This window comes from Nocardioides sp. NPDC006273 (assembly GCF_040613495.1).
In the GTDB taxonomy this organism is placed as follows: Bacteria; Actinomycetota; Actinomycetes; order Propionibacteriales; family Nocardioidaceae; genus Nocardioides.
The window spans coordinates 1-57,485 of record NZ_JBEXSD010000007.1; the positions used below are offsets into that span (position 1 = coordinate 1).

Annotated in this window: 50 protein-coding genes (1 of these 50 running past the window's edge); 27 read left to right on the plus strand and 23 right to left on the minus strand. The window is 69.2% G+C overall.

The annotated features are described in order from the left end of the window. Positions 1 to 312, minus strand: a 312-nt coding sequence (locus ABZZ22_RS04795) for an aldehyde dehydrogenase family protein (RefSeq protein WP_354927350.1), incomplete at its 3' end; no start/stop codon positions are given. Between the two features lie 99 nt (positions 313 to 411). Between ABZZ22_RS04795 and ABZZ22_RS04800 the strand changes: the two genes are divergently transcribed. Further along, positions 412 to 1,065: a TetR/AcrR family transcriptional regulator gene (locus tag ABZZ22_RS04800; protein ID WP_354927352.1), complete on the plus strand. Its 654-nt coding sequence runs from the start codon at positions 412 to 414 to the stop codon at positions 1,063 to 1,065. A gap of 3 nt (positions 1,066 to 1,068) precedes the next feature. Here the strand turns inward: ABZZ22_RS04800 and ABZZ22_RS04805 are convergent, their stop codons facing one another. Together ABZZ22_RS04805 and ABZZ22_RS04810 are read right to left on the minus strand one after the other, a co-directional pair. Continuing rightward, positions 1,069 to 1,674 (minus strand): hypothetical protein, encoded by a 606-nt coding sequence (locus tag ABZZ22_RS04805; RefSeq protein WP_354927354.1) that lies wholly within the window; start codon positions 1,672 to 1,674, stop codon positions 1,069 to 1,071. Positions 1,675 to 1,747: 73 nt separating this feature from the next. Continuing rightward, positions 1,748 to 2,950 (minus strand): MFS transporter, encoded by a 1,203-nt coding sequence (locus tag ABZZ22_RS04810; protein ID WP_354927356.1) that lies wholly within the window; start codon positions 2,948 to 2,950, stop codon positions 1,748 to 1,750. 48 nt (positions 2,951 to 2,998) lie between these two features. Here ABZZ22_RS04810 and ABZZ22_RS04815 point away from each other — a divergent pair, with 48 nt between their 5' ends. Beyond that, positions 2,999 to 3,655 carry an FCD domain-containing protein gene (locus tag ABZZ22_RS04815; RefSeq protein WP_354927358.1) on the plus strand — a complete coding sequence of 219 codons (657 nt, stop codon included), beginning with the start codon at positions 2,999 to 3,001 and terminating at the stop codon, positions 3,653 to 3,655. Between the two features lie 344 nt (positions 3,656 to 3,999). On the opposite strand, the gene ABZZ22_RS04820 is transcribed toward ABZZ22_RS04815, so the two are convergent. Together ABZZ22_RS04820 and ABZZ22_RS04825 are read right to left on the minus strand one after the other, a co-directional pair. Next, positions 4,000 to 6,141 carry a hypothetical protein gene (locus ABZZ22_RS04820; protein ID WP_354927360.1) on the minus strand — a complete coding sequence of 714 codons (2,142 nt, stop codon included), beginning with the start codon at positions 6,139 to 6,141 and terminating at the stop codon, positions 4,000 to 4,002. Between the two features lie 86 nt (positions 6,142 to 6,227). Continuing rightward, positions 6,228 to 7,079: an SGNH/GDSL hydrolase family protein gene (locus ABZZ22_RS04825; RefSeq protein ID WP_354927362.1), complete on the minus strand. Its 852-nt coding sequence runs from the start codon at positions 7,077 to 7,079 to the stop codon at positions 6,228 to 6,230. A gap of 145 nt (positions 7,080 to 7,224) precedes the next feature. Between ABZZ22_RS04825 and ABZZ22_RS04830 the strand changes: the two genes are divergently transcribed. Continuing rightward, positions 7,225 to 8,406, plus strand: coding sequence for a helix-turn-helix domain-containing protein (locus ABZZ22_RS04830; protein WP_354927364.1), 1,182 nt, complete (start codon positions 7,225 to 7,227; stop codon positions 8,404 to 8,406). Between the two features lie 25 nt (positions 8,407 to 8,431). On the opposite strand, the gene ABZZ22_RS04835 is transcribed toward ABZZ22_RS04830, so the two are convergent. The 6 genes from ABZZ22_RS04835 to ABZZ22_RS04860 all read right to left on the minus strand — a co-directional run bounded on the left by ABZZ22_RS04835 (position 8,432) and on the right by ABZZ22_RS04860 (position 16,612). Next, positions 8,432 to 12,046, minus strand: coding sequence for a TIM-barrel domain-containing protein (locus ABZZ22_RS04835; protein WP_354927366.1), 3,615 nt, complete (start codon positions 12,044 to 12,046; stop codon positions 8,432 to 8,434). Between the two features lie 60 nt (positions 12,047 to 12,106). Next, positions 12,107 to 12,958, minus strand: a complete 852-nt coding sequence (locus ABZZ22_RS04840; protein WP_354927368.1) for a class II fructose-bisphosphate aldolase — start codon at positions 12,956 to 12,958, stop codon at positions 12,107 to 12,109. 1 nt (position 12,959) lies between these two features. Then, the gene (locus ABZZ22_RS04845; RefSeq protein WP_354927370.1) at positions 12,960 to 13,868 is read right to left on the minus strand and encodes a PfkB family carbohydrate kinase; all 909 of its coding nucleotides are present in this window, start codon (positions 13,866 to 13,868) and stop codon (positions 12,960 to 12,962) included. Beyond that, complete coding sequence (locus tag ABZZ22_RS04850) at positions 13,865 to 14,812, minus strand: ROK family protein (protein WP_354927372.1); 948 nt, start codon at positions 14,810 to 14,812, stop codon at positions 13,865 to 13,867. The genes ABZZ22_RS04845 and ABZZ22_RS04850 overlap by 4 nt, the downstream gene beginning before the upstream one ends. 5 nt (positions 14,813 to 14,817) lie before the next feature. Continuing rightward, positions 14,818 to 15,738: a sugar isomerase gene (locus ABZZ22_RS04855; RefSeq protein WP_354927374.1), complete on the minus strand. Its 921-nt coding sequence runs from the start codon at positions 15,736 to 15,738 to the stop codon at positions 14,818 to 14,820. 88 nt (positions 15,739 to 15,826) lie between these two features. Further along, entirely contained in the window at positions 15,827 to 16,612 is a 786-nt protein-coding gene (locus ABZZ22_RS04860) for a DeoR/GlpR family DNA-binding transcription regulator (protein ID WP_354927375.1), read from the minus strand. Positions 16,613 to 16,765: 153 nt separating this feature from the next. Between ABZZ22_RS04860 and ABZZ22_RS04865 the strand changes: the two genes are divergently transcribed. The 9 genes from ABZZ22_RS04865 (at position 16,766) to ABZZ22_RS04905 (ending at position 27,177) form a co-directional block, all read left to right on the plus strand. Then, on the plus strand, positions 16,766 to 17,398 hold the full coding sequence (locus tag ABZZ22_RS04865; RefSeq protein ID WP_354927377.1) for a TetR/AcrR family transcriptional regulator: 633 nt from the start codon (positions 16,766 to 16,768) through the stop codon (positions 17,396 to 17,398). Beyond that, on the plus strand, positions 17,395 to 18,588 hold the full coding sequence (locus ABZZ22_RS04870) for an FAD-dependent oxidoreductase (RefSeq protein WP_354927379.1): 1,194 nt from the start codon (positions 17,395 to 17,397) through the stop codon (positions 18,586 to 18,588). Before ABZZ22_RS04865 ends, ABZZ22_RS04870 begins: the two co-directional genes overlap by 4 nt. 87 nt (positions 18,589 to 18,675) lie before the next feature. Beyond that, on the plus strand, positions 18,676 to 20,487 hold the full coding sequence (locus ABZZ22_RS04875) for a beta-galactosidase family protein (RefSeq protein ID WP_354927381.1): 1,812 nt from the start codon (positions 18,676 to 18,678) through the stop codon (positions 20,485 to 20,487). Positions 20,488 to 20,650: 163 nt separating this feature from the next. Then, on the plus strand, positions 20,651 to 21,649 hold the full coding sequence (locus ABZZ22_RS04880; RefSeq protein ID WP_354927383.1) for a glucose 1-dehydrogenase: 999 nt from the start codon (positions 20,651 to 20,653) through the stop codon (positions 21,647 to 21,649). Beyond that, entirely contained in the window at positions 21,646 to 23,556 is a 1,911-nt protein-coding gene (locus tag ABZZ22_RS04885) for a glycoside hydrolase family 15 protein (protein ID WP_354927385.1), read from the plus strand. The genes ABZZ22_RS04880 and ABZZ22_RS04885 overlap by 4 nt, the downstream gene beginning before the upstream one ends. A 10-nt stretch (positions 23,557 to 23,566) precedes the next feature. Beyond that, entirely contained in the window at positions 23,567 to 25,261 is a 1,695-nt protein-coding gene (gene ilvD / locus ABZZ22_RS04890; RefSeq protein ID WP_354927387.1) for a dihydroxy-acid dehydratase, read from the plus strand. A 224-nt stretch (positions 25,262 to 25,485) separates the two neighbouring features. Next, a complete protein-coding gene (locus ABZZ22_RS04895) occupies positions 25,486 to 25,968 on the plus strand; it encodes an NUDIX domain-containing protein (RefSeq protein ID WP_354927389.1) in 483 nt (160 codons plus the stop codon). A gap of 165 nt (positions 25,969 to 26,133) precedes the next feature. Beyond that, positions 26,134 to 26,625 carry a sigma factor-like helix-turn-helix DNA-binding protein gene (locus ABZZ22_RS04900; protein WP_354927391.1) on the plus strand — a complete coding sequence of 164 codons (492 nt, stop codon included), beginning with the start codon at positions 26,134 to 26,136 and terminating at the stop codon, positions 26,623 to 26,625. A 9-nt stretch (positions 26,626 to 26,634) separates the two neighbouring features. Beyond that, positions 26,635 to 27,177, plus strand: a complete 543-nt coding sequence (locus ABZZ22_RS04905; RefSeq protein WP_354927393.1) for a hypothetical protein — start codon at positions 26,635 to 26,637, stop codon at positions 27,175 to 27,177. A 32-nt stretch (positions 27,178 to 27,209) separates the two neighbouring features. On the opposite strand, the gene ABZZ22_RS04910 is transcribed toward ABZZ22_RS04905, so the two are convergent. Further along, positions 27,210 to 27,914: a TetR/AcrR family transcriptional regulator gene (locus tag ABZZ22_RS04910; protein ID WP_354927395.1), complete on the minus strand. Its 705-nt coding sequence runs from the start codon at positions 27,912 to 27,914 to the stop codon at positions 27,210 to 27,212. A 163-nt stretch (positions 27,915 to 28,077) separates the two neighbouring features. On the opposite strand from ABZZ22_RS04910, the gene ABZZ22_RS04915 reads away from it, so the two are divergent. Continuing rightward, positions 28,078 to 28,821 (plus strand): helix-turn-helix transcriptional regulator, encoded by a 744-nt coding sequence (locus ABZZ22_RS04915; protein ID WP_354927397.1) that lies wholly within the window; start codon positions 28,078 to 28,080, stop codon positions 28,819 to 28,821. Positions 28,822 to 28,827: 6 nt separating this feature from the next. After that, positions 28,828 to 29,310 (plus strand): NUDIX domain-containing protein, encoded by a 483-nt coding sequence (locus ABZZ22_RS04920; protein WP_354927399.1) that lies wholly within the window; start codon positions 28,828 to 28,830, stop codon positions 29,308 to 29,310. Here ABZZ22_RS04920 and ABZZ22_RS04925 read toward each other — a convergent pair whose 3' ends face one another. Continuing rightward, positions 29,311 to 29,847, minus strand: a complete 537-nt coding sequence (locus tag ABZZ22_RS04925; protein ID WP_354927539.1) for an HD domain-containing protein — start codon at positions 29,845 to 29,847, stop codon at positions 29,311 to 29,313. A 182-nt stretch (positions 29,848 to 30,029) separates the two neighbouring features. On the opposite strand from ABZZ22_RS04925, the gene ABZZ22_RS04930 reads away from it, so the two are divergent. Next, positions 30,030 to 31,268: a hypothetical protein gene (locus ABZZ22_RS04930; RefSeq protein ID WP_354927401.1), complete on the plus strand. Its 1,239-nt coding sequence runs from the start codon at positions 30,030 to 30,032 to the stop codon at positions 31,266 to 31,268. On the opposite strand, the gene ABZZ22_RS04935 is transcribed toward ABZZ22_RS04930, so the two are convergent. Then, a complete protein-coding gene (locus ABZZ22_RS04935) occupies positions 31,269 to 31,646 on the minus strand; it encodes a nitroreductase family deazaflavin-dependent oxidoreductase (RefSeq protein ID WP_354927403.1) in 378 nt (125 codons plus the stop codon). Position 31,647: 1 nt separating this feature from the next. Then, entirely contained in the window at positions 31,648 to 32,103 is a 456-nt protein-coding gene (locus ABZZ22_RS04940) for a nitroreductase family deazaflavin-dependent oxidoreductase (protein WP_354927405.1), read from the minus strand. A 79-nt stretch (positions 32,104 to 32,182) separates the two neighbouring features. On the opposite strand from ABZZ22_RS04940, the gene ABZZ22_RS04945 reads away from it, so the two are divergent. From ABZZ22_RS04945 to ABZZ22_RS04955, 3 genes are all read left to right on the plus strand, one after another. Continuing rightward, entirely contained in the window at positions 32,183 to 32,566 is a 384-nt protein-coding gene (locus tag ABZZ22_RS04945; protein ID WP_354927407.1) for an MmcQ/YjbR family DNA-binding protein, read from the plus strand. Positions 32,567 to 32,660: 94 nt separating this feature from the next. Further along, the gene (locus ABZZ22_RS04950; RefSeq protein WP_354927409.1) at positions 32,661 to 33,554 is read left to right on the plus strand and encodes a phosphotransferase; all 894 of its coding nucleotides are present in this window, start codon (positions 32,661 to 32,663) and stop codon (positions 33,552 to 33,554) included. Between the two features lie 316 nt (positions 33,555 to 33,870). Further along, the gene (locus tag ABZZ22_RS04955) at positions 33,871 to 34,506 is read left to right on the plus strand and encodes a hypothetical protein (protein ID WP_354927411.1); all 636 of its coding nucleotides are present in this window, start codon (positions 33,871 to 33,873) and stop codon (positions 34,504 to 34,506) included. A gap of 245 nt (positions 34,507 to 34,751) precedes the next feature. Here ABZZ22_RS04955 and ABZZ22_RS04960 read toward each other — a convergent pair whose 3' ends face one another. Together ABZZ22_RS04960 and ABZZ22_RS04965 are read right to left on the minus strand one after the other, a co-directional pair. After that, on the minus strand, positions 34,752 to 35,465 hold the full coding sequence (locus tag ABZZ22_RS04960) for a hypothetical protein (protein ID WP_354927413.1): 714 nt from the start codon (positions 35,463 to 35,465) through the stop codon (positions 34,752 to 34,754). 59 nt (positions 35,466 to 35,524) lie between these two features. Further along, the gene (locus ABZZ22_RS04965) at positions 35,525 to 36,556 is read right to left on the minus strand and encodes an MBL fold metallo-hydrolase (protein ID WP_354927415.1); all 1,032 of its coding nucleotides are present in this window, start codon (positions 36,554 to 36,556) and stop codon (positions 35,525 to 35,527) included. 850 nt (positions 36,557 to 37,406) lie between these two features. On the opposite strand from ABZZ22_RS04965, the gene hrpB reads away from it, so the two are divergent. The 6 genes from hrpB (at position 37,407) to ABZZ22_RS04995 (ending at position 45,470) form a co-directional block, all read left to right on the plus strand. Continuing rightward, positions 37,407 to 39,944 (plus strand): ATP-dependent helicase HrpB, encoded by a 2,538-nt coding sequence (gene hrpB / locus ABZZ22_RS04970; RefSeq protein ID WP_354927417.1) that lies wholly within the window; start codon positions 37,407 to 37,409, stop codon positions 39,942 to 39,944. 118 nt (positions 39,945 to 40,062) lie between these two features. Further along, a complete protein-coding gene (locus tag ABZZ22_RS04975) occupies positions 40,063 to 41,715 on the plus strand; it encodes a helicase (protein WP_354927419.1) in 1,653 nt (550 codons plus the stop codon). Between the two features lie 404 nt (positions 41,716 to 42,119). Continuing rightward, entirely contained in the window at positions 42,120 to 42,701 is a 582-nt protein-coding gene (locus tag ABZZ22_RS04980; RefSeq protein ID WP_354927421.1) for an SGNH/GDSL hydrolase family protein, read from the plus strand. 566 nt (positions 42,702 to 43,267) lie between these two features. Beyond that, positions 43,268 to 43,723, plus strand: a complete 456-nt coding sequence (locus ABZZ22_RS04985; protein WP_354927423.1) for a hypothetical protein — start codon at positions 43,268 to 43,270, stop codon at positions 43,721 to 43,723. Positions 43,724 to 43,896: 173 nt separating this feature from the next. Next, positions 43,897 to 44,499, plus strand: a complete 603-nt coding sequence (locus ABZZ22_RS04990) for a hypothetical protein (RefSeq protein WP_354927425.1) — start codon at positions 43,897 to 43,899, stop codon at positions 44,497 to 44,499. 65 nt (positions 44,500 to 44,564) lie between these two features. Continuing rightward, a complete protein-coding gene (locus ABZZ22_RS04995) occupies positions 44,565 to 45,470 on the plus strand; it encodes a haloalkane dehalogenase (RefSeq protein ID WP_354927427.1) in 906 nt (301 codons plus the stop codon). 45 nt (positions 45,471 to 45,515) lie between these two features. On the opposite strand, the gene ABZZ22_RS05000 is transcribed toward ABZZ22_RS04995, so the two are convergent. The 3 genes from ABZZ22_RS05000 to ABZZ22_RS05010 all read right to left on the minus strand — a co-directional run bounded on the left by ABZZ22_RS05000 (position 45,516) and on the right by ABZZ22_RS05010 (position 50,344). Then, complete coding sequence (locus ABZZ22_RS05000; protein WP_354927429.1) at positions 45,516 to 48,413, minus strand: metallophosphoesterase; 2,898 nt, start codon at positions 48,411 to 48,413, stop codon at positions 45,516 to 45,518. A gap of 135 nt (positions 48,414 to 48,548) precedes the next feature. Continuing rightward, positions 48,549 to 49,217: a response regulator transcription factor gene (locus ABZZ22_RS05005; RefSeq protein ID WP_354927431.1), complete on the minus strand. Its 669-nt coding sequence runs from the start codon at positions 49,215 to 49,217 to the stop codon at positions 48,549 to 48,551. Next, positions 49,214 to 50,344: a histidine kinase gene (locus ABZZ22_RS05010; protein WP_354927433.1), complete on the minus strand. Its 1,131-nt coding sequence runs from the start codon at positions 50,342 to 50,344 to the stop codon at positions 49,214 to 49,216. The genes ABZZ22_RS05005 and ABZZ22_RS05010 overlap by 4 nt, the downstream gene beginning before the upstream one ends. A 132-nt stretch (positions 50,345 to 50,476) precedes the next feature. On the opposite strand from ABZZ22_RS05010, the gene ABZZ22_RS05015 reads away from it, so the two are divergent. Continuing rightward, entirely contained in the window at positions 50,477 to 52,606 is a 2,130-nt protein-coding gene (locus tag ABZZ22_RS05015; protein ID WP_354927435.1) for an MMPL family transporter, read from the plus strand. Between the two features lie 357 nt (positions 52,607 to 52,963). On the opposite strand, the gene ABZZ22_RS05020 is transcribed toward ABZZ22_RS05015, so the two are convergent. Together ABZZ22_RS05020 and ABZZ22_RS05025 are read right to left on the minus strand one after the other, a co-directional pair. Beyond that, positions 52,964 to 54,505, minus strand: a complete 1,542-nt coding sequence (locus tag ABZZ22_RS05020; protein WP_354927437.1) for an FAD-dependent monooxygenase — start codon at positions 54,503 to 54,505, stop codon at positions 52,964 to 52,966. Beyond that, positions 54,484 to 55,080, minus strand: a complete 597-nt coding sequence (locus ABZZ22_RS05025) for a hypothetical protein (RefSeq protein ID WP_354927439.1) — start codon at positions 55,078 to 55,080, stop codon at positions 54,484 to 54,486. Before ABZZ22_RS05025 ends, ABZZ22_RS05020 begins: the two co-directional genes overlap by 22 nt. 157 nt (positions 55,081 to 55,237) lie before the next feature. Between ABZZ22_RS05025 and ABZZ22_RS05030 the strand changes: the two genes are divergently transcribed. Both ABZZ22_RS05030 and ABZZ22_RS05035 read left to right on the plus strand, forming a co-directional pair. Then, a complete protein-coding gene (locus ABZZ22_RS05030) occupies positions 55,238 to 55,684 on the plus strand; it encodes a hypothetical protein (RefSeq protein WP_354927441.1) in 447 nt (148 codons plus the stop codon). Continuing rightward, positions 55,684 to 56,706 carry a hypothetical protein gene (locus ABZZ22_RS05035; RefSeq protein WP_354927443.1) on the plus strand — a complete coding sequence of 341 codons (1,023 nt, stop codon included), beginning with the start codon at positions 55,684 to 55,686 and terminating at the stop codon, positions 56,704 to 56,706. The genes ABZZ22_RS05030 and ABZZ22_RS05035 overlap by 1 nt, the downstream gene beginning before the upstream one ends. A 27-nt stretch (positions 56,707 to 56,733) precedes the next feature. Here ABZZ22_RS05035 and ABZZ22_RS05040 read toward each other — a convergent pair whose 3' ends face one another. Continuing rightward, on the minus strand, positions 56,734 to 57,485 hold the 3' portion of the coding sequence (locus ABZZ22_RS05040) for an SDR family oxidoreductase (RefSeq protein ID WP_354927445.1). It continues 1 nt past the right edge of the window; the window shows 752 of its 753 coding nt (coding positions 2–753); its start codon straddles the right edge of the window (only 2 of its three bases are visible, at positions 57,484 to 57,485); the stop codon is at positions 56,734 to 56,736.

Consider the following 57,485-nt stretch of genomic DNA (forward strand, 5'->3'; position numbering starts at 1 on the left):
GAGCGAGTCCAGCACCGCCAGCTCGGCGGCGTGGTCGGCGAGGAGATCGGCGAAGCGGAGCATCCGCTCCCGGCGGAATGCGACCCCGGCCCGCGACCAGCCGCCGTCGTCGTACGCGGCCCTCGCCGCACGCACGGCGGCGTCGACGCCAGCCTCGCCCGCGTCGGCGACCTCGGCGAGCAGCGCGCCGGAGGCGGGGTTGCGGTTCTCGAAGGAACCCTCCGCGGTGTCGATGGAGCAGCCGCCAACGAACGGCCGGGTCGGGAGTCGGACCTCTGCGGCGAGCTCTCGCCAGTCCTGGTGGGTACGCACAAGCAAGTCCTTTCTTTGCGCTTCACCGCAAATATGAGCCTCGCCACACCAGGTGTCAATCGTTCGCCCGCAGATTTCACATACGCGTTACGGTTGAGCATGGCTCGACGCAAGGACCAGGCCGCTCGGCGCGAACATCTGACCGCGGCAACGCTGACCGTGATCGCCACCCACGGCTTGGCCGGCGCCACGATGAAGAACATCGCCGCGGAGGCCGGCATCTCACCGCGCCTGATCGCCTACTACTACCCCGAGCTCGACGGCCTCATCGAGGCCGCCCACCAGGCCGCGACCGACCGCTACTACTGGTCCCGGCAGCGGGCGATCGAAGGCGACCTGTCCCCCACCGAGAAGCTCGGACGCCTGATGTACTCCGGTCTTCCCCGAGGTGAGGACCTCCTGCTGAGCCAGGTCCTCGACGAGATCTCGGTCAACGCGAGCCGCAGCCCGATGCACGCGACCCTGATGACGCTGCTCTTCGACCGCGAGGTCTCGCTCTACACCGCCGTGCTCGAGGTCGGCCGCGCGACCGACGTCTTCGCGCTCACCGACTCGGCCGAGGCGATCGCCCGCAACTTCGTGGCCCTCGAGGACGCCTTCGGCCTGCACCTGCTCGCCCACAACTCGTCGCTGACCTTGGAGCGGGCCGAGCAGCAGCTGGCCAGCTACGCCCACGCCGCACTCGGCGTCCGGGTATCCCCGATCGACCCTGAGTTGCCCAAGAACGCAAAGAACTCCCGCGTGCGGCCCTGATCCTCAGGCGCGCCTGCGTGTCAACGCCTCGACACCCCAGCAGGCGAGGCAGCCGAGCAGCGTGATGACCACGGTCGGGACGACCGCGACCAGGTCATAGATGAAGATCTCGCCAGATAGCGCCCGGTAGAGGCGCCACGACCACTCCAGCCAAGCGAACATCAGCACGGCCGGCACGATCAGACCGATCAGCCACAGGAAGCCCGTGCGCCGGGCAACGCCCCACGCGGCCACCAGGCACACCGTGATGAAGACCGCCAGGAAGCGGACCAGCCACAGCCACCATTCCTCGTGGGGCGGCTCGAACGAGCCCCGTGCCCGGAGGAAGTCAGCGACCAGCCAGTAGCAGTCGAAGAGCCATCCCGGGACCAGCAGGAGCGGCGCGGTGAGCCGGCGCAGGAGTGTCCGCCCGCGCCAGACCAGCATCGCCGCGTACGTCAGGTAGGTCAGCGTGAACAGCACGCCCTCGACCGCGAACTCCTCGGGGTAGCCGATCTTCCAGCGGATCTGGCTCAGGACCACCAGGCGCACGATCTCGGCCGCGATGACGATGACCGCCGCCAGGGCGGAGAGCCCGACCCGGTCCGGCTTCTCAGCGGTGGCGGTCATGCCCTGCAGTATCGCCGATCGTCGCGGTGCGCGCCTGAGGAACCGCCGTGTCGGCGACCGCGAAGCCGACGGCTCAGTCCTCTGTCCGGGCTCCGATGACGACGGGACGGCCCGCGACGTACCCGGCGCAGACCTGGACGGCCGCGAGGCCCAGCAGGAGCGCGATCGGCACCGACCACGAGCCGGTCGACTCGCGCAGCAGCCCGACGACGAACGGGCCGCCGGCCGCGAACAGGTAGCCGATGCTCTGCGCCATCGAGGACAGCGCGGTGGTGCCGGCGGTCGTCGCGGTGCGGATGCTGAACAGGGTCAGGGTGACCGGGAAGACCGCACCACCGACGCCGAGCAGCACCGCCCAGAGCCAGGCACCCGTGACGGGAGCAAGGAGGAGACCGGCGAACCCGACCGCCAGCAGCGCGGTCAGCACGGCGACCAGGTGACCCTGCGACGAGGCGCGGATCGCGAGCGTGGGCGCCAGGAAGTAGACCGGCACGCCGACCAGGATGCTCACCGCGAGCAGCAGCCCTGCCGTCGCGTGCCCGAAGCCGGCGTCGGCATAGATGCTCGGCAGCCAGCTCATCACGACATACGCGAACAGCGACTGGGTGCCGAAGAGGAGCGTGACGGCCCACGCCACCGGCTCCCGCCACAACGAGACCCGCGCGCGGCCTCCGCTGCGCAGCTCGCGTTCGCGCAGATACGGCAGCCACGCGACCAGAGCCACGACGGCGAGCACCGCCCAGACGCCGAGGCCGACCCGCCAGCTTCCGGCCGCGTGGGCGATCGGCACGGTGACCCCGGCGGCGATCGCCGCACCCAGCGACATCACCGCGCTGTAGGCGCCGGTGACCGCGCCGACCCGGTTCGGGAAGCCCTCCTTGACCACGGCCGGCAGCAGCACGTTGGCGAGCGCGATGCCCGCACACGCGACGAACGTGCCGACGAGCAGGAGCCAGGGGTCGCCGATCACCCGGACCAGCAGCCCGGCCGCCAGCAAGCCGAGCGCGACCCCGATGCCGCGATGCACGCCTAGCCGGCGGGCGAGCGTCATGCCGGTCGCACCGACGACCGCGAAGCACAGCACCGGCAGCGAGGTCAGGAAGGACTTGGTGCCGCCCGAGAGCCCGTCGAGCCCGTCGAGGAGGGCACCGAGGGAGGTGATGCCCCCACGCAGGTTCGCGGCCACCAGCAGGACCGCGACGAGCAGCCACACCGTCGACCGCGCGGCTGTGTTCGACGACGAGGACTCGGGGCGGGACTGGAGTCGGGAGGTCACACCCCCTAGGATGCCAGACGTCGGATGATTGGATGAAAGGACGGCATCGTGCCGCTCTCCACCACCACTTCTCGCTCCCTGGTCGACCAGGCGATCGACGGGATGCGTGAACTGCTCGCCGACGGCGAGTGGACCGTCGGCACCCGCATCCCGCCCGAGCCCGAGCTGGCCGCGGCGCTCGGCGTCAGCCGCAACACCGTGCGTGAGGCGGTGCGGGCACTGGCCCACACCGGCGTGCTGGAGGTGCGACGCGGAGACGGGACGTACGTCTCCGCCTCCAACGAGGTGGCGGCGATGATGCGGCGCAGGCTCGGCCGGGTCGACCTGCGGCACGTCCTCGAGGTCCGCCACGCGATCGAGACCCAGGCAGCGGCGCTGGCCGCCGTGCGGCGCACCGAGGACGACCTGCGAGCGCTGACCGCCCTCATGGAGCGGCGCGCGGCGGCCGTCGCGGCCAAGGACGCCGACGCCTTCGCCGACGCCGACACGGAGTTCCACCTCGGCGTGGTCACCGCGACCCACAACCCGCTCCTCATCGAGCTCTACGCGGGCTTCGAGGGCACCTTGCGCACGATGATCCACCTCGACGACGAGACAGTCGATCTCGCCGACGAGCACGTCGCCGTCTTCGACGCCATCCGCGCCCAGGACCCCGGCGCCGCCGCGGCCGCCGTCACCGGCCTCCTCCACACGCTCGCCCGCTGACGCCCGATAGCGACCCAGGACGATCCAGAGGTGCTCAGGGTCAACCCTGGGGAGGGCTATCCGAGCCTGGTTCGGACTACCCTCCCCAGGTTCAACGCCCTAGGTTCTCCCGCCCGGCATTCTGCGCTCGGAGCACGTCAATCCGATGCAGCGTTGTCGCGAAGGTTCGCAGCAGCTCTTTGGCGATCCTGAGGACGTCGGAACGCTCGTCCCTCGGGAACGCGTGCAACAGCGTCGTAGGCATCCACTCATCGCCGACCGGAAGTAGCCGCGCCGCGACATAGTCACCGCGACGGAGCCCGGACGAGGCGAACTTGTTCGTGCGGCCCCCGGCGCCGGCTCCGTCAGCTGGCCGGTAGGTCGACTCGGATGAACGTCGGCCGATACAGGAGCGGGTTGCGCAGGACGGCACCGAAGTCGGTGCTGTTGCGGCTGTAGGACACGATCACCGAACCGGGCTCCTCGAGGATGTCGGGGTGGGCCAGCGGCATGTAGCGGAGCTCGCCACGTGCCACTCCGGAGGGAAGGGTGCCGACCGGTGGTCGCGCCCGGAACGGGCCGGTCGGCGACGACGAGGTCCAGAAGACCAGGTTCTCTCCCAGGAACTCACCGCTCTTGCTGAACGCATACCAGCGCCCGTCGCGCTCGAAGACGCTCAGCGTCTGAGAGACGCCATCGGTCACGGGGATCAGCTCGCTCGAGGCGCTGGCGCGTTTGGTCCAGCCGGTGCCGTCCCAGTAGGTCCAGCGGTCGGGGTCGGCGACATGGTCCGGCGCGACGCGGGCGACGTGCAGGGCGAAGCCGGTGCCGAACGGCGGGTCGGGCTCGCGGGCGGTGCCGTAGAGGTAGAGCCACTCCCCCGACACCGCCGCCGCGGCGCCCCACATCGGCCGGCGCGTGTCGGCGTCGTCGGCACCGATGTCGGTCACCGCGATCAGCTGCGGGATTCCCCCGTCCGGGACCACGAACTGGGCGATGGCCGGCCCCAGCGCCTCGAAGCCGAACACGTCGTCGGAGTCGGTCGTACGGACCCGTTGCGCGGCCACGACGACGAGCGTGTGTCCCGGCTTGTCGAGCGAGGTCACCGACATCGGCCAGTAGCCCACACCATCGTCCCGGTCGGGGATGATCGCACCGCCGGACTCCGGGAGGACGACGCGCAGACAGTCGGGCTCGACGAGCAGCATCGAGTTGCGTACGAAACCGGCGCCGGAGAAGTCCTTGCCCCGCAGAGTGTCACCGAACATCCAGATGCTCCGCTCATCGCCCAGCTCGGCGCTCACCCCGACGTCGCCGCCCTGGAGCGCCGGCTCGGCGCGCAGCCGGGTGATCCGGTTGAGGTCGTCGACGTCCTCGACGGGACCCGATGGGACACACTGGGTGGTCGAGGCGAGGCTGGCCAGCGGGCGCGGCACGGCGTCGCTGTGCAGCGCGGAGGTCACCGCGGTCGCGAGCACGGTCAGGCAGGTGGCCGAGGCCAGGACCAGGCCGAGGTTCCGCCGCCACGAGCGCACCGACACGAGCGCGACCTCGCGCTCGACGTCGACTCGGACCAGCCACCGGATCGCCACGAGGACGATCAGACCGAGCAGCGCCGACCCCACGATGGTCACCACCGGTTGGGTGATGTGGGTGCGACCGGCCCCGGTCGCTGCCCACGTCAGGGACTCGCCCGCCCCGGCGATCGTCCATCGGGAGCCGATCGCCCACGGATCCGCGAGAAGCAGGCGGTCGCGGGCGAGGAGGAGGGGTACGGGCCCGGCGACGATCACCGTCGCCGCGAGCAGCAACCCCGGCAGTCCGCCGACGATCTCGCAGGCGAAGGTCAGGGCACCCGCGGCGAGGACCATGGCGGCGAGGACCGTCGCCATGAGCATCCGCTCCCCCGCCGGCGCTGGCGCGGCGAGCGACCAGCCCCAGATGCCCGCTCCCACCGTCAGCGCGGCGAGGGCGGTCAGCCGCGCCAGGAGTCGAGGCAGCGTACGCGCGAACGGGCCCCACACGAGCGAGACGACGCACACCAGCAGGAAGCCCGCCAGCGCGGTCGCGAAGGTGACCCACGACGACGGCCGGCCCTCGAGCCGATCGGGCGGCTCGGCGAGCACGACCGTACGTCCCCGGGTCTTCTCGATCCGCTCGACGTCGGCCTGGATCGCGTGAGCGAGCGCGGGCCGGTGTGCCGTGGCCAGACACAGCTCGTCCTGGGTGCCGGTCAGGTCGATGTCGAGCACCGCAACGACGTCCCCGCTCTCCAGCAGCTCCGCCGCCTCGGCTCGGTCGTCGACCGCGCCCGCCGAGAACGGGCTCCCCGGCACGGCGTTCACCTGCTTGACGAGGGGCGCGGTGACGACATCGGGGCCCACCAGGACCACCGGAGCCTCGTGGAGCTCTCCGGAGTCGGCGCGGAGGCCGGTGACGATCCAGCCCAGGGCGATCAGCACGAGGACAGCGCAGAGCACGACCTCACGCCGACTTCCTGGTCGCACCGCTCACCGCCCTTCCCGGCTACACAGCTCATCTCCTGGGCTGATGTAGCAGCGCGACGGGCATCATAGGCGGTGGGACGACGGCCTCAATCTCTGATCGCTCCTGCCACGATCGCGCCGCCTTCCCTGTTCCCGAGGGCATTGGGATGGTAGGGCGCGGCCTGGCTCGTCGGGATCAGGCCCTCGACCCACTTGGCTTCAACAGGAGCACAGACGCCGTGGTCCCGGCTCGGGGTCGCCAGATCGATGTAGCCGGCTCCGTTGTCAGCGGCTACCGCGGAGAGCTTGGCGTTGAGGCGGTCGAAGATGCTCTGGAGCCACGCTGCGTCGATCGCCCAGATCGGGTCGACGGGATAGCAGCCGGAGGTCCCCCAGTAGGTGAGATAGCTGACGAGATGAACGTCCGCGCCCGGCGCCCTGGTGTGGACCGACTGCACCGCGTCGGCGATCCGCTTACCGACGGTGTCGATCTGGCTCGTGTAGCTGTCGGGTTGATAGCTGGAGCAGGCGATGCCGTGCGGTGCCGGCAGGGGTTGCATGCAGCTCGGGACGAGCACGCCGAGGTTCAGGTCGTTCGCGCCGATGGTGATCGTGACGATGTCGGTGCCGGGTCCGACCGCGTCCAGCTGCGGCGCCATGTAGCCGAAGCGCCGTCCGGTGAGGTCGGCCGTCGTCGCACCCGAACAGGTGACGTCGGTGAGCGAGGCGCCGATCGTCCGCGCCGCGACCGAGGGCCAGTTGTCGTCGGATCTCAGACAGTCCCAGCTGTTCTGGGTCGTGACCAGGGGGCCCGCCGCCTGGGAGTCGCCGAGCGCGACCATGGTCGGCGGATCAGCCGCGGCACCGTCGTACGCCATCGCCGGAGCCGTTTGCGCTCCGATCACGACCGCGGCCGTTGCCAGCACCCCGCCAGCGCGGAGTCGAAGTCTCTTTTCCATCACCATGCACTTCCTCTCGACAGACGCCATTGCCCACCAGGAATGATGGAGCACAAACGACCCACCGTCCGGTGGGCGATTCAACCAAGTGGATCGGGACGATGTTGTGATGCGTCACAATGAGCCACAGTTGGGCGGACTGCGTGTGTCCGCACTTCTCGAGCGCGACCACGCTTTCCTGGTGGGCGCGGTCCTCGATGATCTGGTCCAGCACGTCCCCGGCTACGACCGCCTGCCACAGGAACTCATCGACGGGGACGTACGCGCCGTGGTGGACCACGCTCTCCGGCTCTTCCCCGCGACTCTCGCGGGCGGTCCTTCAGCCGAGGAGCTGTCGCGTCTCACCGAGTCCGCCGCCCTTCGCGCCGATGAGGGCGTACCCATGGAGATGGTGATGGCCGCGTATCACCGTGGCGCGCGGGTCGCGCTCGACCACTGCTTTGCCGAAGCACGGCCGGAGGAGCTCGACGACGCCCGCATCATCGCGGTCGCCCTCTTCGACTACCTCGAGAAGCTCACCACGGCAGTGGCCGCCGGGTTCACGGCGCACGGAAGGACGGTTCTGGCCGAGCAGGCCGACGTACGACAGCGTCTCCTGGCCGCTCTGCTCGCCGGCGAGGGCTTCCACGAGGCCGCGGGACCGGCCGAGATGGCACACGCCGACACCTGGCTGGTGGTACGCGTGAGTGTCGGCGCCCATCCCGACGAGGCCGATCCGATGATCGCCCCCGGGGTTGCCGGACGTCGAAAGCTACGTCGCCTTCGGACCGAGATCGACCGCCACTACGCAGACCCGGTTCTCTGGCAGCCCTCGCTCGACGGCGGATTGCTGCTCATCCCCCAGCCCGACCTGGACCGACTACGAAACGTACTCCGTGCCGCACGTCGGCTGGCCGGCGCGCCGTTGTGGGCCGCAGCGACGCGTGCCGCACCCGAAGAGGTGGCCGCCGCCGCGCCGCTCTGCCACGAGATCATCGACGTCGTCCTCGCCACCGGCCGGCCCGAAGGTGTCTACGAGCTCGCGGATGTCGCTCTCGACTATCAGCTGCGGCAGGCGTCACCGGCCCGGTCGGTGCTGGCCGGCCTGTTGGCCACCCTCGACGAGCACCCGGAGCTGCACCGCACTCTGGAGGTCCACCAGCGTACGGGCATGAACCGGCGCCGCTCGGCCACCGAGCTCCAGGTCCATCCGAACACGATCGACAATCGGCTACGCCGTATCGCCCAGCTCACCGGTCTCGACCCGACCAGGCCCGACCATCTCCCGACCATCCAAGCGGCGCTCATCGCACGCGCAGCGATCCGAGGGCAGCAAGGTCGAAGGTGACCTGCTGCCGCTCGGATCGCGTCGGCTAGTTCGGGGTGGCCTTCCAGCGCTGTGCCCCGACCGCCGTGTCGGTCTGCTGTACGACCAGCCCGCCGGCACCGGCGGCCAGGCTGAGACCGCTGTGCTTGGCCGAGACCTTCAGCGCCGCACCGTCGGCCGCGATCACCCAGCGTTGGTTGGGCGTGCCGGTGCAGGTGTACTCCACGACCGGGTCACCGCTCGTCTTCGAGCTGTAGGCGACGTCGGCGCACAGACCGGTGCCGGCGTTCTTCAGCTGGTAGCTGCCGTCGTCCTCGTTCCGGGTGACCACCCACTTCTGCGACGCCGCCGCCCCGACGGCCGAGGTGGTCAGCTGACCGTTGCTGGTCCCGGTCGCCGCGTCGAGCGCAAGCCCTGAGGCGACGTTGCCCAGCGAGTACTGGCCGTCGACCAGGGCCGGAGGTACGACCTCCTCCTCGCCGACCGTCATCGCGAACACGTGCACCGCGGCGTTGGCGGGGAGCGTGACCGCCGCGATCTCCTTGGCCGGGTCGGTTCGCAAGGTCTTGGTGAACAGGCGATAGGAGACCGTCGGGTAAGCCGGGCCGTCCTGGGTGTTCTTCCCCAGCGTGGTGACGGCGACCTTGGCGCCGTAGCTGTCGGTGGCCGCACAGCACCAGTTGGGGAAGCCGAGCGTGCCGGTGCCGGAGGTGCCGTCTGTGTAGTGCACCGTCGCCTTCTCGGCTGCCGAGAGGCTGGTGCCGGTCCCCAGGAACGCCAGCGCATTGCCCCGACCGCTGATCCGGATGGTCTCGCCGCCGGAGGCGACGTTGTCCTTGGTGCCCGGCGCCGAGTTCGGCCAGGTGAAGTCGAACCCGTTCGCGCTCACGGTCGCGCCGGGAGTGACGCCCTTCTCGGCGAGCTTGTCGGCGAGGAAGCTGCTGCCTCCGCCGTCGATGTCACCCGGCTCGGGATCCTCGGCCCTGGTGACACCCACGTTGTTGAACGCCGAGGCCAGGTCCGGGTGGGCGACCGTGGTCGTGGCCGAGTCCGTCACGGCGTACGTCCGGTCGTGGGTCACGTAGGTTGCGGTCGCGTCGATCTTGACCCGGCCGGGTGAGGCGTCCGCCGGTGGCGTGATGCTGAATGTCGCGGTGCGGGAGGCACCGGGCGCGAGAGACCCCGACACAGCAGCGCCCGGGCGTACGTCCCAGCCCTCGGGGGCCTTGGCCGTGATCGACTCGAGCTGGACGCGGGAGTCGGTCTCGTTGGTGAAGGTGGCGCTGACCTCCGCGGCCTCACCGGCGACCGCGATCGCGGGAGCGGCGGCGTCGAGGCTCACGTTGCGGTCGCCCGGGTGGCCACCACCGACCGCCGAGGACCCGTTCAGCGTGACGACCGCCGACGCGGAGGTGGACAGCTTCCCGGTCTTGACCTGCGTGATGCCCGTGGCGGAGTCGTGGAACCATCCGGTCGCCGCGTCTTCCAGCGCCTTCTTCGAGCCCCGCTGCGGCAGCTCGGCGCCGTCCAGCACCACGCTTCCGGGCTCTGAGTCGGCGTGCACGCTGAGCCCGTACTCGCGCGAGCTGGGCTTGCCGGCGTAGGAGCCGTCCACCTCACCCAGCCGCACCACCACGCGGCCGCGGCCTTGCTCGGGCGCGTCGACCTGGAACTCCTGGGTGGCGGACTCGCCCGAGGCGTGCGCCTGGCTGCGCCCGTCGTCCTCGTAGTTCACGAAGGACGAGGATCCCTGCGGGTAGATGTCCAGATCGAGACGGCCCGACTTCTTGCCCTGCTGCCAGTCGAGCGTGCCCTCGGGGAACTGCGGCACCACCGCGCCGGCGCGTACGAAGAGCGGCAGCGTGTCCAGCGGGGCCTTGTAGCCGTCGATCGTCTTCGGTCCCTGGTGGACCCGCCCGCTCCAGTAGTCGACCCAGGTCCCTTCGGGGAGGTAGATCCCGTCGCGGGTGGTGGAGTCCTCGTAGACCGGGGCGACCAGGAAGTCGTCGCCGGCGAGGAACTCGTACTTGACGTCGTCGCCCCAGGTCTTCGGGTCCTGGGGGTAGTTGAGGTAGAGCGGCTTGACCGCGCCCACGCCGTTGCGGTTGGCCCTCATCGTGTGCGTGTAGAAGTAGGGCAGCAGCCGCTCGTGCAGGCTCAGGTACTTTCGGTTGATCGAGGTGTACGGCTCGCCGTAGCGCCACGGCTGCTTGTCGGAGGCGGCCCACCCGCTCATCAGGTAGGTCATCGGCAGGAACATCTTCCACTGCATGTCGCGGACGTACGTCTCCGCGCTGCCGCCGAAGATGCCGTCGACGTCGCCGGTGGCGAGGTGCTGGCCGGACATGGTGGAGCCGGCGTACGTCGGGATCTGCCAGCGGATGTAGTCCCAGCTGCCGGACTGGTCGCCGCTCCACACCGCGGCACAGCGCTGGGTGCCGGCCCAGCCCTCGACGGTGAGGACGGTCGAGCGGTCGGCGCTGTTGGTCTCGATGCCGTCGCGGGCCTGCTCGCAGGCGTCGAGCGCGAAGCGGTAGCCCGGTCCTACCCAGGCGACGTCGGTCTTGCGGACGCGTACGCCGGCCTTGACCTCGGCCTCCTGCTCGGTCAGGTCGTCCTCGGTCCACAGGCCCAGCTCGGCGCCGTGGTCCGTCAGCATGTCACCGGTCTCGGCCAGGTCCTCATAGCCGCAGCCGTAACCGTCGTTGACCAGCATCCAGCCCAGCGGCATGTCGTGCTCGGCGTAGCCCTCGGCGATCGCGGTCGAGTCGCGCAGGGTCTCGCGCTCGCCACGGTTGGCGTTGTGGAGGTAGCAGTCGGCGTCGCCGACCTCCAGGGCGTACATCGGCACCGCGACCGGCCGGCCGGTCAGCTCCGTGTAGGAGTCGATGACTCGCTCGGCGTCGCCGACGAAGTAGTAGGCGTCGAAGCGCTGCTCGTCGTGGGTGGTCGTGGTCGGCGCCCCGAAGTCGTAGCTGCCGGCGGCGAAGGTGTTGCGCAGCACCCCGTAGCCGCGGGAGGAGACGTAGAACGGCACCGCGTTCGGGTTGCCGCCGTCGTTCCAGTTGAAGTCGCGCGAGATCTTGATGGTCTCGCCGCGGTGGCTGAACCGGCCGTTCTGCATGCCGCCGCCGAAGAACTGTTCCTCAGGACCGCGCTGCAGGTGCTGCGCGGTGCTCTTGTCGTCCCAGGTCAGCGGCGAGGCCTCCGCCATCAGCACCTTTCCCTCCGGATCGGTGAGGCGCAGGGTGATCGGCTGCTTGGTGACGGTGAGCACGGCCTTGGCGGTGCTGATGACGTACGCCGCGTCGCTCTCCTTCACGTTTGTCTGCCCGCCGGGGTAGTCGCGCTTGACGACGATGTCCGCGTCGGGAGCGCCTGGCTCGGCGGGGTCGTCGTTGGCCGGGTCGTCGAACTCGCCGTTCGGGGCCAGGCGTACGCGCACCATGTCGGTGTCCTCGAAGGTCACGCGCAGCGCGGCCTCGCCGGACTCGAAGGTGTAGCTGTCGCCGTCGCGCTCGAAGCCGGTCACGTCGCCGAGCTCGCTCTTCGCCTCAGCGTTCGTCTCGGCCGCCGCCGAGCTCACCGGGCTGAGCGCGACCAGTGCGGCGGCCAGCGCGACTCCCGAGACCAGTAAACGTCGGGTTGATTGATTGAACATGATCGCATCACGCCCTAATGAGTCAGAACCAATCGAAACTGGAGGCGACTGTAACGCAGGTCACACTGCGCGGTCCACCCTCGGTCCGCCGATCAACGCGAGCAGACGCGCGGCCTCACCGGCCACCGCATCGCGTCCGGCGCCGAGGTACTTGCGCGGGTCGACGCGGGTCTCGTCCGTCAGCGCCGCGCGCACGGCACGGGTGAACGTCGCGTTGAGGTGGGTCGCGATGTTGACCTTGGTCATCCCGGCACGGATGGCCGCGACGATGCCCTCATCAGGCACTCCCGAGGAGCCGTGCAGCACGAGCGGGACCTCGACGGCGTCGGCGAGCCGAGCGATGAGCTCGTTGTCGAGGGCGGCCGTCCGCGTCGTCATCGCGTGCGAGGACCCGACCGCGACCGCCAGTGCGTCGACGCCGGTGGCCTCGACGTACGCCTTGGCCTCCCCCGGCTGGGTGCGGACCCCGGGTGCGTGCACACCGTCCTTGCCGCCCACCTCGCCGAGCTCGGACTCGACGGAGGCACCCCGCTCATGGCACCAGGCCGCGACCTTGGCCGTGGCCGCCACGTTCGAGTCGTAGTCGAGCTTCGAGGCGTCGAACATCACCGAGGGACAGCCCAGCTCGACGGCCTCCTCGACGAGCTCGACGCGGGTCGCATGATCGAGATGAACGCAGACCGGCACCGTGGCGCGCTCCGCGATCGCGATGCTCGCGCGCAGCAGCGGCGCCAGGCCACCGCGGTAGTCGACGGTGTTCTCGGAGATCTGGAGGACGACCGGACGCCCGGCCTGCTCGGCCCCCGCCACGATCGCCTCGGCCAGCTCGAGCTGGATGACGTTCATCGCGCCCAGCCCGCGGCCGGTTCCGCGGGCGTCGTCGAGCAGCAGCGACATCGGTGCCAGTGGCATGTCAGGCTTCCTCGTGGTCGATGCGCCTGACGGTGACCTCCGCCAGGAACGACCTGTACGCGTCGGGGTCGATCTCGCCGGCCACCGGCATGAGGACCGCAGCGGCGCCGAGCGCTGCCGCGTCCGCCAGGATCTCCGGCCAGGCGATGCCGTTGGCGAGTCCGCGGGCGAGACCGGCGGCGGTCGCGTCTCCGGCTCCGGTCGGATTCCCCTCGACTCCGGCGGGCGGGCGAACCTCCCAGCAGCTGCCGTCGGCGTTCGCCAGGAGGCCGAGGTGGCCGCGGGTCAACACGACCGGACCACCATGGCGCGCGGCGAGCTCTGCGACCGCGGCTGCGGGGTCGTCGAGGCGCCGGCCCAGCAGGCGCGCGGCCTCGTCCTCGTTGGGAGTCAGCACGGCGCCGGTGCCGACCGCCGCAGCGAGCGCGGCGTCGTCGAGATCGAGGAGCACGGGTACGCCGGCGGCCGCCGCGAGCTGCGCGATCCGTGCCGGGAGGTCGATGGGCACCCCGGGCGCCAGGCTGCCGGAGACGACGATGGCCCTCGCCTCCGCGATCCGATCGGCGAGGAGGTCGAGCAGTCTGAGATCGGCGCCGGCGGCCGCCTGTCGGCCCGGCTCCCACAGCGAGGTCGTCGAGTCAGCGACGACGACCAGTGTGCGGCGTACCGCCTCCAGCTCGGGAAGGAAGGTCGCCGGCAGCTCCCGGGCCAGGGCTACTCCGAAGTCGTGGTCGGCGAGGCCGACCGCATGGGTCGGCTCACCGAGCTGGTGGAGCACGCGGGCGACGTTGACGCCCTTTCCGCCGAGCCGGCTGGTCACCTCGGCGACCCGGTGGACCTCGCCGACGGTCAGCCTGGGCAGCCGGTAGGTGACGTCGATGGCCGGGTTGAGCGTGACGGTGATGATCATGCGCCCGTCCCCGTTGACGCCAGGGCCAGGCGGGCGGCGCCGAGAAGGCCGGCTCGGGCGCCGAGGGAGGAGAGACGTACGGGCGGGACCGCCGTCACGCCGGCGCGCTCGCTCATCCGGTCTCGCAGCGGTTCGAGCAGGTGTCCCCCGGCCTCGGCGACGCCACCGCCCAGGATGATCACGCCGGGCGCGAGCAGCGCTCCCACCGCGAGGAAGCCGTCGGCGAGGGCGGTGATCGCCTCGGACCAGACCTGGGCGGCGAGAGGATCGTGGTCGGTCCGCGCGACCAGCTCTGCGACGCCGGTGATCGCGGGGTCGCCACCCAGCGTCGCGTATCTCTCCAGCATGCCGCGGGCACCCGCGCGCGTCTCCACGCAGCCACGCAGCCCACAGGTGCACAACGGTCCTCCCGGGTCCACCACCAGATGGCCGAGCTCACCGGCCTGCCCGGAGGCGCCGACGATCGGCCTGCCCTCGACGTACGTCACCGCGGCCACGCCCGTCCCGAGCACGGCAACGAGCGCGGAGGCCGGCGAGCCGGCGTCCGCCCAGATCGCGCCCGCGGCAGCGGCCGTGTCGTGCGAGACCGCCACCGGAAGGCCGAGGCGCTCGGCAAGCGGGGCTGCGACCGGGGTGTCGACGAGACGGAGGTTGACGGCCTTGAGGGAGGTCCCGGTCCGGGTGTCGACAAGGCCGGGGAAAGCGACCCCGACGCCGGCCACCTGGGCTCGAGCCATGGTGCTCAGGCCGGCGAGGAGCTCCTCGCCCAGCTGCGCGATGTCATCGAGCACGGGCGGACCGGTGCGAGTGGCCACCCGAGACTCGGCCAGCGCCACGTCGCCGGCGCCGACGACCGCGCCGCGCACCGAGGTGCCGCCGACGTCGAACGCGAGGGCGAGCGCCGGGCCTGCGACCGACTCTCGCGGCTGAGGTGCCTGGCTCATCGGCGTCACGCCGGTCGTGCGGCCGGCGGGCTCAGGATGATCGAGCGCGTGAGGTTGCGCGGGGCGTCGGGGTCGAGCCCAGCCCTGCGGGCACGCGCCACGCAGAGCAGGTGCACGCGCACCAGCTCGGCCAGCGGGTCGATCTCGTGGTGCACCAGGTCGGCGCCGGTGACCGCGACGTCCTCGGCGAATCCCGGCACCAGATCGCCGAAGGCCCACACGGCCCGGCCGGGAGCGCTGATCGAGACCGGGCCGTGGCGGTACTCCATCATCGGGTAGGACTCGGTCCACAGCTGCGCGGACTCCCGGAGCTTGAGCGCTGCCTCCTGCGCCAGACCGTTGGTCCAGCCTCGGCCGACGAAGGTGATCTGCTCGGCGGTCAGCGCCGGTCCGAGGGCGCTCTCGTCGGCGTCGATGATCTGCTGGGCCTGCTCGGCGGCCTGGCTCAGGTCCTGGCCGAGATGCCAGCGCAGCATGGCCAGCGTGGCGGTGGCGAAGCGGGTCTGGACCACCGAACTCTCGTCCACCTCGGGCGTGAGGATCGGCTCCGCCAGCTCGAGCGCCGGGGTGCCGGGCGAGGACGAGATCACCGTCGCCGGGATCCGGCCGCGGACGTTGGCGAGCAGGTCGACGACCTCGGTCGTGGTCCCGGAGCGGGTGATCGCCAGCACCCGGTCGTAGCCCCGGTCCACCCGGGCCTCGGTCGGCGTCCACGCGTCGGTGATGCCGTCACCCTGCCCCTCGCGGAGGGCGGCGTAGGCCTGCGCCATGTAGAGAGAGGTCCCGCAGCCGATGACCGCGACCTTCTCCCCCGCCTTCGGCAACGCCTGGGCGTGGCGCTCGGCGGTGCTCCGGGCGGTCATCCAGTTGGCAGGCTGGGTCGCTATCTCGGCGGCGAGGTGCGTCGTCGGTGCGGATGTGGTCATGGTGTCGGTTCACCCTCCGATGTGTTGCCGGCTGAGCCCGAATCATCCAACTCGTTGCGCGTTTATGTCAATAAACGGTCACAAGCAATCATTTTTGATCACTTGTGACCACGATCTCCGCCCCCACCTCGGCCAGCGCTTTGGCGAGCGGCTCGGGCACCGGACGGTCGGTGACGAGCATGGAGACGCTCGAGAGGTCGCAGATGCGCGCGAAGGTGGGATGCTCCAGCTTCGTACTGTCGGCCACGACGATGGTGCGCTGCGCGGCCGCGATGAAGTCGGCGCTGATCTTGGCCTCGGCCGGATGGATCGTGGTGAGTCCGGCTCGAGTGCTGATCCCGTCGACGCCGAGGATCGCGGTGTCGATGTTGATCTTCGACAGCACCTCCTCGCTCAACGGGCCGACCAGCTCGTAGGACTGGGTCCGGGCAGCCCCACCGGTCACCACGATGTTGAGGTTGGGCCGGATCGAGAGCTCGTAGGCGATGTTGAGCGCGTTGGTGACCACGGTGATGCTGCCGTCGTCGGCGAGATCCGGACGGCGCCCGATCGCCCGCGCCACCTCGCTGGTCGTCGTCCCGCCGTTGAGCGCCACGGTCTCGCCGGGCACGAGCATGTCGGCGACCACGGTCGCGATCGCCAGCTTGGCGTTGGCCTGCCGGCTGATCTTGTACTGCAACGGCAGCTCGTAGGCCGAGCCGAGCGCCGTGGCGCCACCATGTGTCCGGGTGACCAGCCGCTGCTCGGCGAGGTGGCCGATGTCGCGGCGCGCGGTCGCCGCAGAGATGCCGAGCGCGGTCTCCACCTCTGCGATCGAGACGTGCCCGCGCTCGCTGATCAGCTCGAGCAGTTGGTTGAGTCGCTGTTGTCTCATGGGCCTCTTTCTGGGTCCCGGACAGCCTACGCAGATCCGGCCATCTCAGGTCGGATCCCGGCCGGTCCCCGCAGCGGAAGGGCGCGTGTGGAGTGCCTCTTGAAAACGAATGACGAATCTGTTTTTATAGTCGCAAGAGAGAGGAGGCCGACCGTGCCACGAGGATTCACCGCCCAAGAGCGCGACCGGATCAGCCGGGCGCTGCTCGCGACGGGCCGGGACCTCTTCACCAGCCAGGGCCTGCGCAAGACGGCGCTGGAGGAACTGGTCGTCCCTGCGGGCATCGTGAAGAGCACCTTCTACCAGTTCTACGACTCGAAGGAGGCGCTCTACCTGCAGCTCATGCTGGACGAGGCCAACGAGGTCAAGGCCAAGGTCATCGACCAAGCGCTGATGTCCACTGACGACACGCGCGACGGACTACGCCGGTTCCTGCACGCGACGTTGGACGTGCTGGAGAACAACCCGCTGTGGCGGCGCCTGGTGACGCACCCCGAGGAGATGACGGCCGTCGCTGCCCGCCTGGACCCGCAGCGCATGGCGGCCCTGGGCGACAACAACCCGGCCATCGCGCTCACGCAGTACGTGACCGACCGACAGCGGCGCGGCGACCTCGTCGGCAGCGGCCCGGACGTCGTGGTGGGCGCGTTGCAGGCCGTGCTGCTCATGCCGTTCAACGCCGGCAGCATCGCAGCCGGGAACTCCGGCACCTACCGCAAGACCCTCGACCTGCTCGTCGACATCGTCACGACAGGACTGACCACACCCGAAGGAGACCTGACATGAGCACACACCGCCACCGCGCCGTGATCGTCGGAGCCGGCATCGCCGGGCTGGGCGCGGCCCTACGGCTGCACCAGGCCGGATGGGACGTCCTGGTGGTCGAGCGGACACCGCAACGCCGCACGGGCGGGTACGCGGTGACGTTCGCCGGCATCGGGTACGACGCGGCCGAGCGGATGGGCATCCTGCCCGAGCTGGTACGGCGCCACATCACCCCGGACCGCATGGACTACATGCGGCCCGACGGGCGCATCAAGTTCTCGGTCCCCGGGCCGACGGTCCGCGCGATGGTCGGAGACCGCTCCCTGAACGTCCTGCGCGGCGACATCGAGGACGTCCTGTTCACCGCGCTGTCGAACCGGGCATCGGGCCAGAGCTCGAACACGGTACAGCTCCGCTTCGGGACGACGATCCACGACGTCCAGCAGGATCCGGACGGCGTCGACGTCACGCTGGAGGACGGCACCGTCGAACGAGCCGACCTGCTGGTCGGTGCGGACGGGCTCCACTCCGCGACCCGCCGCCTGGTGTTCGGGCCCGAGGAAGACGTGCGGCTCGACCTCAACCACATGGCCGGCGTCTTCACCCTCGACACGCTGCCCGACGGCGTCGAACCGGGCGTGACCACCTCGCTCACCGACACCGGACGCACGCTGGCCATCGTGAGCACCGGCCCCGACCAGGCAGTCGCCTTCTTCGGCTACCGCACCGAGCGACCCATGGACGAGCTCGCCCACGGACCGCAGGTCGCCCTGCCGCGCGCGTACGGCGACATGGGCTGGGTCGCCCCCGCCGTGCTCGACCAGCTCACCCGGGCCGAGTCGGTCTACTTCGACACGATCAGTCAGATGGTCGTCGACCGATGGAGCCGCGGTCGGGTGGTCCTGCTGGGCGACGCCGCATGGTGCGTCACCCTCTTCGCCGGCTACGGTTCCTCGCTCGCCGTCGCCGGAGCCGACGCCCTGGGCGCGGCACTCGAACGCCACCCGGACGACATGCCCACCGCACTGCGCGAGTGGGAGGCCCAGATTCGACCCGAGGCCGAACGCAAACAGAAGCTCGGCCGCCAGGTCAAAGGGCTGTACGCCCCAGCAGACCCCTTCCGACTCTGGCTGCGCGACCTGCCGCTGCGGCTGGCGGCCTTCCGGCCCGTCTCCGCGCTGCTGCAGCGCCGACTCCAACTCACCTCGTGAGGACCGCACACATATCATGCAGTGTTTTGCTCGCATCCGTCACGTAATGAGCAAAACTCGTCACCCAGTGCCCCTACCCTTGTCCGTGTGACTGCAGCGAAGGAACCTGGCCCGACTCCCGCCCTGACCTGGCACGAGGGCGAGTTCGTGAGACATGGCCTCCCCCACCGGATCCTGTCCGGATCCATCCATCACTTCCGCATCCACCCAGACCTCTGGGAGGACCGGCTCCGGCGGGTCGCTGCCACCGGGTTCAACACCGTCGACACCTACGTCGCCTGGAACTTCCACGAGCCGGACGAGGGCTCCCCGGACTTCACCGGTCCCCGCGACCTGGCTCGCTTCGTCACCATCGCCGGCGACCTCGGGCTCGACGTGATCGTGCGCCCCGGGCCGTACATCTGCGCCGAGTGGACCAACGGCGGGCTGCCGTCGTGGTTGACCGCGCGCACCCGGGCGCCGCGCAGCACCGACCCGGTCTATCAGGACGCGGTCGCACGCTGGCTCGACGTCCTGCTCCCCCACATCGTCCCGCTCCAGGCGGGCCATGGTGGGCCGGTCGTGGCGGTGCAGGTGGAGAACGAGTACGGCTCCTACGGCGACGATGCCGCCCACCTCACCTGGCTCCGCCAGGCGCTCCTCGACCGCGGCGTCACCGAGCTGCTCTACACCGCCGACGGCCCGACCGAGGTCATGCTCGACGCCGGCATGATCGACGGCACCCTCGCCTCGGCGACCTTCGGCAGCCGCGCCGAGGAGGCCCACACGATGCTGCGATCACGACGGCCCGGTGAGCCGTTCCTGTGCGCGGAGTTCTGGAACGGCTGGTTCGACCACTGGGGCGAGAACCACCACGTCCGCTCCCCCGAGAGCGCCGCCGCGACGCTGCGCGAGATCATCGACCTCGGCGGCTCGGTCAGCGTCTACATGGCCCACGGCGGCACCAACTTCGGGCTCTGGGCAGGCTCCAACCACGACGGCCGCCGCATCCAGCCCACCGTCACCAGCTACGACTCCGACGCCCCGATCGGCGAGGACGGCCGGGTCTCGGAGAAGTTCCGGCTCTACCGCGACATCCTGGCCCCCGCGACCGGGCGCACGGTCGACGAGCTTCCAGCGCTGCCGGCGACCGGTTCCCGTCACGCGTTCTCTTCGGCGCCGCTCTCGCGCGGCGCCGATCTCCTCCCGCTGGTGACCCGCGGGCCGGCGACGCACGCGGCGGGGCCGCTGAGCTTCGAGGAGCTCGGCGTCGACACCGGCTTGGTGACGTACCGCTCCTCGGTCACGCTGCCCAGCCACGACGTCCACCTGACCGTGCGCGGACTGCACGACCGGGCGTACGTCTTCCTCGACGGGCGCGCGCTCGGCATGCTCGACCGCGACGACGCCGAGCCCGCGGTGCTCACGCTTCCCGGCCTCGACGCGGTCGCCGAGCTGACCCTGGTCGTGGAGGCGCTCGGCCGCGTCAACTACGGCCCGCTGCTCGGCGAGCACAAGGGGATCCTCGGCGGTGTCCAGGTGGACCGGCGCCTCGTCCACGGCTGGGACCACCACCTCGCACCCCTCGACCGCTGGGACGTTCACGACCTCGACGGCATCCCACACGCCGACCTCGAGGTCGAGGCACCCGCCGACGGCTGGCTCGCCGTCCCTGGCGACGGCGACCGGTTCGTCTGGCTCAACGGCACCCTGCTCGGCCGTTTGTGGGGCCGCGGCCCCCAACGCCGCCTGTACGCCCCCTCTCCCCTGTGGCGCCCAGGCACCAATCAGGTCACCGTCCTAGGCCACACCCGCCCGGCGACCCACGTCGAGGTCCATCCCGACCCCGACTTCGGGCCGAGCGAGGAGTACGTCGAGTCGCTGCCGACCGGCGTCGCAGGAGCGTCAGCAGACGGCTGAGCGACGCGGCGGCTGCGGCGATCGCTGGCACGCTCGCAGTGATACAGCCGGCCGCACGCGCCGAATACCTGGAGCGCTGGCGGGGTACCTCGGTGACATGCGCGCTCTCACCGTCGCCCCATCGCAAGCCGGCTCCGCACAGGTGTCGGAGGTCGCAGACCCTGTGCCTGCTGATGACGAGCTTCTCGTCCGTGGGTTGGCTGTGGGTGTGTGCGGCACCGACAAAGAGATCGTCAGGGGCGAGTACGGATGGGCACCGTCCGATGACGGCCGGCTGGTGCTGGGTCATGAGTCTCTGGGTGTCGTCGAGCGGGCCCCGACGGGCTCCCGGTTCGCCCGCGGCGACCTCGTGGCTGGTGTGGTTCGTCGCCCGGACCCGGAACCCTGTGGTGCGTGTGCCCACGGCGAGTGGGACATGTGTCGCAATGGCCGGTACACCGAGCGGGGCATCAAGGAACGGCACGGCTACGCGAGCGAGCTGTGGACGGTCGAACCAGACTTCGCAGTGAAGGTGGACAGCGGCCTCGGCGTCGCGGGAGTCCTCACCGAGCCCACGAGTGTGGTCGCGAAGGCATGGGAGCAGGTCGAGAGAATCGGCGAGCGAGCATGGTTCGACCCACGACGAGTCCTGGTCACCGGGGCGGGACCGATCGGACTGCTTGCGGCCATGATCGGGGCCCAGCGCGGGCTTGATGTTCACGTGCTCGATCGAGTCACCGACGGGCCGAAACCGGACCTGGTCCGAGACCTGGGAGCCACCTACCACCGTACGAGCATCGAGGAGGTCGCCGCCTCGACGCAGCCGGACGTGGTCATCGAGGCCACCGGCGTGGGAGCCCTGGTCTTCGGTGCGATAGCGGAGACCGCGTCGTACGGCATCGTGTGTCTCACCGGTGTCTCCAGCGGTGGCCGGAGGCTCGATGTCGACGCCGGTTCGCTCAACCGGGAGATCGTGCTCGAGAACGACGCGCTGGTCGGCTCCGTCAACGCTAACCTGCGCCACTACCAGGCGGCTGCCGAATCGCTTGCGGCTGCCGACATCGACTGGCTGCGACGCCTACTCACGACCCGCGTACCACTGGACCGCGCCGTCGAGGTGTTCGACGAGTCAGCCGCGGACGACGTCAAGGTCGTCATCGAGCTCGACGAGAATCTCGCATGACGGCATCCATCCCGATCGAGGACTACGCGCTCATCGGCGACATGCAGACGGGAGCTTTGGTGGCCCGAGAAGGCTCCATCGACTGGCTGTGTCTGCCCGACTACGACGACAAGGCATGCTTCGCAGCCCTGCTCCACGATCGCTCGGCCGGCCATTGGACGATCGCACCGGTCGACGGCGCCCACACTTGTTCTCGCCGGTACGAGGATGACTCACTGGTCCTCCGCACCAGGTGGCAGACGAGCCAAGGCGTGATCGAGGTCGTGGACTTCATGCCGCCACGCGGGGATGCCGCCGATGTCGTACGTATCGTCGAAGGCATCAGCGGAGAGGTCGACGTGTCGACGACGATGCGTCTGCGCTTCGACTACGGGCGGGTGAAACCGTGGGTGCGCCTCGCTGACGAGCCGGTCGGCACGTCGGCGGCGGGCTCGAGATCTCAGGATGCTCGGCACCACGCAGAACCTCGCCCCACGGTGGTCTCGGCAATCGCTGGTCCCGACGCCGTCTGGCTCCATGCCGATGTGCCGTTTCGCCTCGAGGACGAGGAGCTGCGCGCCTCCTTCACCGTAAGTGAAGGGGAGCATGTGTCGTTCGTGCTGACCCACCAGCTCTCCCACCTGCCGCGGCCCGAGCCGGCAGATCCGGGCCGCGCACTCGAGCACACTCGCCGAACGTGGAACGACTGGGCCGAGCGATGCAACTACCAAGGTCCCTGGGAGGAGGAGGTACGCCGCTCGCTGGTGTTGTTGAAGGCGCTGACGTTCGCGCCCACCGGTGGCATCGTCGCCGCCGCCACCACGTCCCTACCGGAGGAGATCGGCGGCGTACGGAACTGGGACTACCGCTACTGCTGGCTACGCGATGCAACGTTCACGCTGCAAGCACTGCTCGGAGCAGGTTTCATCGACGAGGCCGCAGGTTGGCGCGAATGGCTGGTGCGCGCTGTCGCCGGCGACCCGGCCCGGCTCCAGATCATGTACGGCCTCGACGGCACCCAGCGGCTGCCCGAGTCCACCTTGGACTGGCTGGACGGCTACGCCGGGTCCGGCCCGGTGCGCGTCGGCAACGCCGCTGCGTCACAGCATCAGCTCGACGTGTGGGGTGAGGCGCTCGACGGCCTGTACCTCGCCCGAGAGGCCGGACTGGAGGTCACCGACTCGGCCTGGGACCTGCAGCGCGCGCTCTTGCACTGGCTGGAGGAGCACTGGACGGAGCCGGACAACGGACTCTGGGAGATGCGCGGGCCCCGTCGACACTTCGTACACTCGAAGGTCATGGCATGGGCCGGGGTGGACCGAGCGATCCGCTCCGTCGAGGACCACGGTCTCGAAGGAGACGTCGAGGAGTGGCGCGAGCTGGCGGCGCGTATCCACGCCGATGTGTGTGCGCGAGGCTACGACGAGTCCCGGGGGACGTTCACCCAGTTCTACGGGTCCCAGGGGCTTGATGCCTCTCTGCTGCTGATCCCGCGGGTCGGCTTCCTGCCGTGGGACGACCCGCGAGTGGTGGGCACCGTCGAAGCGGTCGCTCGCGAGCTCGACCGGGGCGGCTTCCTGCTGCGCTACGACACCGGCGCCGACGGTGGAGCCGACGGTCTCCCAGGCGATGAGGCGGCGTTCCTGGCGTGCAGCTTCTGGCTGGTCGACGCGTTCCACGGGATCGGTCAGACCGAACGGGCCGAGGAGCTGTTCAACCGGCTGCTGTCGCTGCGCAACGACGTGGGCATGCTCGCTGAGGAGTACGACCCGCATACCGGCCGGCACCTCGGCAACACCCCGCAGGCGTTCAGCCTCGTCGGCCTGGTCAACAGCGCGCTGCACCTGAGCCGGGGCCGCAGGACCGACTCCCGCGACGCTCGGGGTGAGTCGGCGCCGCACCGATCGTCAAGGTCGTCAGCGGGATAGCCTCGTACATGTGAACCCACTCAGCCCCGACACACCTGACATCAAGCCCAGGTCGCGCGCCGTCACCGATGGCCTGGAGGCCACCGCTTCCCGAGGCATGTTGCGGGCCGTCGGCCTCGGCGACGACGACTTCGCAAAGCCCCAGATCGGCGTCGCATCGTCGTGGAACGAGATCACCCCCTGCAACCTGTCCCTCGACCGGCTCGCAAAGGCAGTGAAGAACGGCGTTCACGCGGCCGGCGGCTTTCCGCTGGAGTTCGGCACCATCTCCGTCTCCGACGGAATCTCGATGGGCCACGAGGGCATGCACTTCTCGCTGGTGTCGCGCGAGATCATCGCCGACTCGGTCGAGACCGTCATGAGCGCGGAGCGGCTCGACGGCTCCGTACTCCTCGCAGGCTGTGACAAGTCGTTGCCCGGCATGCTGATGGCGGCTGCTCGGCTCGACCTCGCCTCGGTCTTCCTCTACGCCGGCTCGACCATGCCCGGGCAGGTCGACGGCCGCGACGTCACGATCATCGACGCCTTCGAGGCGGTCGGGGCGTGCATCGCGGGAAAGATGAGCCGCGAGGACGTCACCCGCATCGAGAAGGCGGTCTGCCCCGGCGAGGGCGCGTGCGGGGGCATGTACACCGCCAACACGATGGCTGCTGTCGCTGAGGCGATCGGCATGTCGTTGCCCGGTTCGGCCGCTCCCCCGGCCGTTGACCGACGGCGCGACGGCTTCGCCCACCGCTCGGGCGAAGCGGTGGTCGGGATGCTGCGCAAGGGCATCACCGCGCGCCAGATCATGACCAAGGAGGCCTTCGAGAACGCCATCGCCGTCGTGATGGCCCTCGGCGGTTCCACCAACGCCGTGCTGCACCTGTTGGCCATCGCCAACGAGGCCGAGGTCGACCTGACTCTCGACGACTTCACCCGGATCGGCGAGAAGGTCCCTCACCTCGCCGACCTCAAGCCCTACGGCAAGTACGTCATGAACGACGTCGACAAGATCGGCGGGATCCCGGTCGTGATGAAGGCGCTGCTGGACGCGGGGCTGCTCCACGGCGACTGCCTCACGGTGACCGGGAAGACCATGGCTGAGAACCTCGCGGAGCTGAGCCCGCCCGCGCTCGACGACGAGGTCATCCATTCCTTCGAGCGGCCGATCCACCGCACCGGTGGTCTCACCATCCTGAAGGGCTCGCTCGCCCCCGAGGGCGCTGTCGTCAAGACAGCCGGCTTCGACGACACCGTCTTCCGCGGCACCGCCCGAGTCTTCGACGGTGAGCGCGCCGCGATGGACGCCCTCGAAGCGGGTCACATCGCCGCAGGCGACGTCGTCGTCATTCGGAACGAGGGCCCGAAGGGCGGCCCGGGCATGCGGGAGATGCTTGCCATCACGGGAGCCATCAAGGGCGCCGGTCTCGGGAAGGACGTCCTGCTGATCACCGACGGCCGGTTCTCGGGGGGCACCACAGGCCTCTGCGTCGGCCACATCGCCCCCGAGGCCGTCGACGCCGGCCCGATCGCCTTCGTACGCGACGGCGACCCCATCGTCCTCGATGTCGTCAACCGCACCCTCGAGGTCGAGGTGGAGCCCGAGGAGCTGGAGCGGCGGAAGGTCGGCTGGGAGCCACTTCCCACGAAGTATCCTCGCGGCGTGCTCGGCAAGTACCGGCGTACGGTGCAGTCAGCCGCCGTCGGCGCCGTCACGAGCTAGTCAGCTGCCGAGGCCGGCGGCCGACTCCGCTCGCGCCAGTTCGATACCCCCGTACGTTTCCGCTCGATCTGGTTCTGCGTCAGGAGTCGAGCCGGTCACCGGCACAGCCTGCTTCTGTGCGCCTGACCTCGGCAGATTCGGCTATGCTCGGCACCGTGGGATCTCGGCCGACATCAGACACGTCTGTATATCCACCACGCCCTCGCACCCATGGTGGGAGCCGCGTGGCCCGACGAGTCGACTGGCACAACGATCCGTCGGCCCCCGAGGTGAACAGCCTCAGGCCCAGCGCCGGCGCGTTCGTGCTCGACGACCCGGGCCGGATCCTGTTGATCCGCCGAGACGACACCGGCAACTGGACGATGCCGGGCGGAGCGATGGAGCCCGGCGAGTCGCTGACCGCGGCCGCGGTCCGGGAGACGTTCGAGGAGACCGGCATCACCATCGAGGTGACCGGCCTGGTCGGCATCTGGACCGACCCCCGCCACCGCATCGAGAACACCACCAACGGCGAGGTACGCCAGGAGTGCTCGATCATCTACGCCGGCCGCTACCTCGCCGGCGAGCCCACTCCGTCGGCCGAGAACACCCACGCCGAGTGGGTGAATCCCACGATCGTTCCCAGCCTTCAGATGGACCGCAGCCAGCGCGTACGGATCGACTGGGCCCTCAACCGCAACTTCCCCCACCTCGATCCCAACCCCTGATCGCGGTCTGCCCGCCTAGCGCCGTCATCGGCCTTCCCCGCTCGGATCCGTAAACCCGACTCCTCGGGTCCTGATCGATGAGCAAGAAACTCGCGCGCCAACGGAACCTGGTCGAGCCCGCCGGCGTAACCATGGCAGGGAAGCAACTTTCGTCTGGAGGAGCCGATGCACGACCGCGAGGCCCGATTCGACGCGTTCTACAACGCGCGGTCGGCGCAGCTTGTTCGGTCTCTCTACCTGGCCTGCGGCGACCTCACCCGCGCAGAGGACTGTGCCCAGGAAGCATTTCTTCGCGCGTGGAGGCGATGGCCCAAGCTCGAAGGCGACGACCCGGTCGGATGGGTTCGAACGGTGGCGTGGCGGCTCTGTGTCAGCGACTGGCGCTCAACTCAACGGCTCCAAAGAGCCCTGGCTCGCCTGAAGCTGGTCGACGCGACCACGCCGGACATCGCCGCTGGGTCGCCACTCACCAATGCGCTCGGCCTACTTGACGCTCTGCCCATCGATCAACGCCGAGTCGCGGTTCTGTACTACATCGAGGATCTACCGGTCGATGACATCGCTGCTCTTCTCGACGTGCCTCCCGGCACGGTCAAGTCGCGTCTGTCCCGTGGCAGAGAAGCTCTTCGGCGGTCTTTGGCTGCAGACCTGGACTAGGAGAGGGATATGAAGATGGAAGACGACGCGCACATTCGCTCAGCCCTCACCTCAGAGGATTGGGACTACCAGCCTCGATCGGCCGAGGAGATTCGGCATTCCGGCCGCCCACGGACCGCAGTCCGATGGGGCATTGCCGGGCTAGCTGCTGCTGTCGTGCTCGGCGCCGGCTGGTGGGGGATGCACACGCTCAACAGCCCTCAGAACCCGACATATGCAGACGCCAGCGACGTCACGCTGATCACCCATCGACCCATGCCGCTCAGCATGCAGGCCATGTTCGCCGGCACGCTTGTGCTCGACGACGGCTGTCTCGAGATGGACGACATTCTGGTGATCTGGCCGGCGGGATCGCAGTGGGACGAATCCCGCCAAGCCGTCACGCTGTCCCAGGATGGAGAGGACTTCACTGTCGCGACCGGCAGTCAGTTGCCTGACCTCAGCGGAGGAACCGTCTCGCTGGACGAGGTCTCGGCCTATCTCGACGCGGACTCGCTCTCGGCCGCGTCGAACTGCCTCGGCTCATCCCGATCGGTTCTCGTCGTCAATTGAAGTTGCTGGCAAACTGCCGTGCCACGACGAGTTCATCCCCCGACGTACGTTGGCAGGAGCTCGTCGGCCACGACCGCAGCGCGAGCGATCCTCTCCTCCGAGGTGCCGCAAATCCGAAGACAGGTCGCCGCGATCGCCCGCGCATGAGCACCGGTGACCTCGTCACCGCGAGAACGGATCCGGATCACCACCTCGACCACTTGGATCAGCAGCCCACCCAGCTGGTCCACGCCCAGCGCAGCGGCCACGGGGCTGCTCACAATGCCAGCACCCAGCCGACCGTACGCAGCAACCAGCTCCCGAAACGCAGGCCGGAACTCCTCGAAGACCTCGCTGCTCCGGACATCCGGCATCCGATAGAGCCTGCCGATGTTGTGCGGCACCGTCGCGAGAGTGTCCACGTCGATCAGCGCCAGCAGGTAGAGCGCCGCCTCCGGGACGTCGACCGGACACTCCCGCTCGATCTCCTCGACCTTCTCGAGACTGGGCCGCACCGAGCGCTCGAGGAGCTCAGCGAGGATGCCGGCCTTCCCTTCGAAGTGGTAGTAGAGCGACGCCTGCCGGATACCGACCTTCTCTGCGATATCCCGCGTCGAGGTCGCCGCGAACCCACGGTTGACGAAGAGCTCTGCCGCCGCCTGGAGGATCTCGTCGCGTGGTGCGAGCGCGCTTGCCGCGCGTGGGATCACGCGAGGCCGGCCGGGGCGAGTGGCGCTTGCAAGCGCGTGCGTGCTCATCGGGTTCCTTCGCAGTGAGTCGTCTCGGACTGGAGGTCCCCAGCGCTCCGATGCCGTGTGCGCCCGGCGCGCCGGGGACTTGAACCACCATGACCGCGGAGGCCGGGACGTTTGCACCTCCCGCTAGGGACATATGGGGACGTTTGTCCGCTACGTTGAAGGCATGCCGAACCACAGGCTCAGATCCGCACTCGCTGCTCACGACATGACCACGACAGGGCTGGCCGCCGCCGTGGGCGTGGATCCGAAGAGCGTGGAGCGTTGGCTCACCCAGGACCGGGTACCGCATCGCGGCACCCGTGCTCGCGTCGCGACCACCCTGGGTCACGACGAGACGTATCTGTGGCCGAGCCTCCGGATGGGTCCGGGTACGACCGCCGCGACGTCGTCCGAGCTGATCACGTTGTGGCCGACACGAGACAGCATCCCTGGTGATGTGTGGCGCGCGCTGTCATCACGAGTCAGCCGCAGGCTCGACGTGCTGGTCTACTCCGGCGGGTTCGTGGTCGAGGCCTTCGGACTACCGCGCGAGATCAGACGGATGGCTGCCGCCGACGGACAGGTCAGGATCGCGCTCGGCGATCCCAACTCGGAAGAGGTCCAGCGGCGAGGCGTGGCCGAAGGCCTCCCGACCCTCCCCGCACGCGCGGCCTCGACGCTGGACTATCTCCGCGACGTACGCACGCTTCCGGGGGTCGAGGTCCGGATCCATGACGTGCCGTTGTACGTCTCCATCTACCGGTTCGACGACGACATGCTCGTCAACCCACACACCCACGGCATCAGCGCCAAAGACTCGCCGGTGTTTCACTACGAGCGGGTCGGAACTGGCGGGTTGTTCGGCTACTACGAGAAGGCCTTCGACCGCGTCTGGGAGAAAGCCACCCTGCCTGCACCCATAGGGTGAGTTGCCATGGGCCGCAGAATCGACTGGTACGACGACCCCTCCGCTCCCGACGTCAACAGCGTCAAACCGAGCGCCGGCGCATTCGTACGCGACGACACGGGCAACATCCTGTTGATCCGCCGCAATGACAACGGCAACTGGTCGATGCCAGGCGGGGCGATGGACCCGGGCGAGTCCATGACGGCGTGTGCGATTCGCGAGACGGTCGAGGAGACCGGCATCAGCATCGAGGTGACGGGCATGGTGGGGGTCTGGACCGATCCTCGCCATCGCATCGAGTACACCTCCGACGGGGAGGTACGCCAGGAATTCACGATCATCTACTCCGGCCGCTACGTCGCCGGTGAGCCGACTCCGTCAGCCGAGAGCACCCACGTCGAGTGGGTCTCGCCCGAGATCGTTCCGACCCTTCAGATGGACCGAAGCCAGCGCATCAGGATCGAGTGGGCCCTCAACCACAGCGACCCACACCTGGATCCCAGCCCCTGATCACCCGGCCGTCGCCAGACGGTCCTCGACCCGGCGCACCGTCTCGACGAGTTCGCCACGCGCAGCGTCCACGAAACGAGCGACGATGTCGCGTTCCCCGTAACGTACCTGGATCTCAGCCAGCCGATCCGTCACTGTCACGCGCCCGCCCCTTGGCCCCGTCGTCATGTCGCAAAAACACAGCGCATCCTCGAGCTCGGGCGACGGGCGGGGAAACTCACCGAGCACGTCACTCAACCCGCGCAGCCCGGCCTCGAACCTGCTGCACGAGTGGTGGGCCACCAAACGTACGACTTCTTCGCTCCACCCCGTGCGTCTCAAGAAGCGGGCACCGTCAACTGGGTGGAAGCCGGTCTCGCGCAACTCGTCGGCGTAGCCGACGTCATGAAGCCAAGCCGCGGCGACCAGCGTCTCGGCGTCCAACCCCATCCTGGCTGCGACATCAGCAGCCGAGGCGGCCACCGACTGCACATGCGACCAGCGGCGCCCGAGGGGCGCCACGAGCCGACGAGCCTCACTGCTGGCACTCATCACCATGCTGGACACCCGGTGAAGCCTAGTTCGCCACAGGATCAGGCCGTACGCAGCAGCCTGAAGTCGTGACGCTGCAGATACGCAAGAAGGTCACCAGGCCCAGTCTCCGTCTTCGTTGTTAGGTTTGTGCGAATCGTCCTGTCGCCTCGGCGCGCGACGAGACACCGAACGCACCGGGAGGCCGGATGGCTGAGCAGTGGCACGAGAAGTTGGTTCGTCTTCAAGCCGCCATGGGCTGGAGCAACCGGGAGACCGCGATGCACTACATCGCCCTGTCGCCCTTCCACGAAGAGACTCAGCTCGACTCCGTCCTCGCGATGTTCAAGCGCTACCGACGTGGCGAAATCACCAACCCTTCGTCCGAGACCCAGCAGGCGATCGCGGCGATGTTCAACCTTCCGGTCGCCGACTTCTTCGCCCAGCGCCCGCACGCGAACCAGAACGTGCCGGACCGACTGAGCCCGACCGAGTTCACCGACCTGGTCGCCGCCCTGCGCATGCCGAAGGTGGGCGAAGCCCACCTCGCACAGGCAGAGGCCGAGGTCGAGCGCCTCTGCACCGCCTACTCAGCCCAGGACGCCCGCTCGCTGACCATCGAGGTCGACGACTGGTTGAAGGAGCTCGCCGCTCTCGTACATGAAGGACGTGTGTCGCTGGCCGGCCACGAGCGGGTCATCCACCTCACCGGCTGGTTGTCGCTTCTCCGGGCGTGCCTCATGTGGGATCAGGGCGACGAGCAGGCCACCCACCAGGAACGCGTCGCAGCCGAGGGCTTCGCCGCGGACCTGGGCGACAACGTGATGACCGCCTGGACATGGGAGATCCGCGCATGGATGGCACTCACCCAAGGCGACATGCCCAACGTGATCGCAGCTGCCGACGCCGGCATCCGCTGTGCTCCCAACGCCTCGATCGCCGCGCAGCTCCATGCGCAGAAGGCCAAGGCGTACGCCCGGATGAAGGACGGTCACAAGACCGAGGTCGCCCTCGATCGGGTCCGCGAGGTCCTGGACAGCAACGACCTGCCCAGCAACGTACGCAACCACTTCAGCGTCGACCCGACCAAGGCCTCCTTCTACGCGATGGACGCCTACCGCACCCTGCACGGCCGCGAACGCATTGCCGATGCCATGGCCGACACCGTCATCGCCACCAGCACCCGCCCCGACGGCACCGTGATCAGCCCGATGCGACTCGCCGAGGCGCAGCTGACCAAGGCCGTCCTCGCCGCCCGCGACGGCAGTCCTGTCACCGCGCTCGAGCTCGCCGGCGCTGCCCTGAACCACGAGCGACGGTCTCAACCCAGCCTATTGCTAGTCGCCAGCGAGGTCGCGCACGAACTCGAGTACCGCTCCCCCGCCGACGGCGCTGAGTTCCGCAACCACCTACGCGCACTCAGCGCACCCGACAGCCCGCCCAGTTGATCAGGCCGTACGCAGCAGCCTGAACTCGTCCTTCTGCAGCGCCTGCAGCACGAGCTTTGCCGGATAGCCGAATGCGTCTCGGCCTTCCTTTGACGGATAGGGCTCGATCGCAGAGATGGCGTGCCACTGCCCGTCCACGAACAGCTCGCAGCCTCCGGCCGCGACGATGTTGCGATACCAGTTGACGTCCTCGCCGTACGTCAGCTCCGCGATGAAGCCTTCCGGCACCCGCGCGACGACGATCGGAGTCTCGTACGTCTTCCCCGACTTTCGCCCCACGTGACGCACGAGCGAGAACGGCCCGTGTCCGGAACGAGCGACCCGCGTCGTCACCCTGTTGAGCGTGTTCTTCATCAACCACAGCCACTTGCGACGCATCTCAGTCTCCTATGAGTCTCAGGTTCACCATCGGCAATCCGTCGACCTCGTGACCGACCGCCGTCTCGATCGCACCGCGTAGCCGCTGCCAGGCCTTCGGGTGCGCCTCCTGATAGCGACCCAGCGCCGCAGCGGACTCCTGCTCCGAGAGTAACGTCGCCTGCGCCGCGACGCTCGTACGCTTCCCGAGGCTGACGCGGCATGCAGGCTCGGCGCGCAGATTCTGATACCACTGCGCCCCGGTACCGAAGCCGCTCACCACCACGATCTCGTCCACGCTCGGCCGCTCGACGACCTCCAGACAGACATACCGCGGGACCCCTGACCGGCGTCCGATGTGCTCGAGCATCAACATTCGGGACCCGAGGAGCCACCCGGCCCGATGTCGGTAGAGCCAGATCGGCGCGCGTACGACGGACCGGGTTCGAAGCAGACGGGATACGGCAGTGTCGATCATGGACGTCACCCAACGGACCTTACCCACCGGCTTGCCCGATCCAGCCCGATCGAACAGCGCCGCGAACTACGCTCCAAGCATGGCAACGCTCCAAGACGTGGCTCGGATCATCGGTGAACTGCCCGAGGTCACCGAGGGCGAGCGTTACGGGCACCCAACCTGGTCCGTACGCGGCAAGGGCTTCGCCTGGCTCCGCCCGTTCAGCAAGGCCGACCTCAAGCGCTTCGGCGACCAGACCCCGCCCGTCCCGCCGATCCTCGCAGTCAACACCGCCGACCTGCACGAGAAAGAAGCCGTCCTCGGCGCCGGCATCGACGGGGTCTTCACCATCGAGCACTTCAACAACTACCCCGCTGTGCTCATCGAGCTCACCGTCATCGACCCAGGGGACCTCCGCGATCTTCTGGTCGATGCATGGCTGGCGGCCGCTCCAACCAAGTTGATTGAGGCGTTCGAGGGCTGAAGTGCTGGCCCGCATAGCGGCCGCCAGCGGGACAAGCCGTGCTGCGTCAGCGGCCGACACGACGCCCGTCAGACGAACCCGCAGAAGGGGCTCCGTGACAGCAGCACCCGCCACCAACAACAACCTCGAAGTGCTGCAACAGGCAGCGTCGCAAGTCGGATTGAACACAGCGGACGCCCGTCTGTTGCGGAACGGCTCCAACGCGATCTACCTCCTGCCGAACGCAGAGGTCGTGGCCCGCATCGGCCGCGTCAGCACGGCCGAGGACGCCGCCCGCCAGGTCCAGATCGCTTCCTGGCTCTCCGCCCACGGGCTCGAGGCGAACCTCCCGATCGACGGATTGGAGCTCGTTACTGTCGCCGGGCGACCCGTGAGCTGGTGGACACCCATCGCCGCCCACCGCCACGCAACACCTGCCGAACTGGGCGCCGTGCTCCACAAGCTCCACGACCTCCCAGCGCCGACCACCATCGACTTACCGAACCTCGACATGGTCGGGCATGTCGCCGAGCGCATCGAGTCCGCGAGCGGGATCTCCACCACCGACCGCGACTGGCTACAGGACCGACTCACCAGCCTGGGCACGGACCTAGCAGCCACCGAGATCCCCCAATCTCGACATGTCGTCCACGGCGACGCATGGCAAGGCAACCTGGTCGTGCCCGACAGCGGCTCACCGATCCTTCTCGACTTCGACAACGTCTCCGTCGGACACCCAGCCTGGGACCTGATCCCCCTCGCCGTCGACCACGAAGACTTCGCCCGAATCGACACCGACGACTACAACGCCTTCGTCACCACCTACGGCGGCCATGACGTACGCGAAGCACCGTGGTTCCGGACGCTCGCCGACCTGCAAGAGCTGCGTTGGACCGCGTTCGTCGCGGACAAAGCAGCGACGAACTCCGACGCAGCGGCCGAGGTCTCCCACCGGCTCGCCTGCCTACGAGGCGAGATCCCCCGTCCCTGGACGTGGGTGGCGTTCTGAACGGCGCAGAGTGCCTGACCTAGCCAACTAAGTGCCCTGCCAGCACACCTCGCACCGCGCGAGGGTGGTTTCAGTCCTGGCCGAGTTGCCCTGAAGGCGCCACACGCGCGTCAGTCCGTAGCCCACTAAGACGCGGTCTGATTGTCCCCTGTATCGATGACGGCCAGCCCGTGAATGAGGAAGGGCCTCCGTCGGTTGACACCGCGTTGACCTGATGCTCCCGGAGGGCATCGGCTCTGGGTCGGCTGGAGGGCATTCGCCGTGCCTCGGCGCGTTGTACCGACCGATTGATAGTTCCCCGGGGACCATGTCACCCGTGAACTGGATGGAGTTTGTGTCCTCGGTTGTCGAAAGCCTGGCGTGGCCAACCGCGATCGTCATCGCTGCCCTTGTATTCAAGAGCGAGATCGAGGAACTCCTGAAGCGCCTCAAGTCCGGGAAGGTGCTCGGCACTGAGTTCGAGTTCGGCGACGGCATCCAGAAGCTCGAGGAGGGCCGCGCGATCATCGGTGATCATGCGAAGGAGCCAGAGATGGAGCCGTCGCCACCAGCCTCAGAGAAGGCACCGGCGCCAATCTACGGCGACGACCGCATGCTGTCGCTCGCCCTGGAGGCAGACCGGAACCCGTCATACGCGATCCTCACTGCATTCGAGATAGTGAAGGGATCGGCGCGCGACCTGATCGGGACGGTCATGAACTATCCATCGAAGGCCTCCCCCTTACGGCCCGGCGCAGACGAAGTGCGGCTGCTTGCGGACTACGAGAAGAAGAACGTGATCACTCCGGGTCTCGCCAACCAGTTCCGCGAACTGCGAGATCTTCGCAACCGAGTCGCCCACGGGACCGCCAACCCGACTTCGGGTGAAGCAGTCGCATACGTCGAGAACGCCGACTTTGTCGTTGATCTCTTCGATGACGAGACACAGAACCTCATCGCCCGACTCCCCTAACGCTCGCGCGTCCACATCCGAGCCGCTGGCTTCTAATTGGTCGAGTCCGTACTTCGAGGCGAGGTGGTCCACCTGGTTCCGCGTTACCGGACCGCAGGTTCGCGAGGGCGAGGCCGGTCTCATGCCGTCCTTGAGCCGCGTGTTCAGCGCAGCGGTTGGGATGCGGGACTCACCAGACGCGCGTGAGCCAGGCCATGAACCGGCGCCCCTTGGTGGCGTTCAACCTCACTCGCGGTCTCCTACGCTCAGGCCGCGTCGGCGCCCGTTGGACTCAGCAGCGCGTCGAAAAGCTGGTCGGCATAGCGCTCACCTTGATCCCGGACCCATTCCCCGCAGACGACGGTGATCCAGCTGACGAGCAGGGCGCCGTGCACGAGGCCGAGAATGCCGACAGAAGCAGTGGCATCTACCGCCACCGCCCATACGCCATCGACGATGAGCCCCAGGACGCACAGCGCAATCCCGATCGGCTTGAGCGCCAGCAGATTGCGACGGAAGCCGTACGCAGCATTCTCCTGCTGGACCAGGGGAAAGGCGTCAGCCCGCTGACGCACCCAGATCCGCAGGCCTCGCACGGCCGACAGGTAGATGGCATCCGATCGCTCGCCGTCCTCATCGGCCGCACTTGGAAGCGGGATGCCGACCAGTTTCTCAAGCTGCGTGCGGCGGCGCTCGAAGTCTGGGTCAGTTGCGCCATCTGCCCACCGGAGGCGACGCGTCGTCGGGAGCCCGTCCCACTGTTGGACTAGCCGCTTCTCCAACTTGAGCCCTCGGTCGCGCACCCAGTTGGTGAGGAAGAACATCCCCCCGACAGAGACGGCGACCGGCCAGAGCGCCTGGGCAGGCGACTGAGGCCATAGGACGACCATGATCACGGTGATGGGCAAGACCGTGAGCAGCCCCGGATAGACCCGGGCGCGCAGCGAGTACGCGTCAAAGAGCTCACTGAGACCAGGCATTTGTCCTCCTCGGTGACGTACGGCGGTGGGCCGACAACACCAGCCCACCGTCGGATACGTCAGGCAGCGCCCTCTTCGGACTCGTCGAGCCACTCGAGCGGAGTCGACGAGATGTTGTAGCCCGAACGCGACGGAGCGTCCGTCGACCGCCACCACAGGTTGATCCCGCGCGTGCAGAACACCGGGTAGCCACGGCGTTTGATCGCGTTGGCAACCTCCGGCCGCGGGTGATCGTCCGCCTCCTTGCCGACGCTCGCCATGGCGATGCCCCGATTCAGAAGCGTCTCTGCCCCAAGCAGGCGGTCGAGCAACTCAGGGGTCAGGTTGTGGCGCGACCCGTGGTGAGGCACATCGAACATGTCGATGGTCTTGGTGCGGCCGAGATCGTCAAGCTGGTCGGCCGCGCGCTCCAGTGCAGGAACGCCGGCGTCACCGGTGAACAGCGCTCGCATGCCGTCGACCTGGAGGTCGAGGATGATGCTGGAGTTGTTCCGAGGTGTCGTGCCGCCGTTGTCGCCGACCATCGTCTCACCCGGATCGCCGACCAGGCTCTTGGCCTTGCGGATCACCGTCCCGAAGACCGACTGCGCCTTCGAGCTGAGGCTGGCGAGGACAGAGCCGGAGGACTGCTCCACCAGCATCTGCTTGTAGTAACTCTCCGAAGGACCAGCGACTGCCAGCGCGCCCCCGAAGTAGGTCGAACCGGCGAACACGTCATCGTCGATGATGGTGCCCTTGCTCCGCGCAACGGCGATCAGGTCCTCCACCTTCTCGGACTTCACGTCATCGCCCTCACCGAAGCCGTAGCGGCTCGGCCGGTGGATAAGCAGGCGATGGATCGTGACGCGCTCGACAAGCTCGAACAGCCCGTTGATGTGGTCGTCGTCCGGGTGGGTGCAGACCACGAGGTCAACCACGGAGGTTCCGTAGTAGTTCTTGATGTGGTCGGCCAGACGGTCGCCCGTCTCGTGGAAACCACCGTCGATCACAACGATGGCGTGGTTGCCGATGTCGGGCCGGGTGAAGCGCATGGCGATCGCATCGCCAGTGTTGCTCTTCTCCCCGACCCACAGATAGTCGATCTCGTACATTGCAGGCACCCTTCGAGTGCGTTGTCGGTCCCGCTCCCCCATCGGAAGAGACCAACAACTCGCGACTCGCAGGGCACCCCCGATATACGCCCCCGGATTCACCCCAGTAATCTGCAACAGTCACGCCAATGACACCGTCGAGACCTCGGAGCCGAAGCTGTCAGCCTCGGGACCGAGTTCTCGCGGCTTTCACAGGGCATCGTAGCCCTGGGTAAGCACACTCGTGAAACTACGTGAGTGTCATCTTGTGGATAACTCTCCCTTCTTAGTGGAAGGGTTGACCCACTGGCACCATGCGCTCACTCTGGTCACATCTGCCCCAGCAGATCTGTGGAGGACACGCCGAGCCTTCTTACTTGAGATGTCATCGTGCGGCCCCCACTACGGTGCTGGACCCTACGGCCGTGCGGAGCCAGGATCGACCACAACTCGAGATCCCCGCCGAACTCACGGACGACGTCGACCCAGTGCGGTTGTCGCGCGACCTGCTCTCCAGCATGCCGGTGGGCTTCAACCTGTTTAGGATCCCTGCGCACCGATGCATCTTTTACGCCGCCAGTGGGGCGCACCAACTGTGTCGAGGCTTGAGGCGGCGGTGGACGGAAGTGCGAGCGGCCGATGCTGCGCCGATCGGCTGGAGCGCTGCGGACACCGGATAGCGACCGGCTGCGGACGCGACGAGCCTGAGACAGTTGGCCCTTTCAGTACTGCTTCCCACATCCACCAGTCCCAGATCGTCACCCCCGATGCGATGCGTCGGACGATGGGCTCGTCTGCTTGGGCGTCGTCGTGGTGACAGCCCTCGGCGCCGACGCGACACCGGCCGAGGCACGTCAGGCACACTGCAGGAGTGTCCGACCCTCTGCGCAATCTGCTCGCCGCGCCGCCCGATCTCCCGGTCACCGCCGGCTTGGCCGCTCTCGACCAGGCGCTTCGTGCCCGCGGAGCCGCGGTGGTCCACGCACCGCCGGGCACTGGCAAGACGACGTTGGTCCCGCCCGCGGTCGCCGCGGTTGTCGCCGGACGGGTCGTCGTCACGCAGCCCAGCCGCATCGCAGCCCGTGCTGCTGCCCGACGGCTGGCGCATCTGCTGGGCGAACCGGTCGGCGAGACGGTCGGATACTCCGTGCGCGGAGACCGGCGCACCAGTCGACATACCCGTGTCGAGATCGTCACGACCGGCCTGCTGCTCCGGCGGATCCAGCACGATCCCGAGCTGGTCGGCGTCGGGGCCGTCGTGCTCGACGAAGTGCACGAGCGCCACCTCGACGCCGACCTGACCTTGGCGCTGCTCATCGACATCCGGGCCCACCTGCGTGAGGACCTGTCCCTGGTGGCGATGTCGGCCACCATCGAGGCCGAACGGACCGCCGCCCTGCTCGGTGGGGTCGACACCGCTCCGGTGATCCGCGTCCCGGGTGCTCTGCACCCGGTTAAAGCGGTCTGGTGCCCGCTGCCCGCGGGGGTGCGCCGCACCGACGACCGGGGCATCACCCCGGCCTTCCACGACCATGTCGCAGCGACCGTACGTCGTGCGCTCGCCGAGCACGAGGGCGACGTCCTGGTCTTCGTGCCGGGTGTCGCAGAGGTCGAGGCGACCGTACGTCGCCTTGCCGGCGTGGACGCGGCCGTGCACGCCCTGCACGGACGTCTGTCCGGCGCCGAGCAGGATCGTGCGCTCAGCGAGGGTCCCCGCCGACGAGTGATCGTCTCGACCGCGGTCGCCGAGTCGTCGCTGACGGTACCTGGGGTACGTGTCGTGGTGGACGCCGGATTCTCGCGCGAGCCACGCACTGACCACCGTCGCGGACTGGCTTCTCTGGTCACCGTCGCGGTGAGCCGGGCAGCGGCCGAGCAGCGGGCGGGTCGGGCCGGACGGCTGGGGCCGGGCGCCGTGCTGCGTTGTTGGTCCGAGGCGGAGCACGCGCATCTGGCCGCTCACCCGGAGCCCGAGATCGCGACCGCCGACCTGACGGCCTTCGCCCTGGAGGTGGCGTGCTGGGGCAGTGACGACGTGCACGACCTGGCGCTCCTCGACCAGCCACCGGCGCATGCGATGGCGGCAGCCAAGGAGGTGCTGGTGGATCTGGGGGCGATGACCGAGGAAGGGAGAGCCACCTCGCGGGGCCGGGTGATCGCTGGCGTACCGACCGATCCCAGACTGGCGCGTGCCCTCATCGACGGGGCTGGTCTCGTCGGGGCGAGGCGCGCCGCAGAGGTGGTCGCGATGTTGAGCGAGGACGTGCGCGCTCCCGGCGGGGACCTGGTTGCCGCGCTCCGGTCGCTGCGCGCCGGACAGGGGGCAGGCTCGTGGCGCGGCCAGGCCGCCCGGTTGGAGAAGGTCGTCGAGAAGCAAGGCTCCGCCAGCGACCAGACAGGGTCGTCGGACGCCCGCGCACTCACTGATGACGTGGCGGTCGGGCTGGTGGTGGCACTGGCGCATCCGGACCGGATCGCGCGCAAGCGTTCGAGCTCCGCGAGCTACCTGATGGCGTCCGGGACGGGCGCGGCGCTCGATCCGCGTAGTTCGGGGCCCTTGGGCGGACTGGAGTGGCTCGCGGTCGGAGACGCGGAGCGGCGGCCCGGGCAACGTGAAGCCCGGATCCGAGCGGCGGCCCCGCTCACCGAGGACCTCGCGCTGGAGGCGGCGCCGTCCCTGTGGACCGAGGTGGACGAGGTCACCTGGACCGGAGGGCGGGTGCTGGCTCGCCGACGTACGCTGCTGGGCGCGATCGAGCTCCGCTCCGTCCCGCTCAGTGATCCGCCGGCCGACGCCGTGACCGGCGCGATCCGAGATGCGGTGGCAAGTGAGGGAATCGCTCTCCTCACCTGGTCGGAGGCGTCCACGGCGCTGCGCGCCCGCCTCGACTTCCTGCACCGTGCGCTCGGTGACCCGTGGCCCGATGTGAGCGACGTGGCACTGACGCAGAACCTCCAGTCGTGGCTCGGGCCCCAGCTGGCGCGGGTTCGCTCGGCCCAGGATCTTCGTCGCGTCGACGTGGCTGCCGCACTGCGGGCGATGGTGCCGTGGCCGCAGGCAGGCAGGCTCGGCGATCTGGCTCCCGAGCGAGTGCAGGTCCCCAGTGGGTCGAGCGTGCGGATCGACTACTCCGCCGAACAACCGGTGCTCGCTGTGCGAATCCAGGAGGTCTTCGGCTGGACCGCGGCGCCGGTCCTCGCGGACGGCCGGGTCCCGCTCCTGCTGCATCTGCTCTCCCCCGCGCGACGCCCAGCAGCCGTCACGGCAGACCTGGAGTCCTTCTGGGACAACGGCTACCCCGGCGTACGTGCTGATCTGCGCGGGCGCTATCCCAAGCACGCCTGGCCGGAGGACCCCCGCAGCGCACCAGCCACCGCGCGTACGAACAATCCCGGCCGCCGAGGATGAGCGGCGGATCGACTCGCCTGGAGGATAGCGTCTGGGTGTGGCCAGTCCTCGCCGATCCAGTGCTCGTCGCCGCGGCGGGCGTCCGCGCCGGAGCGGGACGCGACAACCGAAGCGGCCGTTGCCGGCCGTCGGCCCGGGCGAGCGGCTGTGGGTGCTCGACGTCCCTTACGGCACCCAGGTCGAGGGCGCCACGTGGCACCCGGGAGTCAAGACCCACCTGTACGTCGGGCGCGCTGTGCCGGCGCACCTCGCGCCCTACGCTCCGGGTCCGTACACGCTCGGTCGGTTCATCGAGAGCACCCTCAATCCCGACCTTCCGACGCAGAGCCTCGAGCCGACCGACGCGCTCGAGCCGCGGCAGATTCAGTACGAGGCTGCTGACGCCATCGCGGCGCGCGCTGCGGCGGGCGGGCGGCAGTTCCTGCTGGCCGATGAGCCCGGGGTGGGCAAGACGATCTCCGCGGTCCTCGGGGCGACAGCGGTGGGCGACCTCCGCGGTGCGCGACGGGTGCTGGTCGTCGCCGACCGTCCCGCCGCGATCACGATCGGCCACTGGTGCCGCACGATCTCGGCGCTGGGCGACGGCGGTCTCGAATGGGTCGTGATCACCTGGGACCGCCTGGAGAAGGTCAAGGATCACGCGTGGGACGTGATCATCGCGGACGAGGCCCACGCGCTGCGGCGTACGACGACGAAGCGGTGGAAGCTCTGGGCGCGGATCTCGGGCCACGGGCGGCCGCACGACAAGGCACCCTTCGTCATCGCGACGACCGCGACGCCCGGACACACGCCGCTCGACCTGCCATATCTCGCCCCGGCCTATGCGCAGGTCCTCGGCGAGCCGATGCAGGAGTGGACCTCGGCGACCCAGCCCGGCGCCACGTTCGCCACCGCGCTCGAGCGCAACGGCATCGGGGTCGAGCGCGGACGCTACGGCGCAACATGGACCGCCGACCCGGCGCGGCGCGCCGCGGACCTCAAGCTGGTACGCGGCTGGCTCGCGGACGAGCGGCCGCCCGCGATGCTGCACCGCGCGGCCCCGTGGGGGCCGGTGCCGATCTCCGGCATGCCGGTGACACTCACCCCGTCGGAGCGGGCGGCGTACGAGGCCGAATGGGGAGAGTTCTGCCGCGAGATGGACATCGCCCGGCGTGGCCGCAATGTCGCGAAAGGGCGGGCAGCGCTGCTTCGCTTCCGGCAGAAGGCCGGGCTGATCCGCGTCGACTCCACGGTCGCCTGGATCGTCCAGCAGGTCGAGGCCGAGCGACAGGTGGCGTGCTCGGTCGAGTTCGTCGCGACCGCCGCCGACCCGATCGCCGACCGGCTGCGTGACTCCGGCCTCGAAGTCGCCACGATCTACGGCCGCGACCGGTTCGACGCAGAGGCCGAGCGGCTCCGATTCCAGACCGGGCAGGCGAAGGTCTGCGTCTTCACCACGGTCGCCTCGATCAGCCTGCACGCCGGCGAAACCCTCGCCGACGGTCGCCGGGCCAGCAGCGAGCCGCGGGTCGGTGTCTTTCACCAGGCCCGCTTCTCGGGTATCGCGGGACGGCAGGTGACCGGCCGCACCCACCGCGACCACCAGCTCTCGCCGTGGCACATCGCCTACGCCGAGGGCACCGTCGAGGAGCAGGTCGGCAGGGTGATGGTCGAGCGGATCGCTGCGGCCTCTGCCACGGTGGGAAGCGACACCACCGGCCTCACTGCCCTCGCCCAGCTCCTCGGCGCCGACTGGCTTCCCTCCACCACCCTGACCGAGGACGACGGCTGAGCGCTAGGAGTAGCGGTGGCTCTTTGCCTCGTGGCCCTGCTCGCGTGTGCAGGTGCGTCCGCTCATCGAACGGTGGCCACACAGCGCCTCGGTGGGCGTAGGCGGAGCAGCCGTCTTGGCAGCCTGGGCCTTCGCAGGTCGAACCGCCGGCCTGGTCGGGGTCGAGTCGGCGGTCGAAGCCTCTTGCCTTTCGCGATACCGGGCCTCCCGCATCGCCCGCATTGCCGCATCTTTGCTCATTGTGTAATCACCTGACGCACTCTAGGCGTGCCCACCGACAGTTTCGTTCAGGCGCGGCGCCGACAACCGCCGCCGCTTCCCATTGGCAGCGCGAGATCCATGAAGGCGACCTCCAAGGTCAACCTCGACGCAAGGTGGGCGCCCTTCGCAACTACCGTGCAGCCGTGTCGCAGCGACTCCACGCCAACTCGCCGGGCACCAAGAGCGTGGGTAGGCTCTCTGGAGTGCGCATCGTTCTACTCGGGGACAGCCACCTCGCGCGTGTTCAGCGCGACCTCCCTCGCTTGGGCAAGGACGTGGTCAACGCTGCTGCAGGTGGCGCCACCGTTCACGACCTTGCGACCCAAGCGGCCGCCGCATCGGTCCGACCTGACGATGTCGTCGTGTTGTCCATCGGAACGAACGATGCGGCCCCATGGAGAAAGGTGCCCGCAGCGCTCGTCCGGGAAGTTCTTGAGCAGTTCCTCAGGTCGTGCGACGCAGATCGTTGCGTCGTCATCCTGCCGCCAGGAGTCATCGAGGCCCGCCTCAACGGCAGCGGCGATCGCACCAACGCGCTGCTTGAGGACTATCAGGCCGCGGTGACCGCGGCTGCCGCAGCAGCTGAGGCCGAGATCATGGATTCGAAGGCCGAGCTCTCGGCCTTGGGTCCGTCGGCCTTTGCCAGCGATGGTCTCCACCTCAGCGGCGAGGGATACCGAGTGCTCCTCTCGGCGCTCAGGACCGCACTCCATTCGGAGGCCTAGCTGCTCGCTCCCCCGTCGAGGGTCGCTCCGATCCAACCCTGTGGAGTGCGCGTCTTACCTCCGCTACCGGGCGCGCATCACGGCCGCTGAGTGGGTCCGTCAGTGATGGGCACGTTCGAGGTCTGACGGGCGCAGGCGTGCTGTGCCGCGAGTAGCGCCACATGACTGTTGATCGCGCGGCGCTATCGCGCCTTCGACACCAGGTCGAGGTAGGCGTCGTTAGGGGTCGAACCAGCCCCCACCGGTTCCGTACATCCCTCCCGGAACGCACGGCAGTCGAGGTCGTCACCATCCCAGCCCTGAGGCAGGTCCGGAGCATCGTACGGAAACGCCAACCAACGTCCGGGCTCGTCGCCGCCCCCGTATCGAGCCGCGACGATCGTCACCGGGTAGATCGAAACCTCCATAGCCGGATAATGGCACCACTCGTATGGCGCGCTCCGAGCTTGGGGGCTTGCCTCGCTTGGACGACGACCGCAGCGCTGTCCGGTCTGTTGGTGCTGACGACGCCCTCGAGCCCGCCGACGGCTTGCACCGCCAACCGTCCGGACGGGATGATCCGCGGCATGACAGACCAGGTCTTCAGGATGGCCACAGGACATCTGGCTCGCTGGACCAGCATCTACGGGGTCCTCGTGGGCTTCTGGACCTGGATCTTGCTGACCGAAACGTCATCTCTTTGGCGAATTATCGGAGTGGTGTTCGGACTGCTCGCGTTGCGAGGCTTGGCAGGGAGTGTCGCGGGGTTTGTGCGTCGACCGACCCTGACCCTGAGCCCCGAGGCATTCACCGTGACCGATGTCGTGCGGTTCCGCGAGGTGCCCTGGGCCGACTGCTCGGATTTCCGGCCGATCCGTAGATTGTTCACCAGCCACGTTCGGTATCAGGCCGGCACGCGGCGAAGCTCGCTCCCCGCTGGCTTCGGGGACACCAACCGGCGGCTCACCGCCGACGAGTTGGCTGACGTGCTGAACCGCGCAAGGGACGCGAGCTCGAGCGAGCCCGGTCCCGCTCACGCCTAGGAAACGCCTACCAACGGGCCGCGACTGCCCGGGCCGGTCGGGCCGGTGCGCGCCGGCCCGAGGTGGGGCCGGGGACCGACGAGCGGGCTATTGCATCCTCGCGCCGGAAGGCGTAGGCAGGGATCAACCGGCAGTGCCGGCCGGGCGCTGCCCTGTTCCGAGAGGAGTGGGCCGTGTACGCACGTTCCACCACGTTCCAAGGCAGGCCCGTCAACATCGACGCGGGCATCGCATTCGTCAACGCCGAGGCCGGGCCCATGCTCGACGAGATCGAGGGCTGTCGCGGTCTCTCGATGCTGGTCGACCGCGAGACCGGGCTGTGCGTCGCAACCAGCTCATGGGATGACGAGGAGGCCATGCGCGCCAGCGATGAGCGGCTTCGCCCGCTCCGCGACCGCGGACGAGACATCCTGGGCGGCTCCATGCAGGTCGACGAGTGGGAGATCGCCGTCATGCACCGCACCCATCACGGCGAGTGCTGCCGAGTCAGCTGGGTGCAGGGTGACCTCGACACCATGATGGAGACCTTCCGCGTCGCGATCCTTCCTCAGCTCGAGCAGACTCCCGGATTCTGCAGCGCCAGCCTGCTCGTGGACCGGTCGACCGGCCTGGGCTGCGCGACCACAGCCTGGGAGACCCGCGCCGCGATGGAAGCCAGCCGCTCGTCGGCTGACGACATGCGCAGGCGGGCCGCCAGCGACGCGGGCGGCGAGATCGTCGACGTGCACGAGTTCGACCTCGCCTACGCGCACCTGCACGTCCCTGAGATGGCTTGAGGACGACATCCGCCGACCGAGCTCGTCCGCGGGCGGGCTCGGGAGCCTGTGCCAGACTGTCCGGCATGGAGGTCTACCGCACCCCGGACGCCGCTTTCGAGCACCTGCCCGACTTCCCTTGGGAGCCGGCATATACCGAGGTCACGGACCCCGACGGCGGCACCCTGCGAATGGCCTATGTCGAGGTGGGACCCGCCGACGGACCGGTCGCGCTGCTGCTGCACGGCGAGCCTTCCTGGTCGTTCCTGTACCGACACGTGGCCAGGGTGCTCACCGAGGGCGGCATTCGGTGCGTGATGCCGGACCTGGTCGGCTTCGGGCGCTCCGACAAGCCGGTGAACCAGGCCGACTACTCCTACGCCCGGATGGTCGAGTGGACCCGAGAGCTGGTCTTCGACCACCTCGACCTGCGCGAGGTCACCTTGGTCGGCCAGGACTGGGGTGGCCTGATCGGTCTCCGCCTGGTCGCCGAGAACCCCGACCGCTTCGCTCGCGTGGTCGCGGCGAACACCGGGCTTCCGACCGGCGACTTCGACATGCCCGAGGTGTGGTGGCAGTTCCGCCGCGCGGTCGAGAAGACGGAGGTGCTCGACGTCGCCCGGCTCGTCGCCGCCGGCTGCGCGCGTCCGATGTCCGATGTCGTCCGCGCGGCCTACGACGCGCCCTTCCCCGAGGAGCGCGCCAAGGCCGGGGCCCGAGCCATGCCCGGCCTGGTGCCGACCCGCCCTGACGATCCGGCCACTGAGGCCAACCGCGCCGCCTGGGAAGTCCTATCGGCCAGCGAGCTGCCGTTCCTGGTCGCGTTCAGCGACAGCGACCCGATCACCGGCGCGATGGCACCGATTCTGCGAAAACTCATCCCCGGCACCCGAGGCCTCAGCCACCCGACCATCCAGAATGCCGGCCACTTCCTTCAGGAGGACGCTGGAGACGAGTTGGGCCGGGCTATCGCAGACTTCGTACGAAGGTGACCCGCGGCACCGGACGCGCCCAGAACCTACTTCGGACAGGGGCGTCTAAACGCCGCGGGTGAGGTCACCATCTGCGGCGGCCGCAGCCGCAAGACTGATCCTCGCCACCTCTTCGATCTCAACAGGCTGGTCACCCCGGACGCGGTGGATCTTCACCACGGCCTCGGTGGGTGAGGTCTCGAACTCGAGGAAGTGCTTGAAGAACGGCGGCTCGTCGAGCGAGTAGATCTCGGAGACGAACCTCTGGATCGGTCCGAACGGCGGGTTCAGGCCGGGGAAGGCGATCTGCGCGCGGCGTCTGGTCCGCCAGCCGACACCCTCGACCACTGCGGGTTGGGCACCCATGCGGTGATGCTCCGCCTCGATGATGGACGCCGCGGCCGCCTCGCTGATGAAGTCGTGGCGCGTCGAGACGCCCTGGCGGTAGCGGGGGTTCACCCACGCCTTGGGGTCCGCGATCAGCGAGTGGGCGCCGAGGAAGACCAGGTGGGCGAGGAGGGCGGCGGCGCCGACCGCGACGGCGGTGAGGAGGGCAGCGCTGACCACCACGGCCGGCCACCACGTCCTGAGCTCGTTCGCGAGCCGGCCGGGCGCCTCGAAGCCCCGTACGTCGAGCAGGCCCGGCACCGCCGCCCCCAGCAGGAGCACCCCGAGGGCCAGGACGGCGACGAGCACCAGCGGCATGTAGACGAGCTCGTGCTCCCGTCGCACCCAGTCGAGGACCAGCAGGCCGATCGCGATCATCACGATGAGCGCAGGCAGGGCGAAGGCGGCCCGCATCCACCCTGAGTCGGCGGCGTCGGCTGCCCACCACCAGAGGGCCAGCGTCACGGGCGCCGCAAGGAACACGAAGGGCTGAACCAGCCAGCTCCGCCAGCGGAGCCACGCCCGCGCCCTGCGTCGGGGGTCGTTGCGCAGGTGGCGGGTGAGAAGGTCCGGGGCCAGCGGCGCCGCGAGCAGCAGCGCGGCGATTGCCACCAGCAGCAGGAGTCCGAGCACGCCGCTGAAGAACAGCAGGGTCAAGCCCTCGCCGCTCAAGACGCGCAGCATCTCCCCCGACACGACGGCCGCCTGCGCAAGCACCGCCCACACGACCGAGCGCTTGAGCCAGCGCGCGGCACGGTCGCCGCTCAGGTCGTCGACGATCCGCTTCCGCCACCCGACGATCGCCGCGACGACGTAGATGCCGACCGCGACGCCCAGCCACGCCACCGTACGTCCGTCGTCGATGCCTCCCTCGTCCAAGCCCCAGGGCACCAGAGCCAGAGCCACGAGAGCAGCCAGCACACACCCGAACGCGACGTGATGCCACCCGGGGACCCGCTCGACGGGGCCCCACCATCTCGACCAGCGGATGCACCAGGCGTTGAGGCAGATCCACAGGGTGCTCGACCCGAACAGCACCAGCAGCGCTCCGGCGGCATCCGGCAGGAAGTGGTGCAGGAACAGCGTCGCCAGCACCCCTGCGACCAGCGCTTCGAGACGGAGCAGCAGGCGGCGACCGAAGAGACTGCGTCCGGGACGTTGCGGCAACAGGTGCAGCAGCACCAGCACCACCATCGCCGCGATGGCCGCTCCCCCGGGGCCGACTCTCACCGGCTCGCCCCAAGGCTGAACCTGAAGGCTCCACCCCGAGCCGGCGAGCCACCAGCCCAAGGCCACTCCCCCGCCGAACATCACGGCGCTCAGCAGCAGCCGCCAGATGCCGGGGACGAGCTGCTGGGCGAAGTACGACAGGGACTCGGCCGACCGCGGGAAGACCCTGCTCGGCCGAAATTGTGAGTGGTTTCGCGCGTCCGATCTGGCCGTCTGGATGGGATGGGTGGCGTGGGTGTACGCGCCACCGCCGCCACTGACGATGTGCCACAGACCGTCGGGCGAGCTGTCCGGGCTCTGGGGGTCGTACAGCTGAAAGTTGTGCGTGTCACCGCCCACCGTCGCGACGTAGCGCTGCTTGCTCTCGGTCACGACGTCGTAGACGGTCTTGCCGGGTCGTCCGGACACCTCACCCTCGTGGAGCTCGCCGTTGTCGAGCATCGGCTTGCCGGTCATGAGGATCTTCGGCTTCTCACCTTCCAGCGAGCTCAGCCAGTCGTACTGCGCTCCGTCGATGGCCCCGTCGATGCCGGTGTCGATGCACACCAGATCCACGTGCTCGGTCTCGATGACGAAGTACGGCGCCGGCTGCAGCGGGGCTTCCGGTGCCGGCCCGCCGTCCTCGGCCGACACCCCGCGCCGTGCCGGCGCGGACCTGCCTTCCGGTTCGCTGGGTGTGCGCCACATGGCGCGGCCGAAGCGGTCCCGGATCAGCTGCCGTAGCCCCAGCTTCTCCTCGAACGACGGCGCCAGGAGATCGCTGGGCCAGGCCGGCGGCTCGTCCGCCGGGTAGAGGAACTGGTGGGCGAAGCCGTGGAGGCCGTCGTACCAGTCGTGGTTGCCCGGCACCGCGTAGACCGGGACACTCTCGGGAAGCGCGAACTCGTCCCGTACGTCCTGGGGCGCCTCGAGGCCCTGCACCCGGTTCGACCGGTACGGCTTGTAGAACCCGTCCACGTAGTCGTTGACGTTGCCGGACGGGTAGATCACGTCGCTCAGGATGAGCACGAAGCCGGCCTGTTCCCGGTCCGGGCGCTCCCCCGCGGCGCGCGCCAAGGCGGGCGCGACCACGTACTGCGACGGGTCCTGCTCGCCGGTGTCGCCGATGACCAGGAACCTCGAGACCCCAGGGACGGAGAGCGTCAGATCGTCCGTCCTCGTCCAGTGCGCACGCAGGTTCTCGACGAGCCCACGCGTGCCCCGCCCCAAGATGTCGTTGGCCGATTCGATCAGGGTGCGCGCGGTGGTCCAGGAGAGGCTGTTCCACTTGGTCGGGTCGTGCCGCAGGTAGTCCTTCGTGCGAGCCCAGTCCTCGCTCCCGGTCTCGGCGTCATCGTCCCGAGCCATAGACATCCCCTCTGCAGGACGGATTCGTTCGGCTTGGACCCACGCAGACCGCATGCAACAGGTCTAGGCAGATCCTTACGCGGCGCTACGGTAGCGCGAGCCATCTACTCAAGATGCGGTAGTGCCACCGCCGCCCTATTCCTTCACCCGTTTGGTCTCGTACGCCCACATCGCGACCTCGACGCGGTTGCGGGCGCCGAGCTTGTTCATCAGCGCGGCGACATGGCTCTTCACCGTGCTCAGGGTGATGTTCAGCTCCTCGGCGATCTCCGCGTTGGTGCGGCCGCGCGCGACGGTGAGCAGGACCTCCTCCTCGCGCTCGGTGAGCGGCTCGATCGGCTGGGCCGGCGGGCTGGCTCGCTCGAGGCCGGCCAGCGTGGTGAGGAGGCGGCGGGTGATGTTGGGCGAGATGAGCGCGTCGCCGTTCGCGGCTGCGTGGATCGCCTGGACCAGCAGCTCGGGACCGGCATCCTTGAGCAGGAAGCCACGGGCGCCGGCCTTGAGGGCTCCGTGGACGTACTCGTCGAGGTCGAACGTCGTGATGACCACGATCGCGAGCGGGTCCTCGACGCCGGGGCCGGCGAGCCGGCGGGTGGCTTCGACGCCGTCGATGCCGGGCATCCGGATGTCGAAGAGGCAGACGTCGGGACGCAGCTCGCGGGCCACGGCCACCGCCTCGTGACCATCCGTCGCCTCGCCGACGACCTCGATCCCGGGCTGCGCGTTGAGGATCATCGTCAGACCGGTGCGGACCAGGAGCTGGTCGTCGGCGACCACCACCCTGATGGTCCCTTGGCTGGTCATCGCGACACCTCCCGCGGCAGGGTCGCCTCGACGGTCCAGCCACCGGCCGGGTCCGGCCCCGCCTGACACACGCCGCCGAGGAGCTTGGCCCGCTCAGCCATCCCGAGCAGGCCATAGCCCACGCCTGCCGAGAGGCGGGCCGCTTCTCCGTCGTCGTGCACCCGCAGCTCCACGACGCCTGCCTCGCCTCGGACCTCCACGCTGACCCGCGTGGGATAGAGGGCGTGCCGGATCGCGTTGGTGACCGCCTCCTGACAGATCCGGTACACCGACACCTCGACCGGCTGCGGCAGGCCGGCGAGGTCGCCCACGCACCGCACCTCCACCAGGGGGCTCATCCGGGTCAGCTCCTCCAGATCGCCGATGCCCCGCTGGGGTGCGTATTCGGCCGCGTCGGCCTCGCGGAGCACCCGGACCATCGTGCGCATCTCGGACAACGTACGCGACGCCTCGGCCTCGATCACCGCCAGCGCCTCGACCGCCAGCGCCGGGTCGGTGGCCGCCACCGCTCGCCCCGCCTGGGCCTGGATCGCGATGGCCGAGACGTGGTGGGCGACGGTGTCGTGCAGCTCGCGGGCGAGCTCACCGCGCTCGAGCGTACGGACCTGCTGGACCTCGCGCTGGCGCGCAACCGCGCGGTAGCGCATCGCGGCCCCGAGGGCGAAAGAGGCGATCACCACGGTGGCGCCGCCGATCAGGTCCCCGAAGTTCTCGGTCGCGGCGAGTCCCAGACTCACCGGTACGGCGACGATCGCCGTCCCGACCAGCGCCTCTCGTCCGGATGCCCAGCGGTACAAGGCGTAGGGCAGCAGCAGGATGCAGGCCATGGTGTAGAGCCCCGCATCGGCGACGTCGGCGACGATCAACGGGATGTGCAGCACCATCGCGCCGCCGAAGCCGACCGCGGTCGCGAGGAGTGGATGGGTACGCCGCCAGAGCAGGACCGGGATCACCAGGAGCGCGACCACGGTGGCCAAGGGTCGCCACGGTACGTCGGGACGGAAGATCGCCTCGCCCACGGCCGTGACCAGCAGGGCGCCGACCAGGACCCAGTCCCACCACACCCGCGCCGGCGGGTCCGGTGCACGGGGCTCGGCGAGAACTGAGCGGACGAAGGCGGTCACCACCACTCGACCCTAGCGATCCGACAGCCTCGTCGTACGGGGCACAAGCATGACCTTCTCCTCGTACTTTCGGCCGATGAGCCCACTGCTCCTTGGCCCGATGTGCATCGTTCCTCGCCGGGCCACGGTAGGGACATGTCCAATCTCCTCTACCGGCTCGGCCGGTCCGCCGCGACCCGACCATGGACCGCCATCGGCGCCTGGTTCGTTCTCGCGCTCGTCGTCATCGCCTCATCCGCCGCCTTCGGGCGCGATCTCGAGGAGAGCTTCGAGGCTCCGGGCCTCGACTCTTACCAAGCCGCGGCGCTGCTCGCCGAGGCCCACGCCGACGAGGGCGGCGTCACCGCCCACGTCGTCCTCGAAGCGCCGGACGCCACGACGCAGGTCGCGCCCGTGGAGGCAGCCCTCGCCGAGCTCCCGCGCGTGTTGGCCACGACGAGCAGCGTCTCGCCGGACGGTGACATCGCGCTCGTGCGGGTGCAGTACCCGGCGATCGAGCAGCTCGATGCCGCCGATCTGGACAACCTCAAGGAGGCCGTCGCCGACCTGCGTGAGGAGTCGTCGCTGACGCTGGAGACCGGCGGCGATCTGTTCTTCGCGTTCGAGGAGGCACCCACCGGGCTCGGCGAGGTGGCGGGGCTCGTCGTCGCGATGATCGTCCTGCTGATCGCCTTCGGCTCCTTCGTCGCGATGGGGCTGCCGATCGGCATGGCGCTGTTCGGCCTCGTCATCGGTGTCACCTCGATGAAGCTGGTGACGTACCTGATCGACATCCCGGCGTGGGCGCCGCAGCTCGCCGCCATGGTCGGGCTCGGCGTCGGCATCGACTACGCGCTCTTCCTGGTCACCCGGCACCGCGAGAACCTGGCTGCGGGGATGCCGGTCCCCGAGGCGGTCGGCCGAGCCCTGGCCACCGCAGGACAGGCCGTGATCTTCGCCGGCGGCACGGTCGTGGTGGCGATCCTCGGGCTGCTCGTCGCAGGGATCCCGTTCGTGACCGGTGGTGGGGTCGCCATCTCCGCGATGGTGCTCGTGATGGTGCTCGCCTCGATCACCTTGCTGCCGGCGCTTCTCGGACTGGCAGGGCAACGGATCAACGGGCGCCGGCGAACGCAGCACCGGCCGAGCACCGGCTGGTACCGGTGGGGTGCTCACGTGACCCGGAACGCGACGGCGTACCTCGTCGGCGGAGCGGTCTTCATGATCGCCCTGGCCGCACCCGTCCTCGCCCTCGACCTAGGCTTTCCTGACGACGGGACCAAGCCCGAGTCGAGGACCGAACGACGGGCCTACGACCTCATCGCCGACGGCTTCGGCCCCGGCGCCAACGGACCGCTGGTGATCGCGGTCGACATCTCCCAGGACAGGTCCGCCGTGGCGCCGCTCGCCGAGGCGGTGGCCGCCGACCCGGGCATCACCTCGGTCAGCGAACCGACCATCGACCCCGATGCAGGCGTCGCGACCCTGGTGGCGCAGCCGACCACGTCGCCCCAGGACGTCGCCACCCAGGAGACCGTCACCAGGCTGCGCAGCGAGGTCTTCCCGGCGGTCCTCGACGGCACCGCATCGACCGCCCATGTCGGCGGTCAGACCGCCACCTTCGCCGACCTCGGTGACCGGGTCCAGGAGCGGATGCCGCGCTTCGTCGCGGCGGTGCTGGTGCTGTCGTTCCTCCTGCTCACGCTGCTGTTCCGGTCGGTGCTGGTGCCGCTGAAGGCGGTCGTGCTGAACCTGCTGAGCGTCGGCGCGGCGTACGGCGTGCTCGTCATGGTCTTCCAGTGGGGCTGGGCGGCCAACCTGATCGGTGTGGAGTCGACGGTGCCGATCGTGTCCTTCATCCCGCTGTTCATGTTCGCGATCCTGTTCGGGCTCTCCATGGACTACGAGGTGTTCCTGCTGTCGCGGGTGCGCGAGGAGCACCGCCGCCACGGCGACAACACCCGTGCGGTCATCGCCGGGATCGCCGGCACCGGGCGCACCATCACCGCAGCCGCGCTGATCATGGTGGCCGTCTTCTCGGGCTTCATCCTCGGCAGCGACCCGGTGGTGAAGATGATGGGAGTGGGACTGGCCACGGCCATCTTCCTCGACGCGACCGTCGTACGCCTGGTGCTCGTCCCCGCGACCATGAAGCTCCTGGGCGATGCGAACTGGTGGCTGCCGAAGTGGCTGGACCGGCTGCTTCCGGAGCTGGACTCTGCGTCGGCGGAGGTGCCGGTCGACGACGAGGTGGGCCCACCGCTTGCCTCCCAGCCCATCGCCTGAGCCGCCTCATACGAAACTCCCTCAGATTGGCGTATAACAACACGCCAATCTGAGGGTGATGATGAAAGTGCCAGCCCTAGCGACATCTCGGCCTTCCTGGCCCTTCGTCTGGTTGAGCGGACCCGCAGCCGCAGTTCGGTGACATGGCGGGGCGGGTCGGAGCCATCGAGGGCAACCCGCCGGGCTTCGACGACGACGCCCTGGCCGTACGTGGGAACCAGAGCCCAGGCGGCAACGACCGCTACACGGGGTGCAGAGCTACGGCATCTTCGCCAAAGCCGGGGCTCAAGAAGTTCGTGCCGTCTCCCGGCGAGGCATGCAGAGGCCACTGACGGTCAGCAGGTGCGGGCTCAGACCTCACGCCGCTCCGACGAGCTCCAGCCAGTCGGCGAGAGTGTGCGCGTCACGCGCCGATCGGTAGCCGACATGACCGTCCGGACGTACAGCCGTGATGCCCGTGCCGGGCCAGCTGTCGATGCGGTGGACGGTGACGCGTGGGCCGAGACGGTCGAGGTCGGTGCGCACGGCGTCGCAAGCCAGGAGCAGGTGTACGCCGGGCGAGGCCGTGAGGTCGTGCAGCCGCTCCGGCCGACCAGCGCACGTGACGACGCGGTCCGGCAGCCGGTCGCCGGGGCGCGGGCCTCGGACCAAGAAGCCGTCCGTCACCGACAGGGCACTGCCCGGGTAGCGCACCCACGGCTGGGAGAGAAGGGTGATGACGGCAGCCATGGCGTGGGGCTGTCGCAGCATCACGGGGAGCAGCGGTGCCAGCAGGGGCAGCACCCTGCCGCGCAGCAGGTGCGGCAACGGGTGGGTCGATGCCTCGGCGAAGAAGACCGTGTGGGTGAGGGCGAGCGCCTGCCGCGCCGCGGGCCGACGTTCGCGGTCGTAGGAGTCCAACAGTGCGGAGCGCCCGCGGTCGGCGTACGCGAGCTTCCAGCCGAGGTTGACCGCGTCGATGATGCCGGTGTTCATGCCCTGAGCGGCCGCGGGTGAGTGCGTGTGGGCGGCGTCCCCGGCGAGGAAGAGGGGCCCGTGCCGGAACTCGCCGGCGACGCGGTGCTGAAGTCGCACCCTCGCCGACCACGGCATCTCCCGGACCTGCGCCTCCAGCCCGGCGTCATCGATGAGTGCCTGCACCTCGGCGGCGAGCACTCCCTCGCCGGGTTGGCCGTAGGGCTGGTCGCCGTCGCGGGCCGGGCGGGTGCCGAGCAGGCGCCAGGTCGCGCCTTCGCCCAGTGCGAACAGGAACAGCAGGCCCGCGCGACCGGCAACCACGTGGAGCACGTCCGGCTTGAGGTCGGCCTCGAGCTCGAGGTCGGCGAGCACGATCTCCTGGCGGTAGGGGCCGCCGTCCCAGGCGATCCCCGCGGTGTTCCGCACCCTGCTCGCAGGGCCGTCACAGCCGACGACGTATCGGGGCGTGGCCAGCTCTTGACCACCCGCCGATGTCAGCGTCGCACGCGTGTGCTCGTCAGCCACCTCCAACGCGTCGAGCTCCACTCCCCACTCCACCTCGACACCTCGCCGGCTCAGGGCGTGTGCCAGCACCTCCTCCACGTCCGCCTGCCGCACCATCGTCAGGTGTGGGTAGGGCGTGCTCCGCATGGCCGCCTCCCCCAGCCCGACGTCGACGACCCGGCGGCCGAGGTGCAGCTGTGCGCGCGGGCTCCGGTCGGCACGGTCGAGCAGGGCATCCGTCACCCCGAGCGGACGCAGGCACTCGAGGGTCCGGGAGTGCACGATCATCGCTCGCGAGCGTCGGAACGCCTCGCTCCGGCGATCGACGACGCGTACTGTCGCGCCGTGCTCGTGGGCCTGCAGCGCAAGCGTGAGACCGGTGGGCCCGGCCCCTACGACGAGCACGTCCGGGCCGCTCACGACGTGCCGACCGGGCACCACCAGTCGGGAACCACGGGGTCGGTGTGGCCGTCGAGCAGACCCGGATCCGCGAGCACCTCGTCACGATGCAGCCCGGGCACGACCCGGAAGTCGATCGACTCCGGCTCGCTCACCAGCGCGAGCACTCTCCAGAGCGACCGGGCGTAGTGATCGGCACGGTCTGCTCCGTCCCATTCGTAGACCCCGCGGTAGCGGCCCTGCTCGTCGTCGGCGAGCCAGAGCTTGGAGACGAATCCCGGGAACCCCACGAACAGCGGGGTGTTCAACCAGCTCTCCCACCTGAACAGCACGTGTCCACGACCGCGGACCCGGCGGAGCCGGAAGGACACGACCAGAAGGCACGGCTCGACGGGTGGCCGTGCGACCACTGTCTCTCGGTACACCTCACCGGTGGTCCCGTCGGCGAACCGGAGTCGGCGTCCCACGTTGCCGCGCGGCCAACGCACGACCCCGGTGGCCAGCATTCGCGCCGACTCGGCGACACAGCGTGCCACCGCACGCCACGCCACCGAGAGCGGCAGCGGTCCTGATCGGGAGCCAACGGGGTCCGAGTTCTGTCCGTCCGTGTGCATCAGCGGATCCTCTCGTCCAAGGGGTGACGACGTAGTGCTTCCAAGGCAACGCGACGACGTCGTGCCCGACCAGGCGCCAAGGTCCTGCCCGCCAGGATCAAAAGACCCTCCCCCTGCCGCCGGATGCGGCACGACGATGAGTGAGGAGGAGGTCACCATGACGATCACCACAACCCGCAGGCCACGAACCCGGGCGCGCCGCTCCGGGTACGTCGTTGCCGTCCTGGTCAACCTGATCCTGGCCTGGCTCATCGCCGTGTGGCCAGGATGGGACGTCGTACCGTTCCTCACCGAGGAGACCACCGAGGTGCTGCCGTTCGTCTACGCCTCGATCACGACCGGCGTACTGGTCAATCTCGTGTACGTCGCCGACGATCGGCCGCCGGTGAAGGCCACCGGTGAGCTGGTCAACGCGCTGGTCGGATTCGTGTCCGTGACACGGATCTGGCAGATCTTTCCTTTCGACCTCGGGCAATGGGCCGGCTGGGATTGGCTCATCTACATCGCGCTGGCCCTCGGCGCTTTCGGCACCGCGATCGGTGCGATCGTCCAGGTCGTCACCCTGGTCCGCATCGCCTTGGGGCAGCAAGGCGAACGGCTGTGATGGACGGGACCGATCCCTGGACCCTCGGGCTGCTGTCCTCCCCGGAGCCGTCTGTGGCGTGGCGCGCGCACCGGCTGCTCGCCGGGATCGGTGACGACGACGCCGCCCAACAGCAGCGCCGCAGACTGGTGGCCGAGAGCGACAACGTCAGGCGGATGTTGGCCCATCGCCGCCCCGACGGCACGATCCGGAAGGGCCACGAGACCAGCGCCTACCGCAAGTGGCAGGGCCCGCACTGGACGCTGGCCGGACTCGCCGAGCTCGGCTATCCGCCTGGCGACACCACTCTGAGCCCGCTGGTCGACCAGGTCTTCGACTGGCTGCTCGCTCCCCGCCACCTCCGCCCACCCTCGACCGCGATGCTGCCGGGCCAGGACGACCGGATCAGACGCTGCGCCTCCCAGGAGGGCCTGGCCGTGTGGTACCTGCACGAGCTGGGACTGGCCGACGAGCGCACCGAGATCCTCGCCGCACGGCTGGTCGAGTGGCAGTGGCCCGACGGCGGCTGGAACTGCGACAGGAAACCCGCCGCCCACACCTCCTCGGTCCAGGAGACCCTGCTCCCGCTGCGCGGCCTGGCCCGCCACCACCGGTCCGCCTCGACCGCACATCAGGTGCGGCTGGCGGACGCCGTGGACCGGGCAGCCGAGTTCCTGCTGGAGCGTCGCCTGCTGTGGCGGCGCCGCGACGGCGCCCCCATCAGCCCCGACTGGGGAGGCGACCCTCTGCGCATCCAGTGGCCCATCCGGTTCTACGACGTCCTCATCGCCCTGACCGTGATGGTCGAGACCGGGCACATCGGCGACTCCCGCTGCGCCGACGCGCTGGCTCTGCTGGAGAGCAAACGGCTCCCTGACGGTGGCTACCCTGCCGAGATCCGCACCGCCCGCACCGTCGACGTCATCACCAGCGACGGCACCTTCGCCGACTGGGGACCCACCGGACGAACCCGACCCAACCCCTACGTCAGCATCGATGCCACCTGGGTCAGCCTGCAGTCCAGGCTGACGCCCTCGACCTGACCGGGTCTCTCCTCCTCGGGGGTATCGTCAGGCGCTCCGCTGGGCGGCAGGACGGATGACGATCTCGTTGACGTCGACCCCGGCCGGCTGGGCGATCGCATAGCTGACCGCGCCGGCGATGGCATCCGCAGGGATGCTAGCGGCCCGGTACGCCTCCATCGCGGCCGACGCAGCCGGATCGGTGATGTGCTCGGCGAGCTCGGTCTCCACCACTCCGGGCGAGATCGTGGTGACTCGGATGCTCGGATCGGACTCGAGTCGCAGGCCCTCGGTGAGCGCCCAGGCGGCGTACTTGGTGGCCGAGTAGACCGCCGAGGTGGGAACGACCTCGTGGGCACCGATGGACGCGATCGTCACCACGTGGCCGCCGCCCTGCTCCTTGAAGTGCGGGAGGGCGGCAGCGATACCGTGCAGAAGGCCCCTGACGTTGACGTCGAGCATGCGGTCCCACTCGTCGACCAGCAGCGCGTCGAGCCGCGACAGCAGCATCACGCCAGCGTTGCCGACCACGACGTCGAGGCGTCCGTGGTCCGCCACGACGGAGTCGACCAGAGCGGCCACCGCTGCCCGGTCGCTGACGTCGAGCCCACGGGCCTCGGCGCTGTGTCCGCTGTCTCGGAGCTCGGCGGCGACCGCCTCGAGACGCTCCGTACGCCGAGCGGTCAGGATCACATGATGGCCCTCGGCAGCCAGGCGGCGAGCGGTCGCCTCACCGATTCCACTGCTGGCACCGGTGACCAGGACTGTCTTGGACGACGTGAGCTTCTTGGTTTCTGTCA

Bases quoted from the DNA above. Each gene is read 5' to 3' on its own strand.
- ABZZ22_RS04800 (WP_354927352.1), top strand. From the start codon at position 412: ATGGCTCGACGCAAGGACCAGGCCGCTCGGCGCGAACATCTGACCGCG.
- ABZZ22_RS04805 (WP_354927354.1), bottom strand. From the start codon at position 1,674: ATGACCGCCACCGCTGAGAAGCCGGACCGGGTCGGGCTCTCCGCCCTG.
- ABZZ22_RS04825 (WP_354927362.1), bottom strand. From the start codon at position 7,079: ATGGAAAAGAGACTTCGACTCCGCGCTGGCGGGGTGCTGGCAACGGCC.
- ABZZ22_RS04835 (WP_354927366.1), bottom strand. From the start codon at position 12,046: ATGTTCAATCAATCAACCCGACGTTTACTGGTCTCGGGAGTCGCGCTG.
- ABZZ22_RS04840 (WP_354927368.1), bottom strand. From the start codon at position 12,958: ATGCCACTGGCACCGATGTCGCTGCTGCTCGACGACGCCCGCGGAACC.
- ABZZ22_RS04845 (WP_354927370.1), bottom strand. From the start codon at position 13,868: ATGATCATCACCGTCACGCTCAACCCGGCCATCGACGTCACCTACCGG.
- ABZZ22_RS04850 (WP_354927372.1), bottom strand. From the start codon at position 14,812: ATGAGCCAGGCACCTCAGCCGCGAGAGTCGGTCGCAGGCCCGGCGCTC.
- ABZZ22_RS04855 (WP_354927374.1), bottom strand. From the start codon at position 15,738: ATGACCACATCCGCACCGACGACGCACCTCGCCGCCGAGATAGCGACC.
- ABZZ22_RS04860 (WP_354927375.1), bottom strand. From the start codon at position 16,612: ATGAGACAACAGCGACTCAACCAACTGCTCGAGCTGATCAGCGAGCGC.
- ABZZ22_RS04870 (WP_354927379.1), top strand. From the start codon at position 17,395: ATGAGCACACACCGCCACCGCGCCGTGATCGTCGGAGCCGGCATCGCC.
- ABZZ22_RS04885 (WP_354927385.1), top strand. From the start codon at position 21,646: ATGACGGCATCCATCCCGATCGAGGACTACGCGCTCATCGGCGACATG.
- ABZZ22_RS04900 (WP_354927391.1), top strand. From the start codon at position 26,134: ATGCACGACCGCGAGGCCCGATTCGACGCGTTCTACAACGCGCGGTCG.
- ABZZ22_RS04905 (WP_354927393.1), top strand. From the start codon at position 26,635: ATGAAGATGGAAGACGACGCGCACATTCGCTCAGCCCTCACCTCAGAG.
- ABZZ22_RS04910 (WP_354927395.1), bottom strand. From the start codon at position 27,914: ATGAGCACGCACGCGCTTGCAAGCGCCACTCGCCCCGGCCGGCCTCGC.
- ABZZ22_RS04915 (WP_354927397.1), top strand. From the start codon at position 28,078: ATGCCGAACCACAGGCTCAGATCCGCACTCGCTGCTCACGACATGACC.
- ABZZ22_RS04920 (WP_354927399.1), top strand. From the start codon at position 28,828: ATGGGCCGCAGAATCGACTGGTACGACGACCCCTCCGCTCCCGACGTC.
- ABZZ22_RS04925 (WP_354927539.1), bottom strand. From the start codon at position 29,847: ATGGTGATGAGTGCCAGCAGTGAGGCTCGTCGGCTCGTGGCGCCCCTC.
- ABZZ22_RS04930 (WP_354927401.1), top strand. From the start codon at position 30,030: ATGGCTGAGCAGTGGCACGAGAAGTTGGTTCGTCTTCAAGCCGCCATG.
- ABZZ22_RS04935 (WP_354927403.1), bottom strand. From the start codon at position 31,646: ATGCGTCGCAAGTGGCTGTGGTTGATGAAGAACACGCTCAACAGGGTG.
- ABZZ22_RS04940 (WP_354927405.1), bottom strand. From the start codon at position 32,103: ATGATCGACACTGCCGTATCCCGTCTGCTTCGAACCCGGTCCGTCGTA.
- ABZZ22_RS04945 (WP_354927407.1), top strand. From the start codon at position 32,183: ATGGCAACGCTCCAAGACGTGGCTCGGATCATCGGTGAACTGCCCGAG.
- ABZZ22_RS04960 (WP_354927413.1), bottom strand. From the start codon at position 35,465: ATGCCTGGTCTCAGTGAGCTCTTTGACGCGTACTCGCTGCGCGCCCGG.
- ABZZ22_RS04965 (WP_354927415.1), bottom strand. From the start codon at position 36,556: ATGTACGAGATCGACTATCTGTGGGTCGGGGAGAAGAGCAACACTGGC.
- ABZZ22_RS04985 (WP_354927423.1), top strand. From the start codon at position 43,268: ATGACAGACCAGGTCTTCAGGATGGCCACAGGACATCTGGCTCGCTGG.
- ABZZ22_RS04995 (WP_354927427.1), top strand. From the start codon at position 44,565: ATGGAGGTCTACCGCACCCCGGACGCCGCTTTCGAGCACCTGCCCGAC.
- ABZZ22_RS05000 (WP_354927429.1), bottom strand. From the start codon at position 48,413: ATGGCTCGGGACGATGACGCCGAGACCGGGAGCGAGGACTGGGCTCGC.
- ABZZ22_RS05005 (WP_354927431.1), bottom strand. From the start codon at position 49,217: ATGACCAGCCAAGGGACCATCAGGGTGGTGGTCGCCGACGACCAGCTC.
- ABZZ22_RS05015 (WP_354927435.1), top strand. From the start codon at position 50,477: ATGTCCAATCTCCTCTACCGGCTCGGCCGGTCCGCCGCGACCCGACCA.
- ABZZ22_RS05025 (WP_354927439.1), bottom strand. From the start codon at position 55,080: ATGCACACGGACGGACAGAACTCGGACCCCGTTGGCTCCCGATCAGGA.
- ABZZ22_RS05030 (WP_354927441.1), top strand. From the start codon at position 55,238: ATGACGATCACCACAACCCGCAGGCCACGAACCCGGGCGCGCCGCTCC.
- ABZZ22_RS05035 (WP_354927443.1), top strand. From the start codon at position 55,684: ATGGACGGGACCGATCCCTGGACCCTCGGGCTGCTGTCCTCCCCGGAG.